This window comes from Arthrobacter sp. UYP4 (genome assembly GCF_057291175.1).
In genome coordinates this window covers 1,361,738-1,418,154 of record NZ_JBXAVU010000001.1, presented here as the reverse complement: position 1 = coordinate 1,418,154, position 56,417 = coordinate 1,361,738, and the positions used below count along the sequence as shown (strand labels likewise).

The following is a 56,417-nucleotide window of genomic DNA, read 5'->3' as shown; positions in this document are numbered from 1 at the left end:
TGGCGCTGGCGCAGGGCCTGTTCACCGAGCTCGCGGCCAGACTGCGCCGCACCCCCGCGGAGGACCTCCTCCGGGCGCGGATCCGGGTCCCGAACCCGGTCAAGTTCCGCATTTTTGCCCGAGCTTTCACCGGTCGCGCGGTACCGGAACCTGCCGCGCAGGAGAGGACGGCATGACACCTCAGGACAGCGGTACACGCGTGGGCGCCAGGGACGTCGTCGTGATCGGCGGCGGGATCGGAGGTCTGGCGACGTCGGCCCTGCTGGCACGGGAGGGCCACAACGTCACCCTGCTCGAGAAGCGCGGGCAGGTCGGTGGCCGCGCCGGCTCGTGGGAGCAGGACGGCTTCCGCTTCGACACGGGCCCCTCCTGGTACCTGATGCCGGAGGTGATCGACCACTTCTTCAAACTGATGGGCACGAGCGCCGCCGAGCAGCTTGAGCTCGTGAAGCTCGATCCCGGCTACCGTGTGGTCTTCGAGGCCGGGGGAGCGGTCGACGTCCCGGCCGAGCGCGAGGCCGTGACGAAGCTCTTCGAGTCCCTGGAGGCCGGCGCCGGCGAGCAGCTGTCGAAATACCTCGACTCCGCCGAGGACGCGTACGAGATCGCCAAGCGGCGCTTCCTCTACTCGACCTTCCAGTCCTTCCTCCCGTTCCTCCGGCCGGACGTCCTGCGCAGGCTCCCGAGGATCGGTTCGCTGCTCCTGCAGCCCCTGCAGTCCTTCGTGGAGAAGCGCTTCAAGGACCCACGCATCCAGCAGATCCTCGGCTATCCCGCGGTCTTCCTCGGCAGCTCACCCTTCGACGCGCCGAGCATGTACCACCTCATGAGCCACCTCGACCTCGACGACGGGGTGCTCTACCCGATGGGCGGGTTCACCACGCTCATCGATGCCATGCGCCGCGTCGCGACGTCCGCCGGCGTCGAGATCCGCACGGGCGCCGACGTCGTGTCGATCGACACCGAGGCCCGCACACCCGGGCGGTCCCCGATCGACCGGCGGACGGCGACGGTCCGCGGAGTCACCTACCGCGCGGACGGTACGACGACGTCGATCGGCGCGGACATCGTCGTGTCCGCCGCGGACCTCCACCACACCGAGACCACGCTGCTGCCGGCGGACCTGCAGACCTACCCGGAGACGTACTGGGACAAGCGCGTTCCCGGGCCCAGCGCCCTGCTGCTGTACCTGGGCGTTCGGGGCGGGCTGCCGCAGCTCGAACACCACACGCTGCTGTTCACCACGGACTGGCGCGACAACTTCGGACGCATCTTCGGCAAGGAGACCTCGGTGCCCTCGCCGGCGTCGCTCTACGTCTGCCGCCCCAGCGCGACCGACGGATCCGTGGCCCCCGAGGGACACGAGAACGTCTTCGTGCTCGTGCCCATCCCGGCCGATGTCACGATCGGCAGGGGCGGCGTGGAGCGCGGGGGAGACGCGCGGGTCGAGGAGCTCGCGGACACCGTCATCGGGCAGATCGCCGAGTGGGCCGGCATCCCGGACCTCGCCGAGCGCATCGTGGTCCGTCGCAGCTACGGCCCCCAGGACTTCGCCGACGACCTCAACGCGTGGCGCGGCACCTCCCTCGGGCCGGCGCACATCCTGAAGCAGAGCGCGTTCTTCCGCGGCTCGAACCGCAGCGCCAGGGTGGGGAACCTGTTCTACGCGGGGAGCTCGACCGTCCCCGGCATCGGGATCCCCATGTGCCTCATCAGCGCGGAGCTCATCGTCAAGCGGCTGCGGGGTGACACCAGTACGGGCCCGCTGCCGGAGCCTGCCGCCGGCTAGGAACGGCTCCTGCCGCCGGATGGTACCGGCCGGTCTTCCTCCCCACCAGGCGTGGCGGGCTTGACGCACGAAGGGGGAGAGGGGTATTGGACTTTTCGCTGCGCGTGCCGTAACGTAGTTCTTTGCGTCTTCCCTCTAAACCTCAGCCTTCATATAGCGGTGGGCTTTGCTCTGCTCTCGTCGTTTAACCTGGCCACATGGTGGGGTTCACGCGGGCGGACTCTGGTGAGCACTGAGATCCCCGCAGCATACTGCGGTGGCGGTGCTGAGGCGAAAGCGCTGACAAGCCTGACGGTCTGTGGAAGGATCCCTCTTGGTCGCCCCGAGCACCTCTAATAATGCAACCGCTACCAGCCAGGTCGACGCCGACGGCGCCGCACCCCGGCTCTCATTCGCAAAGATTCACGAACCGCTTGAAGTTCCCAATCTTCTCGCCCTCCAGACGGACAGCTTCGACTGGCTCGTCGGCAACGAGCGCTGGAAGGCCCGCGTTGAGGAAGCGCTGGAACAGGGACTGCAGGGTCTGGCCACCACCTCCGGGCTGGCCGACATCTTCGAAGAGATCTCCCCGATCGAGGACTTCCAGGGCACCATGTCCCTGAGCTTCTCCGAGCCGGAGTTCGCCGACCCCAAGTACACGATGGCCGAGTGCAAGGATCGCGACGCGACCTACTCCGCCCCGCTGTACGTCAAGGCCGAGTTCATGAACAACAACACGGGCGAGATCAAGCAGCAGACCGTGTTCATGGGTGACTTCCCCCTCATGACCGACAAGGGCACCTTCGTCATCAACGGCACCGAGCGCGTCGTCGTGTCGCAGCTCGTCCGTTCGCCGGGTGCCTACTTCGAGCGCACCGCCGACAAGACCAGCGACAAGGACATCTTCAGCGCGAAGATCATCCCGTCGCGCGGTGCCTGGTTCGAGCTCGAGATCGACAAGCGCGACCAGGTCGGCGTCCGGCTCGACCGCAAGCGCAAGCAGTCCGTCACCGTGCTCCTCAAGGCGCTCGGCTGGACCGAGGGCCAGATCCTCGAGGAGTTCGGCCAGTACGACTCCATCCGCGCCACCATGGAGAAGGACGCGACGGAGACCCGCGAGGACGCCCTCCTCGACATCTACCGCAAGCTCCGTCCGGGCGAGCCCCCCACGGTCGAGGCTGCCCAGACCCTCCTGGACAACCTGTACTTCAACCCGAAGCGCTACGACCTGGCCAAGGTCGGCCGGTACAAGATCAACCGCAAGCTCGGGATCGACAAGGACCTCACCGACTCCGACGCCTCGGTGCTCAACATCGACGACATCGTCGCGATGATCAAGTTCCTGGTCGCCCTGCACGCCGGTGACAAGACCCTCGGCGGCAAGCGCGACGGCGAGGACGTGGAGCTCCGCGTCGAGGTCGACGACATCGACCACTTCGGCAACCGCCGCATCCGCGCCGTGGGCGAGCTCATCGAGAACCAGGTCCGCACCGGCCTGTCCCGCATGGAGCGCGTCGTCCGCGAGCGGATGACCACCCAGGACGTCGAGGCCATCACGCCGCAGACCCTGATCAACATCCGCCCCGTCGTCGCCGCGATCAAGGAGTTCTTCGGAACCTCCCAGCTGTCGCAGTTCATGGACCAGAACAACCCGCTCGCCGGCCTGACGCACAAGCGTCGCCTGTCCGCGCTGGGCCCGGGTGGCCTGTCCCGTGACCGCGCAGGCATGGAAGTCCGAGACGTCCACCCCTCGCACTACGGCCGCATGTGCCCCATCGAGACCCCTGAAGGCCCGAACATCGGCCTCATCGGTTCGCTCGCCTCGTACGGCCGCATCAACGCGTTCGGCTTCATCGAGACCCCGTACCGCAAGGTCGTCGACGGCATCGTCACCGACCAGATCGACTACCTGACCGCCGACGACGAGGTGGAGCGCCTCATCGCCCAGGCGAACGCGCCCCTCGACGCGAACAGCACGTTCACCGAGGACATGGTCCTCGTGCGGACGCGTGGTGGTTCCGGTGAGCCCGTGCTCGTCGAGCCCGCCGAGGTCGAGTACATGGACGTCTCCCCGCGCCAGATGGTATCCGTCGCGACCGCGATGATCCCGTTCCTGGAGCACGACGACGCCAACCGCGCCCTCATGGGTGCGAACATGCAGCGCCAGGCCGTGCCCCTGCTCCGTTCCGAGCGTCCCCTCGTGGGCACCGGCATGGAGAAGAACGCAGCCGTCGACGCCGGTGACGCCGTCACCGCGACGAAGGCGGGCGTGGTCAAGGAGGTGTCCGCCGACCTGGTCGGCGTCCTCAACGACGACGGCACGGAGACGAACTACCCGATCATGAAGTTCGCCCGCTCGAACCAGGGCAACGCGTACAACCAGCGCGTCCTGGTCTCCGAGGGCGACCGCGTCGAGTACAACACGATCATCGCCGACGGTCCCTCCACGGACCAGGGCGAGCTCGCGCTCGGCAAGAACATGCTCGTGGCGTTCATGTCCTGGGAAGGCCACAACTTCGAGGACGCGATCATCCTGTCGCAGCGCATCGTCTCCGACGATGTCCTGACGTCGATCCACATCGAGGAGCACGAGGTCGATGCCCGCGACACCAAGCTCGGTGCCGAGGAGATCACCCGCGACATCCCGAACGTCTCCGAGGAGGTCCTCGGCGCGCTCGACGAGCGCGGCATCATCCACATCGGTGCCGAGGTCGAAGCCGGCGACATCCTCGTCGGCCGTGTCACCCCCAAGGGTGAGACCGAGCTGACCCCCGAGGAGCGCCTGCTGCGCGCCATCTTCGGCGAGAAGAGCCGCGAAGTCCGCGACACCTCGCTGAAGGTCCCCCACGGCGAGTCCGGCACGGTCATCGGTGTTCGCATCTTCGACCGCGACAACGACGACGAGCTGCCCCCGGGCGTCAACCAGCTGGTGCGCGTCTACGTGGCACAGAAGCGCAAGATCACGGACGGCGACAAGCTCGCGGGCCGCCACGGCAACAAGGGCGTCATCTCCAAGATCCTCCCGATCGAGGACATGCCGTTCCTCGAGGACGGCACCCCCGTCGACATCGTCCTGAACCCGCTCGGTGTTCCCGGACGCATGAACGTCGGCCAGGTGCTCGAGATCCACCTCGGCTGGGCAGCCAAGCAGGGCTGGAAGATCGAGGGCGAGCCCGAGTGGCTCAAGAACCTCCCGAACCTCCCCCGGGAGATCTCCTCGACCACCGTCGCAACCCCTGTGTTCGACGGCGCCACCGAGGACGAGATCGTCGGCCTGCTCGGTTCCACGAACGTCACCCGCGACGGGGAGCGCCTCATCGGCGAGTCCGGCAAGGCGCGTCTGTTCGACGGTCGCTCCGGCGAACCGTTCCCGGATCCGATCTCCGTCGGCTACATGTACATCCTGAAGCTCCACCACCTGGTGGACGACAAGATCCACGCGCGCTCCACCGGCCCGTACTCGATGATCACGCAGCAGCCGCTGGGTGGTAAGGCGCAGTTCGGCGGACAGCGCTTCGGTGAGATGGAAGTGTGGGCCCTCGAGGCCTACGGTGCGGCCTACACGCTGCAGGAACTCCTGACCATCAAGTCGGACGACATCCACGGACGCGTCAAGGTGTACGAGGCCATCGTCAAGGGCGAGAACATCCCCGAGCCGGGTGTTCCCGAGTCCTTCAAGGTCCTCATCAAGGAAATGCAGTCGCTCTGCCTGAACGTGGAAGTCCTCTCCACCGACGGCACCACGATCGAGATGCGTGACTCGGATGAAGAAGTCTTCCGGGCCGCGGAGGAACTGGGCATCGACCTCTCACGGGCCGAGCCGAGTTCTGTCGAGGAAGTCTAGGTTTCACCCCGTCGAACCGGTGTTCGAACGCGGCCAACGAAATTTCCGGCGGCCGCGGACGGCCTTGAAATATTGAAGGCCGCTTCCTCGAACACCGGTCCGGCGCAGGGCCTGGACCCCCGCCGCACCCATAAGACTTCAAGAATTTAGAGAACAAAGAGAGAACAGGGACCCTATGTCCAGCGAATCCTCCTTCGGCCTCATGCGAATCGGCCTTGCCACCGCGGACGAAATCCGCGGCTGGTCTTACGGCGAGGTCAAGAAGCCGGAAACCATCAACTACCGCACCCTCAAGCCCGAGAAGGACGGCCTCTTCTGCGAGAAGATCTTCGGCCCTTCCCGTGACTGGGAGTGCTACTGCGGCAAGTACAAGCGCGTGCGCTTCAAGGGCATCATCTGCGAGCGCTGCGGCGTCGAGGTCACCCGTGCCAAGGTGCGCCGCGAGCGCATGGGCCACATCGAGCTCGCCGCTCCCGTGACGCACATCTGGTACTTCAAGGGCGTTCCCTCGCGCCTGGGTTACCTCCTCGACCTGGCACCGAAGGACCTCGAGAAGGTCATCTACTTCGCCGCCTACATGATCACCTCGGTCGACGAGGAGAACCGCCACGCCGAACTGCCGAACCTCCAGGCCGAGCACGACCTCGAGAAGAAGCAGATGACGGACCAGCGCGACGCCGACATCGCCGCGATCGCCAAGGACCTCGAGGACGAGCTCGCCCGTCTCGAGGGTGAAGGCGCCAAGGCTGCCGACAAGAAGAAGGCCCGCGACTCGGCCGACCGCCAGATGGCGAACGTCCGCAAGCGCGCCGACGCCGACATCGAGCGCCTCGTCCAGGTGTGGGACCGCTTCAAGAGCCTCAAGGTCGCAGATCTCGAGGGCGACGAAGGACTCTACCGCGAGCTGCGCGACCGCTACGGACTGTACTTCGAGGGCTCCATGGGCGCCGAGGCGATCAAGAAGCGCCTCGAGAACTTCGACATGCCGGCCGAGGCCGAGCTGCTGCGCGACATCATCCAGAACGGCAAGGGCCAGCGCAAGACGCGTGCCCTGAAGCGCCTCAAGGTGGTCAATGCGTTCCTGACGACGACCAACAGCCCGCTGGGCATGGTCCTCGACGCCGTGCCGGTGATCCCGCCGGAACTGCGCCCCATGGTCCAGCTCGACGGCGGCCGTTTCGCGACGTCCGACCTCAACGACCTGTACCGCCGCGTCATCAACCGCAACAACCGCCTGAAGCGACTGCTCGACCTCGGTGCACCCGAGATCATCGTGAACAACGAGAAGCGCATGCTGCAGGAAGCGGTCGACTCCCTGTTCGACAACGGCCGCCGTGGCCGTCCCGTCACCGGACCGGGCAACCGTCCCCTGAAGTCCCTCTCGGACATGCTCAAGGGCAAGCAGGGTCGCTTCCGCCAGAACCTCCTCGGCAAGCGCGTCGACTACTCGGGCCGTTCGGTCATCGTCGTCGGCCCGCAGCTGAAGCTGCACCAGTGCGGTCTGCCCAAGCAGATGGCCCTGGAGCTCTTCAAGCCGTTCGTGATGAAGCGCCTGGTGGACCTCAACCACGCGCAGAACATCAAGAGCGCCAAGCGCATGGTCGAGCGTTACCGCCCCCAGGTGTGGGACGTCCTCGAAGAGATCATCACCGAGCACCCCGTGCTGCTGAACCGTGCACCCACCCTGCACCGGCTCGGCATCCAGGCGTTCGAGCCGCAGCTGGTCGAAGGCAAGGCCCTCCAGCTGCACCCGCTGGTCTGTGGTGCGTTCAACGCGGACTTCGACGGCGACCAGATGGCGGTCCACCTGCCGCTGAGCCCCGAGGCCCAGGCCGAGGCGCGCATCCTGATGCTCTCCTCGAACAACATCCTGAAGCCGTCCGACGGCCGTCCGGTCACCCTGCCCTCGCAGGACATGATCATCGGTCTGCACCACCTCACCACCAAGCGTGAGGGGAGTGCCGGCGAAGGCCGCGTCTTCACCAGCCCGTCCGAGGCCATCATGGCCCACGACTCCGGTGAGCTGCACCTGAACTCGGTCGTCCGGATCCGCGTCCCCAACTTCGTACCCAGCGCCGACATCGCTGCGCCCGAGGGCTGGGAGCCCGGTACCCCTGCACTGATCGAGACCTCCCTCGGACAGGTCCTGTTCAACGACACCCTCCCCGAGGACTACCCCTGGGTGGAGAAGGTCGCCGACAAGGGCCAGCTCTCGACGATCGTCAACGATCTCGCGGAGCGCTACCCGAAGGTCGTCACGGCCGCCACGCTGGACAACCTGAAGGACGCCGGTTTCTACTGGGCCACCCGCTCGGGCGTCACCGTCGCCATCTCGGACATCTCCGCGCCGATCAACAAGGCCGGCATCATGGAGGGCTACGAGACGCAGGCCGCCAAGGTCCAGTCGCAGTTCGACAAGGGCCTCATCGCCGACGAGGAGCGCCGCCAGGAGCTCATCGACATCTGGAACAAGGCGACCAACGAGGTCGCCGCGTCCATGCGCGCCGCGATGCCGAAGGACAACACCATCAACCGCATGGTGTCCTCCGGTGCCCGTGGTAACTGGCTGCAGGTCCGCCAGATCGCCGGTATCCGTGGCCTCGTGGCCAACCCCAAGGGTGAGATCATCCCTCGTCCGATCAAGTCCTCGTACCGCGAGGGCCTGTCGGTCCTGGAGTACTTCATCGCGACGCACGGTGCCCGTAAGGGCCTCGCCGACACCGCCCTGCGTACGGCCAACTCGGGTTACCTGACCCGACGCCTGGTCGACGTCTCGCAGGACGTCATCGTCCGCGAGGACGACTGCGGCACCGAGCGCGGCCTGAAGGTCACGATCGCCGTACCGAACGCCGACGGCGAGCTGGTGCTGCACGAGGAGGTCGAGAACTCGGCATACGCCCGTACGCTGGCCACCGACGTCGTCGACTCCAAGGGCGAGGTGCTCGCTGCCGCGGGCTCCGACGTCGGAGACGTGCTCATCGGTGAACTGTTCGAGGCCGGTATCTCGGACATCAAGGTGCGCTCCGTGCTCACCTGCGAGTCCAGTGTCGGAACGTGTGCGCTCTGCTACGGCCGGTCGCTCGCGACCGGCAAGACCGTGGACATCGGAGAGGCCGTCGGCATCATCGCCGCGCAGTCGATCGGTGAGCCCGGCACGCAGCTGACCATGCGTACCTTCCACACCGGCGGTGTGGCCTCCGCGGAGGACATCACCCAGGGTCTGCCCCGTATCCAGGAGCTCTTCGAGGCGCGTACACCCAAGGGTGTCGCCCCGATCTCCGAGGTCGCAGGGCGCGTCACCATCGAGGATGCCGAGAAGCAGCTTCGCCTGGTGGTCACCCCCGACGACAGCTCCGAGGAGATCGCGTACCCGGTCCTGCGCCGTGCGCGCCTGCTGGTCGCCGACGGCGAGCACGTCGAGGTCGGGCAGCAGCTCGTCTTCGGCGCGGTCGACCCGAAGCAGATCCTGCGCATCCTCGGCCCCCGCAAGGCCCAGGAGTTCCTGGTCGACGAGGTGCAGCGCGTGTACCGCAGCCAGGGTGTGGGCATCCACGACAAGCACGTGGAGGTCATCGTCCGCCAGATGCTGCGTCGCGTCACCGTGATCGAGTCCGGCGAGTCGGACCTGCTCCCCGGTGAGCTCGCCGAGCGTCGCCGCTTCGAGGACGAGAACCGCCGCGTGGTGTCCGAGGGCAAGAAGCCGGCCTCGGGCCGGCCCGAGCTCATGGGTATCACCAAGGCGTCGCTCGCCACCGAGTCGTGGCTGTCGGCCGCTTCCTTCCAGGAGACCACGCGTGTCCTCACGCAGGCCGCCATGGAAGGCAAGAGCGATCCGCTGCTCGGCCTCAAGGAGAACGTGATCATCGGCAAGCTCATCCCGGCCGGTACCGGTCTGGACCGCTACACGAAGGTCACGGTCGAGCCCACCGAGGAAGCCAAGGCGAACCTGTTCACCGGTCCGAGCGCGTTCAGCGACTTCGACTACGCCGGTGTCGAGGGCGGCCTGAGCCCCGAGTTCCACGCCATCCCGCTGGACGACTACGACATGGGCAACAGCGACTTCCGCTGATCCCGACTGTCGGCGGAAAGGCCCCGGACCTCCTGGTCCGGGGCCTTTCCCGTCCCCTCGTGGGGTCCCCACCATGCGGGGGAGCGGCCGGCGGGAGGGCCCTCCGCCGATCTCTGGTAGACTTGACAGCAATTGTTTGTGTGGCAGTGGATCGGCGTTGCGAAACGTATCTCCGTGTTGTACGTAAGTTGTACAGCGAATGCCACATTTTCGCACGCCTACAGTCGTTCTGCGGCAGTTCGTTGGTAGGCGAAGCGCCAAACGACTGATGATCCCGATCCCCGGACGGAGCGGCCCTGCGAAGGTGCCGCGACCGCGGATTCGGGCGACAGAGAACACTTCAGACATTACGGAGAACACGAAAGTGCCTACGATCAACCAGCTGGTCCGTAAGGGCCGGACACCTAAGGTCTCCAAGACCAAGGCGCCCGCACTGAAGGGCAGCCCCATGAAGCGCGGCGTCTGCACCCGCGTCTACACGACCACCCCCAAGAAGCCGAACTCGGCTCTCCGCAAGGTCGCCCGCGTGCGCCTCAACGGTGGCATCGAAGTCACCGCCTACATCCCCGGCGTAGGTCACAACCTTCAGGAACACTCCATCGTGCTCGTGCGCGGCGGTCGTGTGAAGGACCTCCCCGGTGTCCGCTACAAGATCGTCCGTGGCGCACTGGATACCCAGGGCGTGAAGAACCGCAAGCAGGCTCGCAGCCGCTACGGCGCAAAGATGGAGAAGAAGTAATATGCCACGTAAGGGCCCGGCCCCGAAGCGGCCGCTCGTTGTAGATCCCGTCTACGGTTCACCCCTGGTCACGCAGCTGATCAACAAGGTGCTCGTCGACGGCAAGAAGTCCACCGCAGAGCGCATCGTCTACGGTGCCCTCGAAGGTGCTCGCGCCAAGTCCGGCGGCGACCCCGTCGCAGCGCTCAAGAAGGCCATGGATAACGTGAAGCCGACCCTCGAGGTCCGCTCACGCCGTGTCGGTGGAGCCACCTACCAGGTCCCCGTCGAGGTCAAGCCCGGTCGTTCGACCGCCCTGGCCCTTCGCTGGCTCGTCGGCTACTCCAAGGCCCGTCGCGAGAAGACGATGACGGAGCGCCTCCAGAACGAGATCCTCGACGCTTCCAACGGTCTCGGTGCCGCAGTCAAGCGCCGCGAGGACACGCACAAGATGGCCGAGTCGAACAAGGCCTTCGCACACTACCGCTGGTAGCAGATCTGCCGGCCGGACCGTCACCCCACCAGGGCCGGCCCGGCCGGCGGTCCAGCAGAACTCCATTCTCGTCATAAGGGAGACACCGTGGCACAGGACGTGCTTACCGACCTCAACAAGGTCCGCAACATCGGCATCATGGCCCACATCGATGCCGGCAAGACCACTACTACCGAGCGCATCCTGTTCTACACGGGTGTCAACCACAAGATCGGCGAGACGCACGACGGCGCCTCCACCACCGACTGGATGGAACAGGAGAAGGAGCGCGGCATCACGATCACGTCCGCCGCCGTCACCTGCTTCTGGGAGAACAACCAGATCAACATCATCGACACCCCCGGGCACGTCGACTTCACCGTCGAGGTCGAGCGCTCACTGCGCGTCCTCGACGGCGCCGTCGCCGTGTTCGACGGCAAGGAGGGCGTCGAGCCCCAGTCGGAGACCGTCTGGCGTCAGGCCGACAAGTACGAGGTCCCCCGCATCTGCTTCGTCAACAAGATGGACAAGCTGGGCGCGGACTTCTACTTCACCGTCGACACCATCATCAGCCGCCTGGGCGCCAAGCCCCTCGTGCTGCAGCTCCCCATCGGTGCCGAGAACGACTTCATCGGCGTCGTCGACCTGCTCTACATGCGTGCCCTCGTGTGGCCCGGCGATGCCAAGGGTGACGTGACCATGGGTGCGAAGTACGAGATCCAGGAGATCCCGGCGGACCTCCAGGCGAAGGCCGAGGAGTACCGTGCGACGCTCGTCGAGACCGTCGCCGAGTCGTCCGACGAGCTCATGAACAAGTACCTCGAGGGTGAGGAGATCACCATCGAGGAGCTGAAGGCCGGCATCCGCAAGATGACGATCAACTCAGAGCTCTACCCGATCCTCTGCGGCTCCGCGTTCAAGAACCGCGGTGTGCAGCCGATGCTCGACGCCGTCATCGACTACCTGCCCTCGCCCCTCGACGTCCCCCCGATGATCGGCCACGATCCCCGGAACGAAGAGGTCGAGCTGACGCGCAAGCCCAGCACGGAGGAGCCCTTCTCCGCCCTCGCGTTCAAGGTCGCCACGCACCCCTTCTTCGGGCAGCTGACCTTCATCCGCGTGTACTCCGGCCAGATCTCGGCCGGCACGCAGGTGACGAACTCCACGAAGACCAAGAAGGAGCGCATCGGCAAGCTCTTCCAGATGCACGCCAACAAGGAGATTCCCGTCGAGGAAGCCCTTGCCGGCCACATCTATGCCGCGATCGGCCTGAAGGACACCACCACCGGTGACACCCTGTCCGACTCGGCGAACCAGATCGTCCTCGAGTCCATGAGCTTCCCGGAGCCCGTGATCTCGGTGGCCATCGAGCCGAAGACCAAGGGTGACCAGGAGAAGCTCTCCACCGCCATCCAGAAGCTCTCGGCCGAGGATCCCACCTTCCAGGTGTCCCTCAACGAGGACACCGGACAGACGATCATCGCCGGCATGGGCGAGCTCCACCTGGACATCCTGGTGGACCGTATGCGCCGCGAGTTCAAGGTCGAGGCGAACGTCGGCAAGCCCCAGGTGGCCTACCGCGAGACCATCAAGCGCGCCGTCGCCAAGCACGACTACACGCACAAGAAGCAGACCGGTGGTTCGGGCCAGTTCGCGAAGATCCAGATCGCGATCGAACCGCTGGACACCGCCGAGGGCGAGCTCTACTCGTTCGACAACAAGGTCACCGGTGGACGCGTGCCCCGCGAGTACATCCCGAGTGTCGATGCAGGCATCCAGGACGCGCTCAACGACGGCGTCCTCGCCGGCTACCCCGTGGTCGGCATCAAGGCGACGCTGCTCGACGGCGCGTACCACGACGTCGACTCCTCCGAGATGGCCTTCAAGATCGCCGGTCGCATGGCGTTCAAGGAAGCCGCCCGGATGGCTCAGCCCGTACTGCTCGAGCCGCTCATGGACGTCGAGGTCCGCACCCCTGAGGAATACATGGGTGAAGTCATCGGTGACCTGAACTCCCGCCGTGGCCAGATGCAGTCCATGGAGGATGCAAGCGGCGTCAAGGTCATCCGCGCCCACGTGCCCCTCTCGGGCATGTTCGGCTACATCGGTGACCTGCGGTCGAAGACCCAGGGTCGTGCCGTGTACTCGATGCAGTTCGACAGCTACTCGGAGGTCCCGAAGGCAGTGGCCGACGAGATCATCCAGAAGACGCGCGGCGAGTAGTACCCCTCCCGGAAACGGGACCACGGGGAGGAGGGCCGGCCTGTCCCAGGGCAGGCCGGCCCTCCTCCCCAGCTGCAGGACCAGTCGGACCGGCAGTGCAGAGCAATTTCATCAAAACCAAAAGCCCCCAGTAGACTTGCATGAGTTTCAGCTGCGAAAAGCGCGGCTGGGAAGCAGATCTTCTCAAACGTTCTAGGAGGAACCCGTGGCGAAGGCAAAGTTCGAGCGGACTAAGCCGCACGTTAACATCGGCACCATCGGTCACGTCGACCATGGAAAGACCACGTTGACGGCTGCCATTTCCAAGGTGCTGTACGACAAGTACCCCACCCTCAACGAGCAGCGTGACTTCGCGTCGATCGACTCGGCTCCCGAGGAGAAGCAGCGCGGCATCACGATCAACATCTCGCACGTCGAGTACCAGACCGAGAAGCGCCACTACGCACACGTAGACGCCCCCGGTCACGCCGACTACATCAAGAACATGATCACCGGTGCGGCCCAGATGGATGGTGCCATCCTCGTTGTCGCCGCCACCGACGGTCCCATGGCCCAGACCCGCGAGCACGTCCTGCTCGCCCGCCAGGTCGGTGTCCCCTACCTGCTGGTCGCCCTGAACAAGTCCGACATGGTCGACGACGAAGAGCTCCTCGACCTCGTGGAGATGGAAGTTCGCGAGCTGCTCAGCTCGCAGGGCTTCGACGGTGACGATGCTCCTGTCGTCCGCGTCTCCGGCCTCAAGGCCCTCGAAGGCGACCCCGAGTGGGTCAAGTCCGTCGAGGAACTGATGGAAGCTGTCGACAACAACGTGCCGGACCCCGTGCGCGACAAGGACAAGCCCTTCCTCATGCCCGTCGAGGACGTCTTCACGATCACCGGTCGTGGAACCGTCGTCACCGGCCGCGCCGAGCGCGGAACCCTCGCGATCAACTCCGAGGTCGAGATCGTCGGTATCCGTCCGGTCCAGAAGACCACGGTCACCGGTATCGAGATGTTCCACAAGCAGCTCGACGAGGCCTGGGCCGGCGAGAACTGTGGCCTGCTCCTCCGCGGCATCAAGCGCGAGGACGTAGAGCGCGGACAGGTCATCGTGAAGCCGGGTTCCATCACCCCTCACACCGACTTCGAGGCCAACGTCTACATCCTGGCCAAGGACGAGGGTGGGCGTCACAACCCGTTCTACTCGAACTACCGCCCGCAGTTCTACTTCCGCACCACGGACGTGACCGGCGTCATCACCCTCCCCGAGGGCACCGAGATGGTCATGCCCGGCGACAACACTGAGATGACCGTCGAGCTCATCCAGCCCATCGCCATGGAAGAGGGCCTCGGCTTCGCGATCCGCGAAGGCGGCCGCACCGTCGGTTCGGGACGTGTCACCAAGATCCTGAAGTAATTCGGTATCACCCAGCCACCGGGCTCTGACCGGTAGGCGACAGGAAGGCCCCCGCCGTATCCACGGCGGGGGCCTTCTTGTCGCCGGGGTGGGGGAGGGGCGTCCCAGTAGCGCAGATCACCCCTACCCCGCTGGGCCCCGGTTCGCAATCATCGCGGTAATCTGCCACACTGGATAAGTTGTTCAAGCGCCGGCGCGCGCGGTTCGAGACTTCTTCCCGGTCAGGATAATGCCTGATGCAGGGATCGAGTCCGCCGAGGCGCAGGGCCCAAATATAGTCCACCCCGTTCGGCTCGTCCGAAATCAGCGGACCGTGCGTGTCAGGAAGTGCGACACGCCCGAGCGCGGGGGTCGGAGCCCTGGCAGGGTGAGGAACCCGGATCTGTCCGGATTCAGTCTGCTCAGGAAGCGTCGCACAACGGACGCAGGAAATGTACGTACGTACCGGAACTGCCCAGGCAGTTATGTAGAGAGAGAGTCGAGACGCCATGGCGGGACAAAAAATCCGCATCCGGCTGAAGTCATATGACCACGAGGTCATCGATGTTTCAGCACGGAAGATCGTTGAGACGGTGACGCGCGCAGGCGCAACGGTAGTGGGCCCCGTGCCCCTGCCCACGGAGAAGAACGTTTTCGTTGTCATCCGGTCCCCGCACAAGTACAAGGACAGCCGTGAGCACTTCGAAATGCGTACTCACAAGCGTCTGATCGACATCATTGATCCCACGCCCAAGGCCGTCGATTCGCTGATGCGTCTCGACCTGCCTGCGGACGTGAACATCGAAATCAAGCTGTAAGGGAGAGCGGATACCTATGTCTACTTCACTTACGCGCCAGGTCAAGGGCCTGCTGGGCATCAAGCTCGGCATGACCCAGGTCTGGGACGAGAACAACATCCTCATCCCCGTGACCGTCGTCCAGGCGGACTCGAACGTCATCACGCAGCTCCTCAGCGAGGACAAGGACGGCTACACCGCTGTCCAGATCGGCTTCGGCCAGATCGATCCCCGCAAGGTCACCAAGCCGCTCGCCGGCCACTTCGACAAGGCAGGCGTCACGCCCCGCCGTCACGTGGTCGAACTGCGGACGTCCGACGCCGACACCTACTCGCTCGGCCAGGAACTCTCCGTCGAGATGTTCGAGGCCGGCCAGACCGTCGACGTCATCGGCACCACCAAGGGCAAGGGCTTCGCCGGTGTCATGAAGCGCCACGGGTTCCACGGTGTTGGAGCCTCACACGGTGCACACAAGAACCACCGCAAGCCCGGTTCCATCGGTGGAGCATCCACCCCCAGCCGCGTCTTCCGTGGAATGAAAATGGCAGGCCGCATGGGCGCCGTTCGTCAGACCACGCTGAACCTCCGGGTCCACGCCGTCGACGCCGAGAAGTCGCTGCTGCTGATCAAGGGTGCCGTCCCCGGCGCCCGCGGCCAGGTCGTCCTCGTACGCACCGCCGTGAAGGGAGCATAGCCAAATGGCTGCCAACACCGTAAACGTCGATCTCCCCGCGGAGATCTTCGACGCACAGACCAACGTGCCGCTGCTGCACCAGGTCGTCGTGGCTCAGCTTGCCGCCGCCCGCCAGGGTACGCACAAGACGAAGACCCGCGCCGAGGTCAGTGGCGCAGGCCGCAAGCCGTTCAAGCAGAAGGGAACCGGTCGTGCCCGCCAGGGTTCGATCCGCGCCCCCCACATGACCGGCGGCGGTGTCGTCCACGGACCCACCCCCCGCGACTACAGCCAGCGCACCCCCAAGAAGATGATCGCCGCCGCCCTGCGCGGAGCGCTCTCGGACCGGGCACGCAACGGCCGTATCCACGTCCTCGAGTCCCTCGTTCCCGGCGGCAAGCCGTCGACCAAGGGTGCCATCGAGACCCTGCGTGCGATCTCCGAGCGGCCCCGCCTGCTCGTCGTGATCGAGCGTGCCAACGACGTCGCCGCACTGTCGGTGCGCAACGTCCCCGAGGTACACGTCCTCTATGTAGACCAGCTCAACACGTACGACGTGCTGGTGTCCGACGACGTGATCTTCACCAAGGCCGCCTACGACCAGTTCGTCGGTACGCCTGCTGTCATCACCGAGGAGGATGCCAAGTGAGCGGCACCATCGCAAAGGATCCGCGCGACGTCGTCATTGCACCCGTCGTCTCGGAGAAGAGCTACGGCCTGATCGACGAAGGCAAGTACACCTTCCTGGTCGACCCCCGCTCGAACAAGGAAGAAATCAAACTGGCGGTCGAGAAGATCTTCTCCGTGAAGGTCGACTCCATCAACACCATCAACCGGGTTGGCAAGCGCAAGCGCACCAAGTTCGGCTGGGGCCAGCGCAAGGGCACCAAGCGTGCCATCGTGTCCCTCAAAGAGGGCTCGATCGACATCTTCGGCGGTCCGCTCTCCTAGAGCGGAGACCACTTTAACGAGGAATTGAGTTATGGGAATCCGTAAATACAAGCCGACAACTCCGGGCCGTCGTGGCTCGAGCGTTGCCGACTTCGCTGAAATCACCCGATCGACGCCGGAGAAGTCGCTGGTACGTCCCCTTCCCAAGAAGGGTGGACGTAACAACACCGGTAAGATCACGACCCGCCACAAGGGCGGTGGACACAAGCGTCAGTACCGCCTGATCGACTTCCGCCGCCACGACAAGGACGGCGTCGACGCCCGCGTCGCAGAGATCGAGTACGATCCCAACCGCACCGCGCGCATCGCCCTCCTGCACTACGTCGACGGCACCAAGCGCTACATCATCGCGCCGAACAAGCTCAAGCAGGGCGACTTCGTCGAGGCCGGGGCCGGGGCCGACATCAAGCCCGGCAACAACCTGCCGCTGCGCAACATCCCCGTGGGTACCGTCATCCACGCCGTCGAGCTCCGCCCGGGTGGCGGCGCGAAGATGGCGCGTTCCGCCGGTGCATCGGTCCAGCTCGTCGCCAAGGAAGGCCGCTTCGCCCAGCTGCGACTGCCCTCCGGCGAGATCCGCAACGTCGACGTGCGCTGCCGCGCGACGATCGGCGAGGTAGGCAACGCCGAGCAGTCGAACATCAACTGGGGCAAGGCCGGCCGTAACCGCTGGAAGGGCATCCGCCCGACCGTCCGCGGTGTCGCCATGAACCCGGTCGACCACCCGCACGGTGGTGGCGAGGGCAAGACCTCCGGTGGACGCCACCCGGTCAACCCGAACGGTAAGGCCGAAGGCCGTACCCGTCGCCCCAACAAAGAGAGCGATTCACTCATCGTGCGTCGCCGTCGTTCCGGCAAGAACAAGCGATAGGAGCCTGGAGACATGCCACGCAGCCTGAAGAAAGGCCCCTTCGTCGATCAGCACCTTTATGTAAAGGTCGCACGCGAGAACGAATCGGGCACGAAGAACGTCATCAAGACGTGGTCCCGCCGCTCCATGATCGTCCCCGACATGCTCGGGCACACGATCGCGGTGCACGACGGACGCAAGCACATCCCGGTGTTCGTCACCGAGTCGATGGTCGGGCACAAGCTCGGCGAATTCGCTCCCACGCGGACTTTCCGCGGCCATGTTAAGGACGACCGCAAGGGCAAGCGCCGCTAGGCGCTGCTCTTACGGCTAAGACGAGAGAAGGAAAGCAATGGAAGCCAAGGCTATTGCGCGTCATATCCGCGTAACGCCTATGAAGGCCCGGCGCGTCGTCAACCTTGTTCGTGGTAAGCAGGCGAATGAGGCTCTGGCTATTCTGAAGTTTGCCCCACAGGTTGCTTCGGAGCCGGTTTTCAAGGTGGTCCAGTCGGCGATGGCCAACGCACGAGTCCTCGCGGACCGTGACGGCGTCGCCTTCGACGAGGACAACCTCATCATCAGCGAAGCATTCGTTGACGAAGGCCCCACGATGAAGCGGTTCCGTCCGCGAGCCCAGGGCCGCGCGTTCCGCATCAACAAGCGGACCAGCCACATCACGGTTGTCGTCGCTACCCCTGAGAAAGTGGAGGTCCGCTAAGTGGGACAGAAAGTAAACCCGCACGGGTTCCGACTCGGCATCACCACCGACCACAGGTCACACTGGTTCGCCGACAGCAACAAGCCGGGCCAGCGCTACCGTGACTTCGTCCGCGAAGACATCAAGATCCGCCAGCTCATGTCGACCGGCATGGACCGTGCCGGCATCGCCAAGGTCGAGATCGAGCGCACCCGCGACCGCGTCCGCGTGGACATCCACACGGCACGTCCGGGCATCGTCATCGGCCGCCGTGGAGCAGAGGCGGACCGCATCCGCGGCGAGCTCGAGAAGCTCACCGGCAAGCAGGTGCAGCTGAACATCCTCGAGGTCAAGAACCCCGAGATCGAGGCGCAGCTCGTCGCACAGGGCATCGCCGAGCAGCTTTCCTCCCGCGTGGCGTTCCGTCGCGCGATGAAGAAGGCCATGCAGTCCGCACAGCGTGCCGGCGCGAAGGGCATCCGTGTCCAGTGCTCCGGTCGCCTGGGTGGCGCCGAAATGAGCCGCTCGGAGTTCTACCGCGAGGGACGCGTTCCCCTGCACACGCTCCGCGCCAACATCGACTACGGCTTCTTCGAAGCGAAGACCACCTTCGGCCGCATCGGCGTGAAGGTCTGGATCTACAAGGGTGACGTCACGGCGAAGGAACTCGCAGCCCAGGCTGCAGCAGCTCCGTCCCGTGGCCGCGGTGGAGACCGTCCGGGCCGTGGCCCCGCCGGCGCCGACCGTGGTGGAGACCGCGGAGGCGACCGTCGTCGCCGCGCCCCCGAGCGCTCCGAGGGCCAGGGTGCCGCGGCACCCGCCGAGACCGCCGCAGCTCCCGCTGCGACTGAAGGAGGACAGGCTTAAATGCTTATCCCACGTCGAGTCAAGTTCCGTAAGCAGCACCACCCGGGTCGTTCCGGCGCTGCTACCGGCGGTACCGAGGTCAGCTTTGGCGAGTGGGGTATCCAGGCTCTGAGCCCGGCATACGTCACCAACCGCCAGATCGAGTCCGCTCGTATCGCCATGACCCGCCACATCAAGCGTGGCGGCAAGGTCTGGATCAACATCTATCCGGACCGCCCGTTGACCAAGAAGCCTGCCGAGACCCGCATGGGTTCCGGTAAGGGTTCGCCCGAGTGGTGGGTGGCCAACGTCAAGCCGGGACGGGTTCTGTTCGAACTGTCCGGTGTTTCCGAAGAGGTAGCCCGCGAAGCCCTGCGCCTCGCGATCCACAAGCTGCCGTTGAAGGCACGCATCGTGCGTCGTGAGGGTGGTGAATAGTTATGGCTCTGGGTTCAAAGGAACTGGCAACAGACCAGCTGGACGGCTTCGATAAGGACCGCCTGGTGGAAGAACTGCGCAAGGCCAAGGAGGAGCTGTTCAACCTCCGTTTCCAGTCGGCCACCGGCCAGCTCGAAAGCCACGGTCGCCTTCGTTCGGTCAAGCGCGACATCGCACGCATCTACACGGTGCTGCGTGAGCGTGAACTGGGTATCCGCCCCGAGGTCGTCGCTCCCGTCGAGGAAGCGAAGCCCGCGAAGGCGGACAAGCCCAAGAAAGCCAAGAAGGCCTCCACGAAGGACGAACCTTCCGTGGACACCGAGGCTTCTGAGGAGGACGCCAAATGAGTGAGCAGCAGAGCGAGACGACCGTAGGAACCGAGAAGGCCGTCCACGGCGCCGACTCGCGCGGCTACCGCAAGGTACGCCGTGGGTACGTCGTCTCCGACAAGATGGAGAAGACCATCGTGGTCGAGGTCGAGGACCGCGTGAAGCACGGCCTGTACGGCAAGGTGCTTCGCCGCAGCTCCAAGGTCAAGGCGCACGACGAGCAGAACGTCGCCGGTATCGGTGACATGGTCCTGATCAGCGAGACCCGGCCCCTGTCCGCCACCAAGCGGTGGCGCCTGGTCGAGGTCATCGAGAAGGCCAAGTAGCACCACAGCACGACCCGGAGCCGGCCGCCGGCTCCACCGACGATGCCCCGGACGCGATTTCGCGTCCGGGGCATTGTCGCGATACGATTAGTACCTTGTCTGTCTGGTGGGCTGGCGCATGCCCTCACGAGGTATCTCCGCAGGATCTCCTGCCCAGGACTTCGGCTTGCGGGGCATCCCTCACGGGTTTCCTTCACACCGGGCAAATAGGCAAAAGCCCGATAATCTTGTTCATCACGAAATCCACTGTGCAGAAGATCGACGCGCAGCCGCGCGCCCAGGCGTGCACGTGCTGAGTACCAGTATTACGGGGCCCACCCATATCCGTTCCGCAAGGCTCGACAAGAGAACCGGCGCGACGACAGGAGTAATAAGTGATTCAGCAGGAGTCGCGGCTAAAGGTCGCCGACAACACGGGGGCCAAGGAAATCTTGACCATCCGCGTTCTCGGAGGATCCGGGCGCCGCTACGCAGGCATCGGCGACGTCATCGTCGCCACCGTGAAGGACGCGATCCCCGGCGGCAACGTCAAGAAGGGCGACGTCGTCAAGGCGGTCATCGTCCGCACCAAGAAGGAACGCCGCCGCGCGGACGGTTCCTACATCAAGTTCGACGAGAACGCAGCAGTGATCCTGAAGAACGACGGCGACCCACGCGGTACCCGTATCTTCGGCCCTGTCGGTCGCGAGCTCCGCGACAAGCGTTTCATGAAGATCATCTCGCTGGCGCCGGAGGTGCTGTAGTCCATGGCACAGAAGACAAAGCTCAAGATCAAGAAGGGTGACCTCGTGCAGGTCATCACCGGAGCCAAGCAGGAACGCGGCGGAGACCGCGGCAAGCAGGGCAAGGTACTGAAGGTGTTCCCCGAGACCAACCGCGTCCTCGTGGAAGGCATCAACCGGATCACGAAGCACACCAAGGTCGGGCAGTCGCAGCGCGGCACCAAGACCGGTGGCATCGAGGTCGTCGAGGCGCCCGTGCACATCAGCAACGTCGCGGTCGTCGACCCCGAGACCAAGAAGCCGACCCGCGTCGGATACCGCACCGAGACCGTCGAGCGCGACGGCCGCGAGCGTGTCGTCCGCATCCGCGTGGCCAAGTCATCAGGGAAGGATCTGTAATGACTGTCGAAACCACAGGGACCAAGGTTCTTCCCCGCCTCAAGGCACGCTACGCGTCCGAGATCAAGGCCACCCTGCAGGAAGAGTTCAACTACGCCAACGTGAACCAGGTCCCGCGCCTGGTGAAGGTCGTCGTGAACATGGGTGTCGGCGACGCCGCCAAGGACTCCAAGCTGATCGACGGGGCCGTCAAGGACCTCACCGCGATCACCGGCCAGAAGCCACAGGTCACCAAGGCACGCAAGTCCATCGCGCAGTTCAAGCTCCGCGAAGGAATGCCCATCGGCGCACACGCCACCCTCCGTGGCGACCGCATGTGGGAATTCACGGACCGCCTGATCTCCCTCGCCCTGCCCCGTATCCGCGACTTCCGCGGCCTCAACGGCAAGCAGTTCGACGGCAACGGGAACTACACGTTCGGTCTCACCGAGCAGTCGATGTTCCACGAGATCGACCAGGACCGGATCGACCGCGTACGTGGCATGGACATCACCGTCGTCACCACCGCCAAGACCGACGCCGAGGGCCGCGCGCTCCTCAAGGCGCTTGGCTTCCCCTTCAAATCCGAAGATTAATCTAACTACGTTGCAGGTCCGCTCCAGCCGGCACCCTGAGTGCCGACCGGAATCCGGAAACCGTTTCGAGGAAGGGCAAGAGCCCACATGACAATGACAGATCCTGTCGCAGACATGCTCACGCGTCTGCGCAACGCAAACTCGGCTTACCACGACTCCGTGTCCATGCCGTACAGCAAGCTCAAGGCCCGCGTCGCGGACATCCTGAAGGCCGAGGGCTACATCGCCGGCTGGAAGGAAGAGGAAGCGGAGGTCGGCAAGAAGCTGACCATCGACCTCAAGTTCGGACCGGACCGCCAGCGCTCCATCGCCGGCATCCGCCGCATCTCCAAGCCCGGCCTGCGCGTGTACGCCAAGTCCACGAACCTGCCCCACGTGCTCGGCGGCCTCGGCATCGCCATCCTGTCCACGTCCTCCGGTCTGCTTACGGACCGCCAGGCATCCAAGAAGGGTGTAGGTGGGGAAGTCCTCGCCTACGTCTGGTAACGGGAAAGGGAAAGAAAAATGTCACGTATTGGACGTCTCCCCATCACCGTTCCCGCCGGTGTCGAGGTCAATGTCAACGGCAGCGAGGTCACCGTCAAGGGCTCGAAGGGCGAGCTGAGCCACACGGTTCCCAGCCCCATCGAGATCTCCCTGAACGAGGGCACTCTCACCGTCAGCCGCCCGAACGACGAGCGCGAGTCGCGGTCGCTCCACGGCCTCACCCGCACGCTGATCTCCAACATGATCGTCGGAGTCACCGAGGGCTACAAGAAGAACCTCGAGATCGTGGGCACGGGTTACCGTGTGCAGGCCAAGGGCAGCGACCTCGAGTTCGCCCTGGGTTACAGCCACCCGGTCGCCGTCAAGGCTCCCGAGGGCATCACGCTGACCGTCGACAGCCCCACCAAGCTCTCGGTCGCCGGCATCAACAAGCAGCAGGTCGGCGAGGTCGCTGCAACCATCCGCAAGCTGCGCAGGCCTGACCCGTACAAGGGCAAGGGCATCCGCTACGCAGGCGAGATCATCCGCCGCAAGGTCGGAAAGGCTGGTAAGTAACCATGGGTCTGAGCATCAACAAGAAGCGCAGCTCGAAGAGCAAGTCCGCCTCGCGTGGACGCCGCCACCTCCGGGTACGCAAGCGCGTCTCCGGGACGGCCGTCCGTCCGCGCCTGGTCGTCAACCGTTCGGCCCGCCACGTATTCGTGCAGGTCGTCGACGACACCAAGGGCGTGACCGTAGCATCAGCCTCCACCCTCGAAGCGGACCTCCGTGCATTCGACGGTGACAAGACCGCCAAGGCCAAGCGCGTTGGCGAACTCGTTGCAGAGCGTGCCAAGGCCGTCGGCGTCGAAGCAGTCGTCTTCGACCGCGGCGGTAACAAGTACCACGGTCGCGTTGCAGCAATCGCAGACGGCGCACGTGAAGGTGGGCTGGCACTGTGACCGAGGAGAACAAGGCAAAGGAAGCCCCATTGAATACGGCTACAGAGCAGCCCGCAGCCGAAGCTCCGGCTGCAGGCGCAACTGAGAACGCGTCGGCCGACGCGAACCGTGGCCGCGGCAACACCCGCGGTGGCGAGCGTGGCGGCAACTCCCGCGGTGGCGAGCGTGGCGGCCGTGGTGGCCGTGACGGGCGCGACGGCGGCCGCAACGACGACAAGGACAAGTTCATCGAACGCGTCGTCACCATCAACCGTGTCGCAAAGGTCGTCAAGGGCGGCCGCCGCTTCAGCTTCACCGCCCTCGTGGTGGTCGGCGACGGCAACGGCATGGTCGGCGTCGGCTACGGAAAGGCGAAGGAAGTCCCCTCCGCCATCCAGAAGGCCGTCGAGGAAGCCAAGAAGACGATGTTCCGCGTCCCGCGCATCGGTGGCACCGTCCCGCACCTGGTGCAGGGCGAGGCAGCAGCCGGCGTCGTCCTGCTCCGTCCCGCCTCCCCGGGTACCGGCGTCATCGCCGGCGGTCCGGTGCGTGCGGTACTGGAGTGCGTCGGCATCCACGACGTCCTCTCGAAGTCGCTCGGTTCCGCGAACGCCATCAACATCGTTCACGCGACCGTTGACGCGCTGAAGCGCCTCGAAGAGCCCCAGGCAGTCGCGGCCCGCCGCGGCCTGCCCCTCGACGAGGTCGCATCCCACCAGATGCTGCGCGCGATCGCAGCTCAGAAGGCAGGTGCGTGATGACCGCGATCACTCCGAAGAACGTGCTCGTGAGCTCGGCGAAGCTCGAGATCACACAGATCAAGTCCGCCATCGGCGGCAAGCAGAACCAGCGCGACACGCTGCGGTCGCTCGGTCTCAAGCGGATCGGCCACACCGTGGTCCGTGAAGCAGATGCCGTGACTGTCGGCATGATCAACACGGTTCCGCACCTCTTGAAGGTTGAGGAGGCCAAGTAATGGCAGAGAACAACACTGCGGCTCCCGCCGCAGCCGAGGAAAAAGCAGAGCGCGTCCACGCACTGAAGGTCCACCACCTGCGTCCCGCACCCGGAGCCAAGACGGCGAAGACCCGTGTCGGCCGTGGTGAGGGTTCGAAGGGTAAGACCGCCGGCCGTGGAACCAAGGGAACTGCAGCCCGCTACCAGGTGAAGGCAGGATTTGCCGGCGGCCAGCTGCCGCTGCACATGCGCCTCCCCAAGCTGCGCGGCTTCAAGAACCCGTTCCGCGTCGAGTTCCAGGTCGTGAACCTGGACAAGCTCTCCGAGCTCTACCCCGACGGCGGCGACGTCACGGTGGAGAGCCTGGTGGCGAACGGTGCCGTCCGCAAGAACCAGCCCGTCAAGGTGCTCGGCACCGGCGAGCTGACCGTGGCCGTCAACGTCTCGGTCGACGCCTTCTCCGCATCCGCTGCAGAGAAGATCGTCGCCGCAGGCGGGACCGTCACCGAGCTGTAGGTTCCTGGTCGGCCCTTCCCCGGCGGGACCGGGGGAGGGGCGGCTGTGATCCACGGCACTTTGGAACTAGACTCTTGGTGGGCAGGCTCGACCTGCCCACCGAGGGTCTTTTTTCGGCTGAGGCCACCCCTGCTCCACGCCGGTTCTCTCACACCGGTGACCAACCGTTAGACTCGGTTGTTGTGTACGGTCCGCGTCAGGACCAACAGACCTTCAGGAGGACGCTTGCTTAGCGCTATTGGCCGGGCATTCCGGACGCCAGACTTGCGGCGCAAGCTGTTGTTCACGCTGGGAATCATCACCATCTTCCGTCTCGGGGCCTTCATCCCCGCTCCCGGGGTCGACTACGGCAACGTGCAGCAGTGCCTCGAACTCGGCAACACCGAGGGCGGCCTTTACCAGTTCGTGAACCTCTTCAGCGGCGGAGCCCTCCTGCAGGTCTCCATCTTCGCGCTGGGCATCATGCCGTACATCACGGCGAGCATCATCACGCAGCTGCTCCGGGTGGTCATCCCCCGTTTCCAGGAGCTGCACCAGGAAGGCGCGCAGGGCCAGTCCCGACTCACCCAGTACACGCGCTACCTGACGATCGCGCTCGGCCTGCTCAACGCGACCACCCTCGTATCGCTCGCCCGCTCCGGCGCACTGCTCGGCAACTGCCCTGTGCCCCTGATCCCGGACGACTCCATCATCACGATCATCCTCCTGATCATCACGCTGACCGCCGGTACCGGCCTCATCATGTGGATGGGCGAGCTCATCACCGAGAAGGGCGTGGGCAACGGCATGTCGCTGCTCATCTTCACCGCTATCGCCGCCGGCTTCCCGACCTCGCTGGGTGAGATCCTGCGCACCCAGGGCGCCACGGTGTTCGCCTTCGTCCTCGCCATGGGCGTCGTCGTCGTCGCGCTGGTCATCTTCGTGGAGCAGTCGCAGCGACGCATCCCGGTGCAATACGCCAAGCGCATGGTCGGCCGCCGCACGCTGGGCGGCAGCAGCACCTACATCCCGATCAAGGTCAACATGGCCGGTGTCATCCCCGTGATCTTCGCGTCCTCGATGCTCTACCTGCCCAGCCTGATCGCACAGTTCAACACCCCCCAGGACGGCACCGCTCCGGCCGAGTGGGTCAACTGGATCACCACGTACCTGACCAGTGGCGACCACCCGCTGTACATGGCGCTGTATTTCCTCCTGATCGTGTTCTTCACCTACTTCTACGTAGCCATCACGTTCAATCCGGACGAGGTGTCCGAGAACATGAAGAAGTACGGCGGGTTCATCCCCGGCATCCGTGCGGGCCGTCCCACCGCCGAGTACCTCCAGTACGTGCTGTCGCGCATCACGCTGCCCGGCGCCATCTACCTGGGACTCGTCGCCCTGATCCCGCTGATCGCCCTGGTGGCCATCGGTGCAAACCAGAACTTCCCGTTCGGTGGCACCTCGATCCTGATCATGGTGGGCGTGGGCCTCGAGACCGTAAAGCAGATCGACGCACAGCTCCAGCAGCGTCACTACGAAGGGTTGTTGCGTTGACGAGAATGCTGATCATCGGTCCCCCCGGATCGGGCAAGGGCACCCAGGCCGCACGGATCTCCGAGCGCCTCGGCGTCGTGGCGATCTCGACCGGCGACATCTTCCGCGACAACGTGAAGCGGGAGACCCCGCTCGGCGTCGAGGCGAAGAAGTTCATGGACGCGGGTGACTTCGTCCCCGATAGCGTCACCAACAGCATGGTGCGTGACCGCCTCGCGGCCGACGACGTACGGGAGGGCTTCCTCCTCGACGGCTACCCGCGCACGGCCTCGCAGGTGGCGGAGCTCGACGACATCCTCCGCGAGAACGACCTCGAGCTCGACGTCGTGCTCCAGCTGACCGCTGACGACGAGGAGCTCGTCAAGCGGCTCCTCGGCCGTGCGAAGCTCGACGGCCGTTCGGACGACAACGAACTGGTCATCCGCCACCGCCTCGGCCTCTACCACGACCAGACCGAGGTGGTGGTGTCGCGGTACGACGAGCGCGGCATCGTCACGAAGGTCGACGGCATCGGCAGCATCGACGACGTCACCGAGCGCGTCATGGCCGCCCTCAAGGTCGCGAGCTAACCCCGAATGTTCCGCCAGCCCAAGGTCGAATACAAGACCACCAGCCAGATGCTCGTGATGCGCGAGGCCGGTCTCGTGCTCTCCGAGGCGCTGGACCGGACGGTCGCAGCCGCAGCGATCGGGGTCACCACCGCGCAGCTCAACGAGGTGTTCGAGGGCGTCCTGCGGGAGAAGGGTGCGACGTCGAACTTCCTCGGCTACCACGGGTTCCCGGCGAGCATCTGCACGTCGGTGAACCACGAGGTGGTGCACGGCATCCCGGGTGGGTACACCCTGCAGGACGGCGACATCATCTCGATCGACGGCGGTGCAGTGGTCCGTGGATGGCACTCCGATTCGGCGCGCACGGTGATCGTCGGATCGGCGCGGCCGGAGGACGTGCGCCTGTCGGACGTCACCGAGGAAGCCATGTGGCGCGGCATCGCGGCGCTCGCATCGGCCCGGTTCGTGGGTGACATCGGAGCGGCGATCGACGACTACGTCTCGTCGGTGCCCGGCCCCGCGCTCGGGATCCTCGAGGACTACGTGGGCCACGGCATCGGGACGCAGATGCACCAGGCGCCCGACGTCCTCAACTACCGCAGTTCGAACCGCGGCCCGAAGGTCCGGCCGGGACTGTGCCTCGCCATCGAGCCGATGCTCGTGCAGGGGGAGCTGGAGACAGCCGTGCTCGACGACGACTGGACGGTCGTCACCACCGACGGCCGGCGTGCCTCCCAGTGGGAACACAGCGTCGCGGTGCACGACGGTGGCATCTGGGTCCTGTCCGCACCCGACGGGGGAGCCTCGCGGCTGGAGCTCCTCGGTGTGACCCCGGTTCCCCTGGCAGCCTGACGGCAGGAGCTCCCAGCGCCACCGACGAGGAAGGTCCCGCACGGATGTGCGGGACCTTCCTCGTCGGTGCCTTGCAGGACTGCGGGGCCGGCTTCCGCCCCGATTTAACTATCAGGGGACAGTAGCGTAGAGTTGTCTGTTGGTTGTCTCTGCTTTTCGTGCCCAATTGGGCTCTGGAGACGTCCCCGCGCGAGGAGCTCCGGCCCTCCGCGGGCCTGACAATCAAAACCCCAAACCCGTCCGCCACGCAAGTGGCGGGCATAGACGTTAGCGGAGGATATGGCCAAGAAAGACGGTGTCATTGAGATTGAAGGCACTGTGAACGAGGCGCTGCCCAACGCGATGTTCCGCGTTGAGTTGGCCAACGGTCACATTGTCCTCGCCCACATCTCGGGAAAGATGCGCCAGCACTACATTCGAATCCTTCCTGAGGACCGGGTCGTAGTGGAACTCAGCCCGTACGACCTCACCCGGGGCCGTATTGTCTACCGCTACAAATAAGAATCAACTCGAAGGAAAACCATGAAGGTCAACCCGAGCGTGAAGCGGATCTGCGAGAAGTGCCAGGTGGTTCGCCGCAAAGGCAACGTTCTCGTCATCTGCGAGAACCCGCGCCACAAGCAGCGCCAGGGCTGAGAACCTCTCCTAGAGGCTCTTCCCGCGCGTAGAAGTACATTCAACGGCAGGACAGCATCCCTGAGGGGATGTATACCCCCGGCTCGGAGGCCGGGGACCGGAACACTTGTTCCGGGGACGTCCTGCTTCAGACCTCCGGTATCACCAAAGGAGCACCGCCACCATGGCACGTCTCGCTGGCGTAGACATCCCCCGCGAAAAGCGGGTAGTCATCGCGCTTACCTATATCTACGGCGTGGGCAAGACCCGTGCAGAGAAGACGATCGTCGACACGGGGATCTCCCCGAACACGCGCGTCAAGGACCTCACCGACGCCGAGCTGGTCCAGCTCCGCGACTACATCGAAGGCAACTTCAAGGTCGAGGGTGACCTCCGCCGTGAGGTCGCAGCCGACATCCGCCGCAAGGTGGAGATCGGCAGCTACGAAGGCATTCGGCACCGCCGCGGCCTTCCCGTACGTGGACAGCGTACGAAGACAAACGCACGTACCCGCAAGGGTCCGAAGCGTACGGTCGCAGGCAAGAAGAAGGTCGGACGCTAGTCCCTAGCCGTTCCCTCACGTGAGTCGCTAGCGCTCCTCACGCCAGGGGACCCGGCGGCCAGGGGCCCAAGTCCCTGGCTCGGATCACCTCCGACCAGCCGAATCATGCTTTACCCAATACCTTCGTAGGAGAAGTAATGCCCCCCAAGACTCGTGGAGCGGTTCGTAAGCCGCGTCGCAAGGACAAGAAGAACATCGCGCTCGGTCAGGCGCACATCAAGAGCACCTTCAACAACACGATCGTGTCCATCACGGACCCCAGCGGAGCGGTCATCTCCTGGGCCTCCGCCGGTGAGGTCGGCTTTAAGGGCTCACGCAAGTCGACTCCGTTCGCTGCGCAGATGGCTGCAGAAGCTGCTGCCAAGCGCGCCCAGGAGCACGGCGTCAAGAAGGTCGACGTCTTCGTCAAGGGCCCGGGATCGGGACGCGAGACCGCCATCCGCTCGCTGCAGGCCACCGGTCTCGAGGTCGGCTCCATCTCCGACGTCACCCCGAGCGCGCACAACGGCTGCCGCCCGCCCAAGCGCCGCCGCGTCTAGTCCGCTCTTCGGCCACCGCACCGCCTTGCAGGAACCACCGGTTCCAGCAGGGCGGTTCGGTGCCGTTCCGAGCAGCTTTTGAGCCGGCTCACCAGCAGTCCCGCCCATACAGAAGCGTCATATAGCGGATGCTTCCTGAAAGGAAATGTAAGTGCTCATTGCACAGCGCCCCACCCTGACTGAAGAAGTAGTCGCCGACAACCGCTCACGGTTCGTCATCGAACCCCTCGAGCCCGGCTTCGGCTACACCCTCGGCAACTCGCTCCGCCGCACGCTGCTCTCCTCGATCCCCGGTGCCGCCGTCACCAGCATCCGCATCGACGGCGTGCTGCACGAATTCACCACGGTCCCCGGGGTGAAGGAGGATGTCACCGAGATCATCCTGAACATCAAGAACCTCGCCGTCTCCTCGGAGCACGACGAGCCCGTCGTCGCCTACCTGCGCAAGCAGGGCCCCGGCGTCGTCACCGCCGCGGACATCGCGCCCCCCGCCGGTGTCGAGTTCCACAACCCGGACCTCCACATCGCGACCCTGAACTCGAAGGGCAAGTTCGAGCTCGAACTGACCATCGAGCGCGGCCGCGGCTACGTGTCCGCCTCGCAGAACAAGTCCGGCGACTCCGAGATCGGCCGTATCCCGGTCGACTCGATCTACTCGCCGGTCCTGAAGGTGACCTTCCGCGTGGAAGCGACCCGTGTCGAGCAGCGCACCGACTTCGACAAGCTGATCGTCGATGTCGAGACGAAGGACGCCATCGCCCCGCGCGACGCCGTCGCGTCCGCCGGCACCACCCTGGTCGAACTGTTCGGCCTCGCCCGCGAGCTGAACACCGCCGCCGAGGGCATCGAGATCGGCCCGTCGCCGACGGACGCAGCGCTCGCTGCCGACATGGCACTGCCGATCGAGGACCTCGAACTGACGGTCCGCTCGTACAACTGCCTCAAGCGTGAGGGCATCCACTCCGTGGGTGAACTCGTTGCGCGCTCCGAGGCGGACCTCATGGACATCCGCAACTTCGGTGCGAAGTCCATCGACGAGGTCAAGGCGAAGCTCGTCGAGCTCGGTCTCTCCCTGAAGGATTCCCCTCCAGGGTTCGACCTTGCCGCCCGCGCTGCTGCCATCGAAGAGGACGACGCCGCCTACGGCGACGAAGAGCTCTAAAACGCTATCTGTCCGCCCGCCGCTGGGAAGCGGCGGGACGGACACCTAATGAGGAGAAATAACCATGCCCACACCCACCAAGGGCCCACGTCTCGGAGGCGGTCCGGCGCACGAACGCCTGATGCTCGCCAACCTGGCCGCCTCACTGTTCGAGCACAAGCGCATCACCACCACGGTGACGAAGGCGAAGCGCCTCCGCCCCTACGCCGAGCGTCTCATCACGTTCGCGAAGAAGGGTGACCTCGCGTCGCGTCGCCGCGTCCTCGGCGTCATCAGCAGCAAGAGCATCGTCCACGAGCTGTTCACGGACATCGCACCGGCTGTCGCCAACCGCGAGGGTGGCTACACCCGCATCACCAAGATCGGCAACCGCAAGGGCGACAACGCCCCCATGGCCGTCATCGAACTGGTGCTGGAGCCCATGTCCGCGAAGCAGTCCGTCGTCGCCGAGGCCGAGCAGGCCAAGGCTCCCGCCGCTGCAGCCGCGCCCGTCGCCGAGTCCGTGGACTCGCCCGAGTCGGCAGACTCCGTAGATTCGGCCGAGTCGGCCGAGTCGGCGGCTTCCGCCGAGGAGGTCGCCGCCGAGGAGACCACGGTCGACGCCGAAGCAGGCTCCACCGACGAGGTCGTCGTCGTCGAAGGTTCCGTCGAGGACGAGAAGAAGTAATTCTTCACTCCTGACGCACACCATGACCACGCCTGAGCCCGCCGTCCCCCCAGGGGGCGGCGGGCTTCTGCGTGTCCGCCTCGACATCTCCTACGACGGCGGGCCGTTCTCGGGATGGGCCCTCCAGCCCGGGTTCACCACGGTGCAGGGCATCCTCGAGGACGCCCTCTTCACGCTCCTGCGCCGCCCTGCCCGGCTCACGGTGGGCGGACGGACCGACGCCGGTGTCCACGCCCGCGGCCAGGTGGCCCACGTGGACCTCACGCTGACCGAATGGGAGGGGATGGCGCGTGGCCGTCCGGTCGATCCGGCGGATGCCTTCCTGCGCCGCCTGACAGGCACGATCAACCGGGTGCTGACCGACGGCACGACCGGCCGTGGCCGATCCGTGCGGAACTCCGTCCCCGCCGTCGTCGTGCGATCCGCCACGCCTGCACCGGCAGGGTTCGACGCGCGCTTCTCCGCGCTCTGGCGCCGCTACAGCTACGCGATCGCGGACACCACGTCGGGGCAGGATCCCCTCCGCCGGCACACGACGCTCTGGTATCCGGCGCCGCTGGACGTGCGGCTGCTCAATGAGGGAGCCGGGCACCTGCTCGGGATGCAGGACTTCGCTGCGTTCTGCAAGCCCCGCGAGGGCGCCACCACCATCCGGGAGCTGCAGCGCTACGAGTTCGTCCGGGGGCACGACGGCGTGATCACGGCGACGGTGCAGGCGGACGCGTTCTGCCACAACATGGTCCGCGCGCTCGTCGGGTCGACGCTGCGCGTGGGGTCGGGGGAGATGCCGCCGACGTGGCTGGCCGAGCGGCTCGCTGCGCGGGTCAAGGACGCCCGATCGATCCTGGCCGCTCCGCATCCGCTCGTTCTCGAGGAGATCGCCTATCCCGGCGACGACCAGGTGGGCGAACGCGCAGCCCTGACCCGGTCCCGACGCACGGCCGCGCACCTCTCGGCGTCGCAGGATCCGACCGCCGACGACTGAGACCTCCTGCCCGATGATCCGGGGAGGACCCCCACCGGAGGAGAACCCTCGGTCGGCCGCTGTCACTCACCCGAGCAGCACGAAACTCCCGAAGCAAGCGAGCAGCATCCCCGGCCCGAAGGGGAAGGTGGAGCCGCGTGATCCGCGCCGCAGCAGCAGCACGGCGATACCCGCCAGTCCGCCCAGGAGGAACCCGCCGAGGAGGGTGCCCATCCAGGCGGCAGCGCCCGCCCAACCGCCGTAGACGCCGAGGACGGCGGCGAGCTTGACGTCGCCCATGCCCATGCCGGCCGGGGAGATGAGCGCGAGGACGAGATAGACCGTGAAGAGTCCGGCACCACCCGCCACGGCGCCCAGCAGGCCGCTCCAACGGCCGCTGCCGACCGCGGCAAGGACCACCAGGGGGGCGGTAGCGGCCGTGAACCGCAGCAGGACCGCGTTGGGCAGGAGTTTCGAGCGCGCGTCGATCGCCCCGAGCAGCACGCCGAACGCCGCGAGGACCGCCACGAGCGGGAGGTTCCAGGACGGCCCGACGAGCGCGGCGCCTCCTCCCGCCAGCACTGCCGTCAGAAGCGCCAGGGGCAGGCGGAGGGAACCGGGCAGGTCGATGCGGGCATCCCTGCCGGCGAGGGGGAACAGCGCGTAGGCCAGTGCCGCGGCGACGACGGCAGCGGCTACGGCAGTCAGAGCGGGGACCACCTTAGACGGACTCCTCGAGGGAATCCTGGTGCATGCGGCTCACTTCGCCGTTGGCCGGCAGCGTCACCGTGAAGCGGCTGCCCTTGCCCGGTGCGCTGACGCAGTCGATCGAGCCGCCGTGGCTCTCCACGATCGATTTCGTGATGGCCAGCCCGAGCCCGGCTCCGTCGATGTCGGCCCGGCGGGCGGCCGGTGTCCGGTAGAAGCGTGAGAACACCTGCCGGGCTTCCTGCTCCGTCATGCCCATGCCGCGGTCCTCGACGTGGAGGTCGATCGTCGACTCCGTCTCCTCCGCGCGGACGTTCACCACGCCGCCGTCGGGGGAGTACTTGATGGCGTTGGAGAGCAGGTTGTCCAGCACCTGGGAGATCCGGAGGGGATCGATCAGGGTCCAGAGGGGGCTCTGCACGTCGGACTTGAGTTTGACGTTGTTCTTCTGCGCGCGCAGCCGGTTCGACCTGACGCTCATCTCGATCAGGGCTGCCAGGTCCACGGGACGCGGATGCACCCTCACGCGGTCTCCCGCGGTGGAGAGGAGGTCGGCGACGAGGTGCAGCACCCGCTCGGCATTGCGTCCCGCCACGTCGACGTAACCCTTGAGGTGGGAGGGCAGGGGATGCTCGTCCTCCATGACCAGCTCCAGGTAGCCGAGCACGGAGGTGAGCGGGGCATGGAACTCGTGGGAGATGTTGGAGATGAAGGCGTCCTTCGCGGAGACCGCCTCCACCAGTTCGGTCACGTCGCTGCAGGCGATGAGGGCACCGGTGATGCGGCCGTCGGCGTTCTTGATGGGCCGTGCGGCGGTCGAGAGTGCGCGCTGCGCGTCACCGTCGCCCACCCAGATCAGCTGGTCCGCGAACGTCTCACCCGTCAGCGCACGGTAGATCGGCCGCCGGTCCACGGTCAGGGGGGTGGTCCGGTCCGGCCCGAAGAGCAGGCTGCCGTGCTCCTCGTCGTCGTCGTGGCCGGCGGCCAGCCTGTTGAAGAGTTCCTGCTGCCGGTTGGTGAGCGTGGTGTTGCCGTGGGCGTCCACGGCTGTGAGTCCGACGTCGACCGTGTTGAGGATCGCGGTCAGGACGCGTTCGCGGTCGATGGCGGCCCGCAGGAGGTCGTTGAGTTCCCGGTCCTTGCGTTCGATCTCGACCTCGCGTGTCTGCGCGTTGAGGCTCATCACGCGGATCGTGACGCCGATGCAGAGCATGACGATCGGCAGCAGCAGGATCCCCAGGTACGAGCGGATGAGCGCCGGGTCGAAGGTGCCCCACAACGGCCACGCCGTGATGAGCAGGGAACCGAGCACGGTGAGTGTCAGCGACGCCCACGTGGGCAGCGAGGAGCGCATGAGCCAGAGGACGGGGAAGATGGCGAGGACGCCGAGAGCCGGCTGGGTCTCCGATGCGCCGGTCCGGATCAGGGCGATCGCGATGAAGTCGAGCACGGGGACGATGAGCAGGCTGCCGGCCGGCAGCTCACGCCAGGGGACGACGAGGCAGATGGCCAGCAGCACCAGGATCATCGAGAAGCCGAGCTCGAACGTCCGGTTGGACATCAGTCCGGGCCGGAGAAGGGGCGCCGTGACACCGATGACCACGACGATCAGTGTGAGGGGGATCTGGCACAGCACGAATGAACGACTGATGGTGATCCTCGATGCCGTAGCGCGCAGCCACGCTGCACTGACATCCCTAGGCATGCACTATCCAAGGAAAGGTGAAACCCCGCATGCTGAACAACTTCCCGACGCTGAGACCTACGTACTGCCTACCATTATGTAGCCCAATCCGCGTTTTGACCGGAACCCGGCGCAAATCCGCCGCGGAGACAGGCACAATGGGATTCATGACGGATCGAACGGGCTTCAGAGCAGGCCACATGGGGGCGGGAGTCGAATGAGCGACCCGGGAGTTGCAGTGGTCATCGAGGACGACGCCGACGTGCGGAACCTCGTGGCTGCGGTCCTGAAGCAGTCGGGCTTCACCGTGCACCTGGCACCCAACGGACGGACCGGTGTGGACCTGGTCCGCACGCACGATGCGACGGTGGTGACGGTCGACGTGGGTCTGCCGGACATCGACGGGTACGAGGTCCTGCGGCGCATCCGGAGTTCCAGCAACTGCTACGTGGTGATGCTGACCTCCCGCGGGGACGAGCTGGACACGCTCACCGCCCTGCAGTCCGGGGCCGACGACTACCTGACCAAGCCCTTCCGCCCGCGGGAGCTCCGCGCGCGGATCGCGGCCATGCTCCGACGTCCCCGTGCGGTCCCCGAACCGGTAGCGGTCTCCCCGGCGGCCGTGTCGGTTCCCGCGCCCGCTGCGGCTGCTGCTCCGGCCGCTCCCGCGCCGGCACCTGAGCCGTCCCCGGTCCTCGAACACAACGGACTGGCGCTGAACACCGCCGCCCGCACCGTCGTCGTGGACGGGCGGGACCTGCCGCTGACGCGCAGCGAGTTCGACCTGCTGGCCGAGATGCTGCGGAGCAGCGGGGCCGTGAGGACCAAGGCAGACCTGGTGAGGGTGGTCCGTGGGGACTACTACGGCGAGGACACCTACATCAGCGATTCCGACGAGCGGGCCATCGAGGTGCACATCGGGAACCTCCGCCGGAAGCTGGACGAGGACCCGAAGAACCCCCGGTGGCTGCAGACCGTCCGCGGCGTGGGCTACCGGCTCACGCCTGCCCGTCCCTGATCGCCCTACCCCCCCGGCGGCCTGCAGGCGGAACTCTTCGACGCGATGTCCCAGACGACGTCTCAGGCCGACGCGAGGTAGCGGGACTCGAGCTCGTCGATGGTGTCCATGCCGCAGCGCTCGATCGCGGGAAGTGCCCTCCGGGCCGTATCCAGGTCCGCCGAGGTGACAGCGGTCTCGAAGCTCGCAGCCATCGCGGAGAGCCGCGCTGCGCCGACCATCGTCGACGAGTTGCGCAGGCTGAGGGCGGCATCGATGGCGGCGGGCAGGTCCCGGTTCCCCACGGAGCTGGAGAGGCGGAGGTAGCGATCCTCGAAGCCCGTGATGTAGTCGCGAGCGAAGGCCCGAGCGGGTCTGGGGTCGTTCAGCTGTCGCTCGAGCTGGGACAGCACGGTGAGGTCCACCAGTGGCAGGACCTTCGGGGTAGCGTTCGGAAGCACCATGTCAGGCTACGGCCGGAAGCCGATGAGATAACGGGAATCGGCTGATGCTGAGGGATAACTGCGCAATTGCTTTCCTGTTCTCCTGATTCGGTGCGGAGGCCCGGCGCTCTTGAGGGAAAGCGCCTATTGGCCTGCAAAGGTGTCGATGACGTTGAGTGCCGCGGGGCCCAGGATGACGATGAACAGGACGGGGAAGATGAACAGCAGCAGTGGGAAGAGCACCGACACTGGTAGCTTCATTGCTTTCTCCTCGGCGCGCTGGCGCCGCTTCACGCGCATGACCTTGGCCTGGGTGCGCAGCACGCCGGACAGTGCGATGCCGTAGGCATCGGCCTGCACGATGGCCTTGACGAAGCTGCGGAGTTCCGGGATGGTACTTCGTTCCGCCATGGCGAGATAGGCCTCTCGTCGGCTACGCCCCACCTGCATATCCTGCAGCGTCCGCACCAGCTCGTCCGCGAGAGGCCCTTTACCGGTCTCACCGGCTCGCTGCATCGCGCTCTCGAAGCCTAGCCCCGCCTCGACGGAGATGAGCATCTGGTCGAGCGTATTCGCGAGCTCGAGGGCCATGGCCTTCTGCCGCTCCTGGCCCCTGCTGTACAGGAGGAGATCCGGGACGAAGTAGCCAAGGATCGTGATGAAGATTGCCAGAAGCACGAACGTCCCACTGGAATTGGACTGCAGCAGTAGCAAACCGGCGATACCGCCGGCAAATCCGAGGAGCGGCTTGGCCGCAAGGACCTTCGCCAGGGGGAGGGACGCTGGTCGTCCCGCGAGGGCCAGTAGGTAATCGAGCTTCGCCGCGTATGCCTGTGGTGTCGCCCGACGCCCGATTTGGAGCAGAGGATTCGGCCTCTCGACAGAGGTGGATGCCAAACCCATACCCTGGTTCAGGTTGTGCTGGACCGAGCGCCGCATTCTTGTGTCCGATGTGAGCAGAGACCACGTGAAGTAGCCGATCGGCGCCGAGACCATCAGCAGTGAGGTGAGCAGGATCAAGTTCACGATGCTTCCCTCAGAACTTCAAGTCGATGATTTTGCGTAACCAGAGTCCACCGATTGTCATCATGACGGCGGCGACGCCGAGCATGACCCACCCCAGGGGCTTGATGAAGAGCACGTCTATGTATCCCGGGCTCACTACCGTCAGGACGAGCGCGATTCCGAAGGGTAGAGCTGCCAGGATGTAGGCGGAGAACTTACCTTCCGCCGCGAGGGCTTTGATCTGCCCCTTGATCTCGGTCCGCTCACGAATGGTGTGTCCCACCTCGTCGAGCACCTCGGCCAGGTCCCCGCCCACCTCACGATTGATCTGGATGGCTTGAGCGATCCACTCGAAATCCTCGCTCCGCATGCGGTGCGAGGTGTCGATGAGGGAGGCCAGCAGGTCCTTCCCGAGACTCGTCTCGGCGATGATGCGGCGCATCTCCTCGGACGTCGGGCTGTCGGCTTCCGTGGCAGCGGCATCGATGGCGCGGAGGATACTGTGCCCGGCTCGCAGGCCACCGGTGAGGAGCTGGAGCGTGTCTCCGAGTTGGGCGTCGAAACGATGGCGTCGCCGCCCCGACAGGAAGGACACTGTGACGTGCGCCATTCCGGGGGAGAGCAGCAACAGCAGGACACCGGCCGCTGGGCCGATCAGCACCCAGCCCAGCACCAAGCCTGTGGCTGCGGCGAGGATCACGAGGAGGTACACATCGGCCTGGCTCAGTCTGACGCCTGCCGTCTCCAGGGTGCTTCGGTCCAGGAATCGTTTTGGATTCCGGCGCAGGTAGGAATCCACGGCACGGCCTGCTGCACCTGCGAAGCGCGACAGCTGTGAATGCTGCTGCTCGAGGGGCGGGCGACGGCGGTCCAGTGGAACAGGGGACTGCAGTGGGCGGAGGGCCATAAGGGTCAGCGCGATGGCGCCGACAACGAGCAGGACGCCGCCCAGCAGCATGGTCACCGGGGTCACCGTCCCCGGACGGGAACCGACCCGAAAACGGCGGGCGAGACAGTGATGCCCATGTCCTCGAAGCGCTCCATGAAGCGGGGACGAATACCTGTCGGTACGGGCTTCCCGAGGAAGCGGCCCTTGTGATCGACCCCAGCGGAGTAGTCGAAGACAAAGGCGTCCTGCAGTGTGACGACGTCGCCTTCCATGCCCTGCACCTCGGTGACGTGCGTGATGCGGCGCGTGCCATCCCGCAGTCGCGAGATCTGGACCACCAGGTTGACAGCGGACGCCAGTTGCTCGCGGATGGCACGGAGCGGGAGGTCCATGCCCGCCATGAGGACGAGCGTCTCGAGGCGCGCGACAGCGTCCCTCGGTGAGTTGGCGTGGACCGTGGACAGTGACCCGTCATGGCCCGTGTTCATGGCCTGCAACATATCCAGGGACTCGCCGCCACGCACCTCGCCGATCACGATGCGGTCGGGCCGCATACGCAGCGAGTTACGGACCAGGTCACGGATGGTGACGGCGCCCTTTCCCTCGGTGTTCGGCGGGCGGCTCTCGAGGCGCACCACGTGTTCCTGCTGGATCTGGAGCTCGACGGCGTCCTCGATCGTGACGATTCGCTCATTCCCTGGAAGGAACGATGACAGCACGTTGAGCAGTGTCGTCTTTCCGGTACCGGTGCCGCCTGAGACGATGATATTGAGCTTCGCCTTCACGCAGGCATCGAGCAGTTCCGCCATCTCCGGGGTGAGCGTGCCGAAGTCGATCAGGTTCTGCACCGTCAGCGGGACCTTGCTGAACTTGCGGATGGTGAGCGAGGACCCATTGACTGCGAGCGGCGGGATGACCGCGTTGACGCGCGAACCGTCCTCCAGGCGCGCATCGACGAAGGGTGACGACTCGTCGATGCGGCGACCGACCTTCGAGACGATCCGCTCGATGACTCTGCGCAGGTGCTCCTCCGAGCTGAATCGGGAGTCGCTCAGTGTCAGGTGGCCCTTCTGCTCGACGTAGATCTGGTCCATCCGGTTGACCATGATCTCGGTGACCGAGGGGTCGTCGAGGAGGCGCTGCAACGGCCCGAAACCGAGCACGTCGTCGGCCACATCCCGGATGAGGCGGCGACGTTCGTCTGGACTGAGCGGCACCTGTTCGGCATCGATGATCTGGCTCAGTTCCTCGCGGGCAACAATCTTAAGGTCGTCCTCGCTGATGGTGGTGTCACTCGCGCGGGTGCCCATGCGCTCGAAGAGGGCGGACGCGGCGCGCTGTTTCAGCCCGGCGAAGACGTCGACCTTCGCCGTGCCGGGCTTCTCCGCGGCGTCGAGGATGATCGCGGGAGCGAGCGTTGCCGATCGGGGCTCCTCTGGCTTCGCTCCGGCAGCCGTCGGTTCGACGGCTGCGGGGGTGGGGGAAATCCCTGCGGCTTGGATGCGGGCCGAGAGCTTCATCGAACCACCACGCGCCGGTGGAGCTTGCGTTGTGATTTCGCGCGCCACTCGTGGTCGAAGCGCTGCACCAGATCGTTGAGGCTCTTCGTCGCAGGGTCCCGGACCTTGTCCTGCAGCAGGGGGACGCCGCGATTGGTGGCTAGGGAGATAGCTCGGGAACGCGGAATCGAGACGTCGACGGGTGCTGCGAGGGTCGCCTCGATGTCCTGCACGGAGAGCCCGGTCTTGGCATCCGCGAAGTTGAGGACGACATGACGGGTCTCCGGCATCAGGTTGAGTTGATTCAGTACGTCGAGTCCCGTTCGTAGGCCTCTGACGCTGGGAACATCCATGCCGGTGACCCACACGGCGTCCGTGCACTGCTCCAAGGCGGCAAGGCTCGGTTCCGTCAGCCCGGGACCGGTATCGACGACGACATACCGGAACTCGAGGGCGAGCTGCTGGATGAGGCGGGTGATCTGCTCCGAGGATATCCGGTCGGCATCGGCAGGGTTGCGTGGACCGCACAGGGCGTAGATGCCCGAGGGGTGCGCAGTGAGGAACGCCTTGAGCACCATCGAGTCCTGCGTCGCGGCACCCGAGACGGCATCGAGCACCGAGTATTCGGGGTTGAGGTAGAGGCCCGTCCCGACGTCGCCGAACTGCAGGTCCAGGTCGACGATGACCACGCTCATCGGGGCGATCTTGCCGAGACCGACCGCGAGGTTGGTGGCGATGGTCGTTTTGCCCACACCGCCCTTGGGGGAGAAGACCCCGATGACCAGTCCGCTCTGCTTCTCGCCAGAAAGCTGCGTGTCGGAGCGCTGTCGGGTGGCGAAGGCCTGGCAGGCGCGTTCGAGCTGAGCCCTGATGCTGGCTACGTCTGCCAGGGGCGAGAGGATGTCTCGGACGCCGGCCCGCATTGCCTGCAGGGCGATCTCGGGATGGTCGTCGTGGACCAGCACCACGCTGATTTCCGGGAACTTCACGTCCACGATGATCGCGAGGCGCAGGGCGTCTTCCAACGCGATTCCCGGCCCGAAGACCAGCACTTCGGGCCGCTCGAGGGCGAGCTGGTCGAAGATCGCGTCGGAGTCCCCGGACAGGATGGTCGCGGGCAGGCTCTTGACGTGGCCCTGCAAGCCACCTGCGACGGCGAGGCGGATTTTCTGCTCGAAGTCGGAGCTGGGGGTGATCAGGACGAATCTGCTCATCGGTACAGGTCCTTGTTTCCGATAGTGATGGGTTCAGGGCTTTCCGTTGCGGTGGTCGGTTCCTTGCTGAGCCAGACCAGGCCGAACTCGTTGCCGAAGACGAGTCGGGTTGCCTGGTCCTCCGTGACGGCGACGGTCAGGAGTAGCGAGCCGGATGGAAGCGCCTCAGCTTGTGCCCGAGCTTGTTCTTCCGGCGCCGCTGCAGGATCGATCTCGGCTTCGACGGCGGCACGCTGTACGGCCGTGACCAACACTTTGTGGAGAACCAACTGCGTCGACTCCAGCTCAGAACCAGCCGGTCGGACTCCCGGTTCCATCGAGATGAAGATGCCGACGGTATCTCCCGCTTGGATACTTCCACCCACGGCGCGGTGCGGCTCCAAAGCAAAAGACACCTCCTGGAGGCCCTCGGGCACGGGGGATCTGCCCGTGAGATCGATGCTCTCCGGTTCGATGAGGCGCTCGGTCATTAGCTGCTCACCGGGAACCAGATCGACCGCGGTGACTTTGCCTCCCGAGGAATCGAGGTCCCTGAGCGCGGAGCCGCTGACCGCGGTTGCAGGCAGGCGCTCAGTGGTGAGGAAGGGCAGAAGGTCTTCCGATGGAGTGCCGGCCGGAACCGCAGTAGCCACGACGAGCACATCGACGGGCTCGAGGCCCTCGACGGCTCGGGCCTCGGCGTTCTGGGCGTAGCCGAACAGCATGATGGCGCCGATGAGGGCGAGGACGACGGAAGCGACGCCGGCCAGAAGGCGGGATTTCATGTGCTGCTCTTTCTCAAAGCGTCAGCCGGATGACAGCTGTGCCCATCGTGGGGTTGTAGGGGCCGAACGTATAGGCGTCGTCGAGGGACACCATCTTGATGAATTTTCCGATGATGCCGATGCATTTCACCGTGTCGCATTTGTAGCCCGGGTAGTAGTTGTCGCGGAACGAATCCGGGTAGGCCGAACTGCCCTCCTGCTTGAATTTCCAGCCGTGCACTTCGAATGCGGCGAAGCCGATGAGGTGATAGACCCCGTTGTTGCCGCTGTCGGTGACGTTGTCGTAGATCGGGAAGAGTCCTGTCGGCGGGTCTCCTGCTTCTATCTTGGCCCGCCATTCGTCGAGGAGGCTCCTGCAATTCGGGGGTGCTCCGTTGTTGCCGGTGTTGCTTCCCGTGGCGCTCTTCGTGATGTCGACCATGGCTTCGCACTTGCCGGGCATTTGATCAAGGCTGCCGAACCCGCCAGGGGGACCTCCGGCGCAGGCCGGCGTGCCGTCCGATTTTTTGCGGTACTCCACGACCTGCCAGCCGGGTCCGTCCCTGAGCTCGCATTCGGAGAAGGTGATGGGGAATGGAGCCGGTCCGGCTGTCGGGCTACCCCAGGTGGCGGTCGAAGATGCTGTCACTTCCGTCGAGGCGAGTCCGAGTGCTTTCGCGAAGATGAGGGAGACATGGTTGGGTGACTGTCCACTCTCCGAGGCCCCGGCGGTCACCGTCACTCTTCGCAGGGAGCTGTCGACCACGATGCCCTTGATATTGCTTCTATCATCGAGTGCATTTTTGTTGGTGAGATTTCGCGCGAGATCGGGAGCTCCCGTACAACTGGCGGCGGCTGTATCGAGGGAACATTTCTGGGCCATCGCCAAGGCAGCGGCGTCAGCTCCGTTTTGCAACTGTGCCCGTTCGGCATAGACCATGCCGACGTCGATGGCCAAGGCCGCGAAGGCAAGCAAAACGACCATGACCAGGGCGACGATGACGCTGATTGCGCCACCTTCGTCTCGACGTGAGTGCTTGAAAAATCCTGTCAGCCACCGCACAGCATGACTCCTTTGCCACGCAGGGCGAACGGCGTAGCGATTCCGGTGAGAGTGGTCATGGTGTACCTGATCGTCACTGTGACGGTGCTGTTGACCGGACAAGTGTTCGCGGCGCCGCTCGGAGACCGCGTGACGGTGAAGTTGGCGGAGGTGAGGTTCGGGCTGAGCACGTCGGCAGCAGTAATCGCCCTGTTGATCGCTACTGTGTCATTCTTCCCGATCGCGACAACCCGGACGGCTTCGCGCGCAGCACTCGTGAGCGTCACCTGAGCGTTGTACGCCCGGCCCACCTCGATGATGCCGAACATGAGGAGGATCAGGATCGGGAGAACCAGGGCGAGTTCGACGGCGACTGCGCCGCGCTCGTTTATCTTCGACGCCATGATTGCTCCCTAATGACGTTGGGCGGCGGCCTTCGCGCCGCCGCCCAACGAGTTACTCTGCCTGATCTGAAGGTTGCCGCTAGATCGTCAGCTGGGCGAACAGCCCGGTGAAGAACGTATTGAGTGCTCCGCCGAAGAGCGTGACGCCGCCGACGAGGACCACAGCGATGAGCGCGACCATGATGCCGTACTCGACGGCGGTGGCGCCGGTCTCCTCACGGCGGAGGCGGGACTGGACGGTGAAACCGAGGGTGTGCAGGCTAGCTGCGAGGTGAGCGATCATGATGAAACTCCTGAGGGGACGGAAGTACGGCTGACCCAGCGCCAGCACTGCCAGAAAGCTAGCAACCGAATCCCTTCAGAATCGGTAGTTGATCCGATCCTGAGAGAATCGACGCAATCCTGTACCCGGCATGCGCAGAACCTGCGCTCGCCCTGCCCGTTGGCGGTGCTTGTCCCGTTTCCTGCAGGTGCGCGCCGGCGCGGCGTTGCACGCCGGCAAACCCGAGCCCGGCCCCCCCCGGGCAGCATCGCCGGCCGGCGAAGCGGCGGACGGGCGAAGGAGCAGGCCATTTTGACCTGGGGCACGGCGCAGGATAACCTTGGTAGTCGTTGTGCGTATCCCAGCTCGATACGTCTGCGCCCCACGGAGCGGTTCAGTTGCAGAACCACCTGGCCCGGGGGCGGAGCCGAGATTTACGGGATAACTGGTCGTATTTCAGCCCTCACCTGAAGTTCCGGTAGCGCATGAATAAGCTGAGCCCGCGGGCACGGAGATCTCCGTGGATGCGGGCGACACCGAAATAGAAACGAAGGCCAACACCGTGCGTACGTACACCCCGAAGCCAGGCGATATCTCCCGCCAGTGGCACGTCATCGACGCCACTGACGTAGTCCTAGGCCGTCTTGCCAGCCAGACCGCAACACTGCTGCGCGGAAAGCACAAGCCGACCTTTGCCCCCCATATCGACATGGGCGATTTCGTCATCATCATCAACGCAGAGAAGGTAGCGCTCACCGGCTCCAAGCTGGAGCAGAAGCGCGCCTACCGCCACTCCGGTTACCCGGGCGGCCTGAAGTCGACCAGCTACGTCGAACTCCTGGACAAAAACCCGGAGCGCGCCGTCGAGAAGGCCATCCGTGGCATGCTCCCCAAGAACTCGCTGGCAGCACAGCAGATCGGCAAGCTGAAGGTCTACCGCGGCGCCGAGCACCCCCACGCCGCACAGCAGCCCAAGACGTTCGAAATCACCCAGGTCGCCCAGTAGTCCTGGCCACCAACACTAAGAAATCACTTCAAGGAGAACCGTGGCTCAGAACACTGAAGAGCTGAATGAACCCACTGAGGAGCTCACGAGCTACACCTCAGAGTCCACCGATGCCAGCGAGGCCACCACGAAGGAGCGCCCTGCGCTGACCGTCGGCGGCGGAGCGGTCGGACGCCGCAAGGAAGCAGTCGCCCGCGTGCGCCTCGTCCCCGGCACCGGCAAGTGGATCGTCAACGGGCGCGAGCTCGCCGACTACTTCCCGAACAAGCTGCACCAGCAGGAAGTCAATGACCCGTTCAAGCTCCTCGAGCTCGACGGCGCCTACGACGTCATCGCACGCATCCACGGTGGTGGACCCTCCGGCCAGGCCGGCGCCCTCCGTCTCGGTGTCGCACGGACGCTCAACGAGATCGACCGCGAGAACAACCGCCCCGCCCTCAAGAAGGCAGGCTTCCTGACTCGTGACGCCCGCGTCATCGAGCGCAAGAAGGCCGGTCTCAAGAAGGCCCGCAAGGCGCCTCAGTACTCCAAGCGCTAAGCCTGGGGACACGCGCAGATGCCCGTCCGGACTTCCGGGCGGGCATCGTGCTTTAACCTTGTTGGGACCCACCTCAGTGGTGTCATGTTCTTCACCTAGGATGATCAACGATGAGCAAGTTATTCGGCACCGACGGCGTGCGCGGTCTGGCCAACGGCCTGATCACGGCGGAACTCTCCCTTCAGCTGGCCCAGGCGGCCGCCGTCGTGCTCGGGCACAACGCCGTCGCCGGTGACCGCCGGCCCACCGCGGTGATCGCCCGTGATCCTCGTATCAGCGGCGAGTTCATCGCCGCAGCCGTCGAGGCGGGCCTCGCGAGTTCCGGTGTCGACGTCTACGACGCGGGGGTCCTCCCCACGCCCGCCGCGGCGTTCCTGGTGGCCGACCTCGACGCGGACTTCGGCGTCATGATCTCCGCCTCGCACAACCCGGCCCCGGACAACGGCATCAAGTTCCTCGCCCGTGGCGGCAAGAAGCTCAGCGACGCGCTCGAGGACGCCATCGAGGACGAGATGGCGAACCCCCGGCACCGCCCGGTGGCCGGCGACGTGGGACGGATCCAGCGCTTCGCCGACGCCGAGGACCGCTACGTGGTCCACCTGCTGCAGACCCTCCCGCACCGCCTCGAGGGACTCAAGGTGGTCCTCGACTGTGCGCACGGCGCGGCGAGCGGTTGTTCCCCGGAGGTGTTCCGGCACGCCGGCGCGGACATCGTGGTGATCGGTGCCGATCCGGACGGCGTCAACATCAACGACGGCTACGGCTCCACCCACCTCGAGAAGCTCCAGGCCGCCGTCCTCGAGCACGGCGCCGACCTGGGCATAGCCCACGACGGCGACGCCGACCGGTGCCTCGCGGTGGACCACGAGGGCACGGTGGTCGACGGCGACCAGATCATGGCTGTCATGGCACTGGCCATGAGGGATGCCGGGAAGCTCCGGGAGGACACGCTCGTGGCCACCGTCATGAGCAACCTCGGACTGAAGATCGCGCTGCGCGAGGCGGGCATCACCATCAAGGAGACCGGCGTCGGTGACCGCTACGTCCTCGAGGGCATGCGCGACGGCGACTACAGCCTCGGCGGCGAGCAGTCCGGCCACGTCATCTTCGCCGAGTACGCCACCACCGGCGACGGCGTCCTCACCGGCCTCCAGCTCGCGGCACGCATGGCCGCGACCGGCAAGAGCCTCAAGGAACTCGCGGCCGTGATGACGAAACTCCCGCAGGTGCTCATCAACGTCAAGGGGGTGGACCGCACGGCGGCCACCTCGGACGAGGGTGTGCAGGAGGCTGTCCGGGAGGCCGAGGCGATCTTGGGTGAGACCGGACGCGTGCTGCTGCGCCCGTCCGGCACGGAGCCCGTGGTGCGCGTCATGGTCGAGGCGGGCGACACCGGCACGGCCCAGCGCATCGCCGAGGACCTGGCCGCCACGGTACAGGAACGCCTCTCCCTCGAGCCCGTCGCGTAGCAGCGCCGCGTCAGACCGGCTGGGTCGCCGCACTCCGCACGCAGGTCAGGACCAGGGCCCGGCACGGACGCCGGCATACAACCCCCGGCTGCGGACCACCCGCGAGCAGGCGCGCCACGGCGTCGTCGTACCGGTCGAGCGCGATCTCCGCGATCGCCGGATCCGGCAGCAGCGGCGCGCTGACGACGTCGGCGCCCGCCTTCGCCAACTGGTCGTGGAAATACCCGGGAGCCAGCAGGTAGGAGGCCAGGGCCACAGGCCCCGACCCGACCGAGCGGTAGGACGCGACGGCGTCGGGCACGGACGGCGAGGCCTTCGAACCGAACCCCGCATGCACAGGACCCGTGCGGCCCTCGGCGAGGACGGGCAGCACCTCGGCGACATCCTCCGCGGCGCAGGCATCGGAGGACCCGGCGGCAGCCAGGACCACGGGGTCGTCGTCCGATACGCCCGCTTCGAGCAGCCGCTGCTGCAGCACGGAGGCCAGGCGCGGATCCGGCCCCAGCGGCAGGGCCGCCACCGTGCCCGGCCTGCCCGCAGCAGCGCGCGCGATGTCCACCTTCACGTGGTAGCCGACGGAGAGCAGCAGGGGGACGATGACCGCCGTGCGCCCGGGCGGCAGTGCCGCGACGACCTCCACGAGATCGGGATCCTGCACATCGACGTACGCCTCGAGGACCTCGAGCCCCGGACGCAGGGCCTCGATGCCGGAGCGCACGGCGTCGACCTCAAGGCGCCCCTGGGTGTTGTCGGTGCCGTGCGAGCAGGCGATCAGGACGGGCGCTGTGGACCCGGACGGGGAAGCGGTCATGGCAGCCATTGAAGCACCCGCTGCGCCTCAGGCGGCAACGCCGACCTCGACGACCCCGTCCACGCACCGGACGGGATACGCACGCAGACCCGGCCCTCCCGAGAGGCACGCCCCGGTCGCCAGGTCGTAGACCTCCTTGTGCAGGGGAGAGGCGATCGTCGCCGTCGTGCCGCGCGATCCCACGATGCCCCGCGCCATGACGGCGGCCCGCGTCCGGGGGTCGATGTTGCCCACGGCGTGGAGCAGGTTCCCCGGCAACCGGAACAGCGCGACCTGTTCCTGGCCGACGAGGGCCGCCTCTCCCCAGCATTCCTCGAGGTCGTCGAGGTGGCAGACGGCGACCCAGCCGGCGCTGGATGCGGCAGGACGCTGCAGTACGAGTTCGGTCATGGCATTCCCCTCGGTGGTGCGGTGGGACCAACGCTAGGCAGCGGACGTGTCGCCTGCGTCCCGGCGCTGTTGCGGCCGGGTAACTTGCGCCTCACCGGCCCTCCGACCATCCGTGAGCCCGAAGTTAACTTTGCGATACATCCGCGACACACAGGAGTAATTGCCCCTTCGTACGGTGGAACCGGACGCGGGACCGCCCCGGCCCCGGACGGAAGGCACACCATGAGCGAGAACCGAGCAGCCCGGCCCGCCGACGCCGTCCCGGCATCCGACCGGCGCATCGTCGTCGTCGGGGGCGGGCCGGCAGCCCACCGGCTCGTCGAGGCCCTGTGGCGGCGCGGCACCGACGGCCTCTCCGTCACCGTGCTCACCGAGGAGCCGCACGCGCCCTACGACCGCGTCGCGCTGAGCAGCGCCCTGCTCCACGACGTCGACCTCGGCCTCGGCGAGCCGCTCATGTGGCGCGAACCGGCCATCCGGCTCGTCACGGGGGAGCGCGCCGTCCGGTTGGACCTCGCCGCACGGTGCGTCGTCGGCGCGTCGGGCGAGAAGTACGCCTACGACGACGTCGTACTCGCCACCGGATCCGACGCCGTGCGGCTGCCCCTGCCGGGCGGGGAGCACGCCGCGGTGTACAGGACGCTCGACGACGTCCAGTGGCTCCGCTCGGAGACCGCACGCCTCGCCGCCGAGCTCGGCAGGACTCCACACGCCGTCGTCATCGGCGGCGGACTCCTCGGCCTCGAGGCCGCCGGCGGACTGCAGCAGCTCGGCGCCGCGTCGACCGTGGTGAACCGGGCCGGCTGGCTCATGAACGCCCAGCTCGACCAGGGCGGCGGGCAGGCGCTGGGCCGCCTCATCGCGGCCAAGGGGCTGGGCATCCACTGCGGCGGGTCGCCGACGTCCATCGACACGGACGACGACGGCCGGGTCACGGGTGTGGCGCTGAGCGACGGAACGGTGCTGCCGGCCGACCTCGTGGTGTTCGCGGTGGGCATCCGGCCGCGCGACGAACTCGCGCGGCACGCGGGGCTCGAGGTGGCGCCCCGCGGCGGCGTCGTCATCAGCGCGGCGTGCGAGACCGCGATGCCCGGAGTCTGGGCGATCGGCGAGGTGGCCAGCTACGAGGGCGTCAGCATGGGCCTCGTGGCACCCGCGAACGCGATGGCCGAGGTCTGCGCCGACGGGATCCTCGGCGGTGTGTCCACGTTCCCCGGCTTCGACACGGCCACCAAGCTCAAGCTCTCCGGCGTGGAGGTCGCGAGCTTCGGGGACGCGCTCGCGGACACCGAGGGCAGCCTGGAGATCGTCTACGCGGACCCGGCGCGCGGGCTCTACCAGAAGCTCGTGGTCACCGACGACGCGAAGACGCTGCTCGGCGGCATCTTCGTCGGCGACGCCGCACCCTACTCCGCCCTCCGGCCCCTGCTGGGCCGGGAGCTTCCGGCGGAGCCGGGTGCGTACCTGTCCTCGGCCGGTGGCGGCGAGGCGCCGCCGTCGGAACTGCCCGACGACGTCATCCTCTGCTCGTGCAACAACGTCACCGCAGGCGCCTGCCGCTCGGCGGTCCACGGGGGAGGGGAGGACGGCGGCGCCGCGGAACCGGCGCTGGACCTGCCGGCCCTCAAGGCCTGCTCGCGGGCCGGGACCCAGTGCGGCTCCTGCGTGCCGATGCTCAAGAAGCTGCTCGACAGCGAGCTCACCAAGGCCGGCCGGACCGTCCCGAAGGGCATCTGCGAGCACTTCGCGATGTCGCGTCCGGAGCTGTTCGAGGCCATCCAGGCGCTCGACCTCGGCTCCTTCCAGGACATCCTCGGCCGCTTCGGCGCGACGGACGAGGCCAGGGCCGGCCACGGCTGCGACATCTGCAAGCCGGCCATCGGCTCGATCCTCGCCACGCAGCGCGGGGAGTACGTGCTCGACGGCGGCCGCGGCACGCTGCAGGACACCAACGACCGCGCCCTCGCGAACATGCAGCGCAACGGCACCTACTCGGTGGTGCCGCGCATCCCCGGCGGGGAGATCACGCCCCAGAAGCTCGCCGTGATCGCGCAGGTCGCCGAGCAGTTCGGCCTGTACGTCAAGCTGACCGGTGCGCTGAGGATCGACCTCTTCGGGGCCCGGCTGGAGCAGCTGCCGGAGATCTGGAAGATCCTCGTGGAGGCCGGGTTCGAGTCCGGGCAGGCCTACGGCAAGGCCCTGCGGAACGTGAAGTCCTGCGTCGGGTCCACCTGGTGCCGGTTCGGCGTGCAGGACTCGGTCGCCATGGCGATCGACCTGGAGCTGCGCTACCGCGGGCTCCGCGCACCCCACAAGTTCAAGATGGGCGTCTCGGGCTGTGCCCGGGAGTGCGCCGAGGCACGGAGCAAGGACGTCGGCGTGATCGCCACCGACCAGGGCTGGAACCTGTACGTCGGCGGCAACGGCGGCTTCCAGCCCGCCCACGCACAGCTGCTCGCCCAGGACCTCGACGGTGCAACCCTCATCCGCTACATCGACCGGTACCTCATGTACTACATCCGCACCGCGGACCGCATGCAGCGGACGGCCCGCTGGATGGACGACCTCGAGGGCGGCCTCGACCACGTGCGGGACGTGGTCGTGAACGACTCCCTCGGGATCGCGGAGGACCTCGAAGCCGCGATGGCCCGGCACGTCGAACACTACGAGGACGAATGGGCGGCGACGCTGAAGGACCCCGACCGGCTCCGCCGCTTCCGTTCCTTCGTCAACGCCCCCGACGCCGCGGACCAGTCGATCGTCCTCGTGGAGGAACGCGGGCAGCAGCGCCCCGCCACCCCCGCGGAGATCGAGGCCGGAGCCGGCCGCGTGGGACTCGGTACGGCGATCCCCGTCCGCACCGCAACCGGAACCCTGGAGGGCTGAAGCGTGCACCTGGACCTCGATCTGGCAGGCCGGCGCGTGGTGGTCGTCGGCGGCGAGCGGGCCGCCCGCAGGGCGGTGGCACGGTACCGGGCGGCAGGAGCCGACGTGGTCCCCTGCACCGGATCCGCGCCGGCCGGATTCGACGACGCCGTGCTGCACGGCACCGCGCTCGCTGTCGTCGTGGACGGGCTCCCCGAGCCCCTGGCCGACGCCGTCCGGGCCGCGTGCCGTCGCACGGGCACGCTCCTCGGCACCGAACCGGCGTCCGAGGACTCCGGATCGGTGACCCTGGTGGGCGGCGGTCCCGGCGCGCTGGGGCTCCTGACCCTCGACGCGGCCGCAGCACTCCGGGAGGCCGACGTGGTGCTCTACGACCGGCTCGCCCCGACGGACTCGCTCGCGGAGCTGGCCCCCGCAGCGGAGCTGGTGGACGTCGGCAAGCTCCCCGGCCACCACCGGGTCCCGCAGTCCGGCATCAACGAGCTCCTGGTGCGGCATGCGCTCGCCGGTCGTTCCGTGGTCCGGCTCAAGGGCGGCGATCCGTTCGTGTTCGGCCGCGGCAGCGAGGAACTCGCCGCGTGCCTCCAGGCGCGGGTACCGTGCCGCGTGATCCCCGGCGTCAGCTCGGCGATCTCCGTACCGGCTGCCGCCGGCATCCCCGTCACGCACCGCGGCGTCAGCCATCTGTTCACCGTCGTCTCCGGCCATGCACCGCTGACCGACGAGGAGCACCTGCACCTGGCAGGGCTCGGGGGGACCCTCGTGGTCCTGATGGGCGTCTCGACGCTGCCGCAGCTCGTCTCCGGTCTCGGCAGGGCAGGGATGCGGCCCGACATGCCGGTCGCCGTCGTCGAGCGCGGCTACAGCGCGTCCCAGCGGACGACGGCGGGAACCCTCTCGACGATCGTCACGGCGGCCGGCGCCGCACGGTGCCAGTCGCCTGCGGTGCTCGTGATCGGCGAGGTGGTGCGGGTGGGTCTGGACCTGCAGGGCGGCGCGGCACACCTCGCCCGGCTGACCGAATCGCTGGCATCATGACCGAGGCCATCCGGCTGGACGGCTCCGGCGGACAGCTCGCGGGCTTCCGGATCGGCGTGACCTCGGACCGCCGCTCCGGTGACTTGATCGACGCGCTCGAGCGGCGCGGCGCCTCGGTGTTCCACGCGCCGGCGCTGAAGATCGCGCCCATCGCCGAGGACGTGGAACTGCTCGCGGACACGGCGGCCATGGTGTCCGCACGCCCTGACCTGTTCCTCATCACCACCGCGTACGGGATGCGCCGGTGGTTCGAGGCCGCGGACGCCGCAGGGCTGGGCGACGACCTCCTCGAGGTGCTCGGGGCGGGCCGGATCTACGTCCGGGGCCCGAAGGCCAGGGGCGCTGTGCGGGCGGCGGGACTCGACGACGTCGGGATCAGTTCGGACGAGACCACGGCCACGCTCGTGGACGAGCTGCTGCAGCAGGACCTGTCAGGGCTGACCATCGGTGTCCAGCTGCACGCCTACGCCGACGCCCATCAGCTGGAACGGCTCCGGGCGTCCGGCGCGACGCTCCTCACCGTCACGCCCTACCGGTGGATCAAGCCGGAGGGGTCCGAGCGGCTGCCCCGGCTCATCGACGCCGTCTGCGCCGGGCAGCTGGACTGCGTCACCTTCACGAGTGCGCCCGCCGTTGACGCACTGTTCAGCACTGCCGCCGAGCAGGGCCTCGAGGAGGAACTGATCCAGCGGTTCCGACGCAGCGTCCTGGCCGCGGCCGTGGGACCGGTGACAGCGCAGCCCCTGATCGACGCCGGCATCGAGCCGATCGTGCCCGAGCGTTTCCGGATGGGCGCGCTGATCCGGCTGGTCTGCGACCATCTCGCCGAACACCACGTGGAGCAGCTCAGGACGCGGTCCGGCTACGTCGAGGTGCGGGGCCGGTCGGTCCGGGTGGACGAGGTCCAGGTGGATCTAGCACCCGCTCAGCTCGTGCTGTTCAAGGCGCTGCTGTCCGCTCGCGGTGCCGTCCTCAGCCGTGACGCACTGACCGGGCTGCTGGCCCATACCGGCGCCGGCCATGCGCTCGACATGAACGTGAACAGGCTGCGCAAGTCCCTGCCCGACCCGGGCCTGGTGGAGACCGTGGTGAAGCGGGGGTACCGCCTGCACGTGTAGGACCCTTCCGGACCCGGACCCGGACCCGGATCCGGATCCGGACCCGGGCGGGGTCCGCGCCCTCCCGCCGCGGTTCAGGACGCCAGCACGACGGCGAAGTGGTGCTCGATCACGGCGCGGATGTCGTCGTGGCAGCCGCCGCAGCCCGTCCCGGCCCGCGTGCCCGCGGACACCTCCGGGACGGAGGAGCAGCCGCCGGCGACGGACCCCTGCACGGTGCCGCGGGTGACGCCCGCGCACCGGCAGAGAGTCGCGTCCGGTCCGGGAGGCAGTGCCGCGAGCACCCCTTCGGCACTGTCCAGGCTGAGCAGGCTCGACCGGTCGGCGGGCAGTTCGCTCCGGCGCTCGAAGAGCAGGACCAGTTCGGCGCCGGTCCGCGGCATGCCCACGCAGACGAGGCCCGTCAGGACGCCGTCGCGCGTGACCATCTTCGCGTAGCGGCCGTGCCCGGGGTCCGCCCAGACCGCGACGGCGAGACCGGGCGCGACGGTCCACGGATCGGCATCGGTCTCCCCGGCGGTGACGGCGTCCACGCCGCGTGCCTTGAGGACCAGCACGGCGTCGCGCCGCTCGGGAGGTCCGGCGGCGGCGACGGGAAGGCCCGCGAGCTCCGCTGCGAAAGCGAGCCCGAGCTGGTCCGCCTGCTGCCAGCCGGGACCGATGAGGCCCGGGGGAGTGGTGGTCCCGGTGCAGGCCGCGCAGGTGCTGACCCCGCAGCAGACCTCGGCGCAGTCGCCGATCGCCCAGACGCCGCCGGTGCCGAGGGCCCGCAGGTCGTGGTCCACGAGGATGCCGTCCGCGGTCGCCAGGTCGCACCCGTCGGCGAGCTCGGTGCGCGGCCGCACTCCGCAGGCGAGCACGAGGGCACCTCCCTCCACCCGTGCCCCGCCCTCGAGGGCGAGCGCGGAGAAGCGACCGTCGGTGAGGCGGATGCCTGTCGACGTCCCGGCGACCACGGTGATGCCCGCCCTGGTCAGTGCCGCCGCCAGGACCCGGGCGCCCTTCCCGAGGAGCCGTTCCATGGGGGAGCGTCCGGAGTGCACGAGCGTGACCCGGCCGCCCTCCTCCGCCGCGGCGAGGGCCGCCTCGATGCCGAGGATGCCGCCGCCGAGCACCACGATGCGCTGCTGGGCGGCCAGGGCGGCGGTGACCGCGCGGGCGTCGTCGAGGTCGCGGAGGAAGCCGACGCCCGGCGGGAGCCTATCGGCGTCGTCGAGGCCGTCGAGCCGCGGGAGGACGGGGCGGGAGCCGGTGGCGAGCACGAGGCGGTCGTACCCGAGGGCCTGTCCGTCGGCGAGCAGGACCCGCCGGTAGGGCCTGTCCACCCGGACCACGCGCGTTCCGAGCCGTACGTCGACGCCTCCGGCCGACAGCTTCTCCGCGTCGGCGAGCCGGATCGCGGCTTCCCGGACGCGGCCGACGCCCACGTCCGCGACGAGCACCCGGTTGTAGGCGGCGTCGTCCTCCTGCCCGACGACGGTCAGGGCCACGCGGCCGGCGGCGACGAGTGGTTCGAGGTGCTCGACGAGACGAGCCGCAACGGGCCCGAAACCCACCACGACGATCCGCTCCGGTGTGCTCGCGTCCGTGGTCGCGTCCGTGCTCGCGTCGGTGCTCATGCGATGGCCTCCAGCCGGTCGGTGCCTGCGGGACGGAAGGACGGGGACAGGGGCGAGACCCGCACGGGCGTCGTCTTGAACTCGGGCATCCCCGAGACCGGATCTGTGGTGCTGCCCGTGAGCAGGTTCGCGCTGCCCGCCTCCGCGTAGTGGAAGGCGAGGAAGACGGTGTCCTGGCGGATGTCCGGTGTGAGGTCCGCCAGCGCACGGGCCTCGCCGGAGGCGCTCGTGACGACGACGGGGTCGCCCTGGGCGACGCCGAGGTCCCTCGCCGTGGCGGGGTGGAGCTGGAGGCGCGCCGCCGGCTGCGCCGCGAGGAGTTCGGCGACGCGCCGGGTCTGTGTTCCCGACTGGTAGTGCTCGAGGAGGCGGCCCGTGGCCAGGAGCAAGGGGGCCGGAGCGCGCGCACCGGCCGTATCGGGGCGTGGCGCGACGGGGACCAGCAGGGCGCGTCCGGCCGGGTGGGCGAAGGCGTCGAGGAACAGGCGGGGGGTCCCGGTGCTGCCGGCGGGGTAGGGCCAGTAGGCCGGCTCCTCGCCGTCGAGCACGGTGTAGTCGAGGCCGGAGTAGTCCGCGATCCCGCCGGCGCTCGCGCGGGCGAGCTCGTCGAACATGGTCTCCGGGTCCTCGCTGAACAGGGACGGAGCCGCCAGCAGCCGGGCGAGCTCCTGCAGGATCCACAGTTCGCTCCGGGCCCCGGGGGGCGGCGGGACGGCGGCGCGCCGGCGCAGCACCCGGCCCTCCAGGTTGGTGACGGTGCCCTCCTCCTCGGCCCACTGCAGCACCGGCAGCACGATGTCGGCCATGGCCGCGGTCTCCGACAGGAAGAAGTCCGAGACGACCAGGAGGTCGAGCGAGCGGAGCCCGGCGATCACCGTCGACGCGTCCGGGGCCGATACCGCGATGTTGGCACCATGGACGAACAGGCACCGGGTACCGCCCGGGGCACCGAGGGAGGCGAGGAGTTCGACGGCGGGGAGCCCGGGGCCGGGGATCGCCGCCTCGGGCACCCCCCACACGGCGGCGACGTGTGCGCGCGCCACGGGATCGGTGATCTTCCGGTAGCCGGGCAGCTGGTCCGCCTTCTGCCCGTGCTCCCGCCCGCCCTGCCCGTTGCCCTGGCCGGTGAGCGTCCCGTACCCGCTGTGCGCGGTCCCGGGCAGGCCGAGGAGGAGGGCGAGGTTGATGGCGGCGGTGGTGGTGTCGGTGCCGTCCGCGTGCTGCTCGATGCCGCGCCCGGTGAGGATGTAGGCGCCGGGGCCCCCGGTCGCTCCGCTGCGGGCTCCCTGCGCCAGGAGTCTCGCCGTCGCCCGGATGGCGGCCGCGGGGACTCCCGTGATGCCCGAGACGCGCTCCGGCCACCAGCGTGCGAGGCCGCGTGCGACGTCGTCGTGCCCGCTCGTGCGGGCCGCGAGGTAGCGGACGTCCTCGAGGCCCTCCGCGACCACGACATGCGCGAGACCGAGCAGGAGCACGAGGTCAGTGCCCGGTGTGGGCTGCAGATGGATGCCCCTGCCCTGGTCCGTGAGCCGCGCCGTCGCCGAACGGCGGGGGTCGACGACGACCAGCCCGCCCGCGGACTGCGCGCCCCGCAGGTGCTGGACGAACGGGGGCATGGTGTCGGCCGCGTTTGAGCCGAGGAGCAGGACCACGGAGGCGTCGTCGAGGTCCGCGAGCGGGAAGGGCAGGCCGCGGTCGACGCCGAAGGCCCGGTTCCCGGCCGCTGCCGCAGAGGACATGCAGAAGCGGCCGTTGTAGTCGATGCGGGAGGTGCGCAGCGCGAGCCGTGCGAACTTGCCGAGCGTGTAGGCCTTCTCGTTGGTGAGCCCGCCGCCCCCGAACACCGCCACGGCGTCCCGGCCGTGCTGCGCCTGGATGCGGCGGACCCGGTCGCTGATCAGCTGCAGGACGTCGTCCCACGCCGCTTCCTGCAGGTCGCCGTCCCCGTTCCGGACCAGGGGCGCGGTGAGGCGGTCCGGGTGCCGGAGCAGTTCGGCGGCGGACCAGCCCTTCCGGCACAGGCCGCCGCGGTTGGTGGGGAAAGCGCGCCCGGTGACCGTCACGCCGTCGTCCCCGGCTGCCGGCGTCACGGTCATGGCGCACTGGAGGGCGCAGTAGGGGCAGTGCGTGGCGTGCCCGGCGCCGGCCTGCTGCAGCATCGGTCAGACCGTGCCGAGCGGCGAGGAGCGGCGGAGGTAGCAGAACCAGGTGACCGCGAGCATCAGGACGTACCCCCCGACGAAACCGTAGAAC

61 protein-coding genes (2 of these 61 running past the window's edge) are annotated in these 56,417 nt (G+C 67.0%); 45 read left to right on the top strand and 16 right to left on the bottom strand.

What is annotated here, in order from left to right:
* The 38 genes from AC0Z9V_RS06610 to AC0Z9V_RS06425 all read left to right on the top strand — a co-directional run.
* A protein-coding gene (locus AC0Z9V_RS06610) for a phytoene/squalene synthase family protein (protein WP_485141057.1) crosses the window boundary here: on the top strand, positions 1-176 show its 3' end. Its footprint begins 724 nt before the window's first position; only the last 176 of its 900 coding nucleotides appear in the window; the start codon falls outside the window, past its left edge; its stop codon occupies positions 174-176.
* Complete coding sequence (crtI, locus tag AC0Z9V_RS06605; RefSeq protein WP_485141056.1) at positions 173-1,789, top strand: phytoene desaturase family protein; 1,617 nt, start codon at positions 173-175, stop codon at positions 1,787-1,789. Before AC0Z9V_RS06610 ends, crtI begins: the two co-directional genes overlap by 4 nt.
* A gap of 313 nt (positions 1,790-2,102) precedes the next feature.
* Positions 2,103-5,612: a DNA-directed RNA polymerase subunit beta gene (gene rpoB / locus AC0Z9V_RS06600; RefSeq protein ID WP_485141055.1), complete on the top strand. Its 3,510-nt coding sequence runs from the start codon at positions 2,103-2,105 to the stop codon at positions 5,610-5,612.
* Between the two features lie 175 nt (positions 5,613-5,787).
* Positions 5,788-9,681, top strand: coding sequence for a DNA-directed RNA polymerase subunit beta' (locus tag AC0Z9V_RS06595; protein WP_485141054.1), 3,894 nt, complete (start codon positions 5,788-5,790; stop codon positions 9,679-9,681).
* A gap of 364 nt (positions 9,682-10,045) precedes the next feature.
* Positions 10,046-10,420, top strand: coding sequence for a 30S ribosomal protein S12 (gene rpsL, locus AC0Z9V_RS06590; protein ID WP_043440593.1), 375 nt, complete (start codon positions 10,046-10,048; stop codon positions 10,418-10,420).
* A gap of 1 nt (position 10,421) precedes the next feature.
* Positions 10,422-10,892, top strand: coding sequence for a 30S ribosomal protein S7 (rpsG, locus tag AC0Z9V_RS06585; RefSeq protein WP_043440595.1), 471 nt, complete (start codon positions 10,422-10,424; stop codon positions 10,890-10,892).
* 87 nt (positions 10,893-10,979) lie between these two features.
* Positions 10,980-13,094 carry an elongation factor G gene (gene fusA / locus AC0Z9V_RS06580; protein WP_133082407.1) on the top strand — a complete coding sequence of 705 codons (2,115 nt, stop codon included), beginning with the start codon at positions 10,980-10,982 and terminating at the stop codon, positions 13,092-13,094.
* Positions 13,095-13,299: 205 nt separating this feature from the next.
* Entirely contained in the window at positions 13,300-14,490 is a 1,191-nt protein-coding gene (gene tuf / locus AC0Z9V_RS06575) for an elongation factor Tu (RefSeq protein ID WP_104118804.1), read from the top strand.
* A gap of 488 nt (positions 14,491-14,978) precedes the next feature.
* A complete protein-coding gene (gene rpsJ, locus AC0Z9V_RS06570) occupies positions 14,979-15,287 on the top strand; it encodes a 30S ribosomal protein S10 (RefSeq protein ID WP_026531952.1) in 309 nt (102 codons plus the stop codon).
* A 16-nt stretch (positions 15,288-15,303) separates the two neighbouring features.
* The gene (gene rplC / locus AC0Z9V_RS06565; protein WP_133082408.1) at positions 15,304-15,960 is read left to right on the top strand and encodes a 50S ribosomal protein L3; all 657 of its coding nucleotides are present in this window, start codon (positions 15,304-15,306) and stop codon (positions 15,958-15,960) included.
* 4 nt (positions 15,961-15,964) lie between these two features.
* Complete coding sequence (rplD, locus tag AC0Z9V_RS06560) at positions 15,965-16,588, top strand: 50S ribosomal protein L4 (protein WP_133082409.1); 624 nt, start codon at positions 15,965-15,967, stop codon at positions 16,586-16,588.
* Positions 16,585-16,890, top strand: coding sequence for a 50S ribosomal protein L23 (gene rplW, locus AC0Z9V_RS06555; RefSeq protein ID WP_026531955.1), 306 nt, complete (start codon positions 16,585-16,587; stop codon positions 16,888-16,890). Before rplD ends, rplW begins: the two co-directional genes overlap by 4 nt.
* 31 nt (positions 16,891-16,921) lie before the next feature.
* Positions 16,922-17,761, top strand: coding sequence for a 50S ribosomal protein L2 (rplB, locus tag AC0Z9V_RS06550; RefSeq protein WP_104050959.1), 840 nt, complete (start codon positions 16,922-16,924; stop codon positions 17,759-17,761).
* A 12-nt stretch (positions 17,762-17,773) separates the two neighbouring features.
* A complete protein-coding gene (gene rpsS, locus AC0Z9V_RS06545; RefSeq protein WP_026549122.1) occupies positions 17,774-18,055 on the top strand; it encodes a 30S ribosomal protein S19 in 282 nt (93 codons plus the stop codon).
* Between the two features lie 37 nt (positions 18,056-18,092).
* A complete protein-coding gene (gene rplV, locus AC0Z9V_RS06540) occupies positions 18,093-18,458 on the top strand; it encodes a 50S ribosomal protein L22 (RefSeq protein ID WP_055768073.1) in 366 nt (121 codons plus the stop codon).
* Entirely contained in the window at positions 18,459-19,304 is an 846-nt protein-coding gene (gene rpsC, locus AC0Z9V_RS06535; protein ID WP_133082410.1) for a 30S ribosomal protein S3, read from the top strand.
* Complete coding sequence (gene rplP, locus AC0Z9V_RS06530) at positions 19,305-19,721, top strand: 50S ribosomal protein L16 (RefSeq protein ID WP_049829176.1); 417 nt, start codon at positions 19,305-19,307, stop codon at positions 19,719-19,721.
* Positions 19,722-19,723: 2 nt separating this feature from the next.
* Positions 19,724-20,068: a 50S ribosomal protein L29 gene (gene rpmC, locus AC0Z9V_RS06525; RefSeq protein WP_133082411.1), complete on the top strand. Its 345-nt coding sequence runs from the start codon at positions 19,724-19,726 to the stop codon at positions 20,066-20,068.
* Entirely contained in the window at positions 20,065-20,376 is a 312-nt protein-coding gene (gene rpsQ, locus AC0Z9V_RS06520) for a 30S ribosomal protein S17 (RefSeq protein ID WP_133082412.1), read from the top strand. Before rpmC ends, rpsQ begins: the two co-directional genes overlap by 4 nt.
* A 374-nt stretch (positions 20,377-20,750) precedes the next feature.
* On the top strand, positions 20,751-21,119 hold the full coding sequence (gene rplN / locus AC0Z9V_RS06515; protein ID WP_049829173.1) for a 50S ribosomal protein L14: 369 nt from the start codon (positions 20,751-20,753) through the stop codon (positions 21,117-21,119).
* A gap of 3 nt (positions 21,120-21,122) precedes the next feature.
* On the top strand, positions 21,123-21,497 hold the full coding sequence (gene rplX, locus AC0Z9V_RS06510; RefSeq protein WP_133082413.1) for a 50S ribosomal protein L24: 375 nt from the start codon (positions 21,123-21,125) through the stop codon (positions 21,495-21,497).
* Positions 21,497-22,072: a 50S ribosomal protein L5 gene (gene rplE / locus AC0Z9V_RS06505; protein ID WP_133082414.1), complete on the top strand. Its 576-nt coding sequence runs from the start codon at positions 21,497-21,499 to the stop codon at positions 22,070-22,072. Before rplX ends, rplE begins: the two co-directional genes overlap by 1 nt.
* 87 nt (positions 22,073-22,159) lie before the next feature.
* Positions 22,160-22,558, top strand: a complete 399-nt coding sequence (rpsH, locus tag AC0Z9V_RS06500; protein ID WP_043440638.1) for a 30S ribosomal protein S8 — start codon at positions 22,160-22,162, stop codon at positions 22,556-22,558.
* An 18-nt stretch (positions 22,559-22,576) separates the two neighbouring features.
* Positions 22,577-23,113 carry a 50S ribosomal protein L6 gene (rplF, locus tag AC0Z9V_RS06495; protein ID WP_133082415.1) on the top strand — a complete coding sequence of 179 codons (537 nt, stop codon included), beginning with the start codon at positions 22,577-22,579 and terminating at the stop codon, positions 23,111-23,113.
* 2 nt (positions 23,114-23,115) lie between these two features.
* Positions 23,116-23,499, top strand: a complete 384-nt coding sequence (gene rplR, locus AC0Z9V_RS06490) for a 50S ribosomal protein L18 (RefSeq protein ID WP_087076881.1) — start codon at positions 23,116-23,118, stop codon at positions 23,497-23,499.
* A gap of 29 nt (positions 23,500-23,528) precedes the next feature.
* Positions 23,529-24,236, top strand: coding sequence for a 30S ribosomal protein S5 (rpsE, locus tag AC0Z9V_RS06485; RefSeq protein WP_133082416.1), 708 nt, complete (start codon positions 23,529-23,531; stop codon positions 24,234-24,236).
* Positions 24,236-24,454: a 50S ribosomal protein L30 gene (rpmD, locus tag AC0Z9V_RS06480; protein ID WP_133082577.1), complete on the top strand. Its 219-nt coding sequence runs from the start codon at positions 24,236-24,238 to the stop codon at positions 24,452-24,454. The genes rpsE and rpmD overlap by 1 nt, the downstream gene beginning before the upstream one ends.
* A complete protein-coding gene (rplO, locus tag AC0Z9V_RS06475) occupies positions 24,454-24,951 on the top strand; it encodes a 50S ribosomal protein L15 (protein WP_133082417.1) in 498 nt (165 codons plus the stop codon). Before rpmD ends, rplO begins: the two co-directional genes overlap by 1 nt.
* A 225-nt stretch (positions 24,952-25,176) precedes the next feature.
* Positions 25,177-26,487 (top strand): preprotein translocase subunit SecY, encoded by a 1,311-nt coding sequence (gene secY / locus AC0Z9V_RS06470; RefSeq protein WP_133082418.1) that lies wholly within the window; start codon positions 25,177-25,179, stop codon positions 26,485-26,487.
* Between the two features lie 5 nt (positions 26,488-26,492).
* The gene (locus AC0Z9V_RS06465; RefSeq protein WP_133082578.1) at positions 26,493-27,056 is read left to right on the top strand and encodes an adenylate kinase; all 564 of its coding nucleotides are present in this window, start codon (positions 26,493-26,495) and stop codon (positions 27,054-27,056) included.
* Positions 27,057-27,062: 6 nt separating this feature from the next.
* Entirely contained in the window at positions 27,063-27,890 is an 828-nt protein-coding gene (map, locus tag AC0Z9V_RS06460) for a type I methionyl aminopeptidase (protein ID WP_459267174.1), read from the top strand.
* A 279-nt stretch (positions 27,891-28,169) separates the two neighbouring features.
* A complete protein-coding gene (gene infA / locus AC0Z9V_RS06455) occupies positions 28,170-28,391 on the top strand; it encodes a translation initiation factor IF-1 (protein WP_019481515.1) in 222 nt (73 codons plus the stop codon).
* Between the two features lie 21 nt (positions 28,392-28,412).
* Entirely contained in the window at positions 28,413-28,526 is a 114-nt protein-coding gene (gene rpmJ, locus AC0Z9V_RS06450; protein ID WP_043440658.1) for a 50S ribosomal protein L36, read from the top strand.
* Between the two features lie 163 nt (positions 28,527-28,689).
* Complete coding sequence (rpsM, locus tag AC0Z9V_RS06445; protein WP_049829161.1) at positions 28,690-29,067, top strand: 30S ribosomal protein S13; 378 nt, start codon at positions 28,690-28,692, stop codon at positions 29,065-29,067.
* Between the two features lie 137 nt (positions 29,068-29,204).
* Positions 29,205-29,606: a 30S ribosomal protein S11 gene (gene rpsK, locus AC0Z9V_RS06440; RefSeq protein ID WP_026531448.1), complete on the top strand. Its 402-nt coding sequence runs from the start codon at positions 29,205-29,207 to the stop codon at positions 29,604-29,606.
* 151 nt (positions 29,607-29,757) lie between these two features.
* On the top strand, positions 29,758-30,768 hold the full coding sequence (locus tag AC0Z9V_RS06435) for a DNA-directed RNA polymerase subunit alpha (protein ID WP_055769255.1): 1,011 nt from the start codon (positions 29,758-29,760) through the stop codon (positions 30,766-30,768).
* 64 nt (positions 30,769-30,832) lie between these two features.
* Entirely contained in the window at positions 30,833-31,435 is a 603-nt protein-coding gene (gene rplQ, locus AC0Z9V_RS06430; RefSeq protein ID WP_133082420.1) for a 50S ribosomal protein L17, read from the top strand.
* A 22-nt stretch (positions 31,436-31,457) separates the two neighbouring features.
* Complete coding sequence (locus AC0Z9V_RS06425; RefSeq protein WP_485141053.1) at positions 31,458-32,420, top strand: tRNA pseudouridine synthase A; 963 nt, start codon at positions 31,458-31,460, stop codon at positions 32,418-32,420.
* A gap of 66 nt (positions 32,421-32,486) precedes the next feature.
* Here AC0Z9V_RS06425 and AC0Z9V_RS06420 read toward each other — a convergent pair whose 3' ends face one another.
* The gene (locus AC0Z9V_RS06420) at positions 32,487-33,119 is read right to left on the bottom strand and encodes a prepilin peptidase (protein ID WP_485141052.1); all 633 of its coding nucleotides are present in this window, start codon (positions 33,117-33,119) and stop codon (positions 32,487-32,489) included.
* Between the two features lies 1 nt (position 33,120).
* Positions 33,121-34,812 (bottom strand): ATP-binding protein, encoded by a 1,692-nt coding sequence (locus tag AC0Z9V_RS06415; RefSeq protein WP_208739014.1) that lies wholly within the window; start codon positions 34,810-34,812, stop codon positions 33,121-33,123.
* Positions 34,813-35,008: 196 nt separating this feature from the next.
* On the opposite strand from AC0Z9V_RS06415, the gene AC0Z9V_RS06410 reads away from it, so the two are divergent.
* Positions 35,009-35,809 carry a response regulator transcription factor gene (locus AC0Z9V_RS06410; protein WP_208739013.1) on the top strand — a complete coding sequence of 267 codons (801 nt, stop codon included), beginning with the start codon at positions 35,009-35,011 and terminating at the stop codon, positions 35,807-35,809.
* A 62-nt stretch (positions 35,810-35,871) separates the two neighbouring features.
* Here the strand turns inward: AC0Z9V_RS06410 and AC0Z9V_RS06405 are convergent, their stop codons facing one another.
* The 9 genes from AC0Z9V_RS06405 to AC0Z9V_RS06365 form a co-directional block, all read right to left on the bottom strand.
* Positions 35,872-36,249: an Hpt domain-containing protein gene (locus AC0Z9V_RS06405; protein ID WP_133082425.1), complete on the bottom strand. Its 378-nt coding sequence runs from the start codon at positions 36,247-36,249 to the stop codon at positions 35,872-35,874.
* Between the two features lie 126 nt (positions 36,250-36,375).
* Positions 36,376-37,257 (bottom strand): type II secretion system F family protein, encoded by an 882-nt coding sequence (locus AC0Z9V_RS06400; RefSeq protein WP_459287106.1) that lies wholly within the window; start codon positions 37,255-37,257, stop codon positions 36,376-36,378.
* Between the two features lie 10 nt (positions 37,258-37,267).
* Positions 37,268-38,194 (bottom strand): type II secretion system F family protein, encoded by a 927-nt coding sequence (locus AC0Z9V_RS06395; protein ID WP_485141283.1) that lies wholly within the window; start codon positions 38,192-38,194, stop codon positions 37,268-37,270.
* Positions 38,195-38,205: 11 nt separating this feature from the next.
* On the bottom strand, positions 38,206-39,645 hold the full coding sequence (locus AC0Z9V_RS06390; RefSeq protein ID WP_459287104.1) for a TadA family conjugal transfer-associated ATPase: 1,440 nt from the start codon (positions 39,643-39,645) through the stop codon (positions 38,206-38,208).
* On the bottom strand, positions 39,642-40,838 hold the full coding sequence (locus AC0Z9V_RS06385; protein ID WP_485141051.1) for a CpaE/TadZ family protein: 1,197 nt from the start codon (positions 40,836-40,838) through the stop codon (positions 39,642-39,644). The genes AC0Z9V_RS06390 and AC0Z9V_RS06385 overlap by 4 nt, the downstream gene beginning before the upstream one ends.
* A complete protein-coding gene (gene cpaB / locus AC0Z9V_RS06380; protein ID WP_485141050.1) occupies positions 40,835-41,602 on the bottom strand; it encodes a Flp pilus assembly protein CpaB in 768 nt (255 codons plus the stop codon). The genes AC0Z9V_RS06385 and cpaB overlap by 4 nt, the downstream gene beginning before the upstream one ends.
* A 13-nt stretch (positions 41,603-41,615) precedes the next feature.
* A complete protein-coding gene (locus AC0Z9V_RS06375; protein WP_485141049.1) occupies positions 41,616-42,644 on the bottom strand; it encodes a pilus assembly protein TadG-related protein in 1,029 nt (342 codons plus the stop codon).
* Entirely contained in the window at positions 42,632-43,027 is a 396-nt protein-coding gene (locus AC0Z9V_RS06370) for a TadE/TadG family type IV pilus assembly protein (protein WP_459287096.1), read from the bottom strand. The genes AC0Z9V_RS06375 and AC0Z9V_RS06370 overlap by 13 nt, the downstream gene beginning before the upstream one ends.
* Positions 43,028-43,106: 79 nt before the next feature.
* Positions 43,107-43,310, bottom strand: coding sequence for a Flp family type IVb pilin (locus tag AC0Z9V_RS06365; protein ID WP_485141048.1), 204 nt, complete (start codon positions 43,308-43,310; stop codon positions 43,107-43,109).
* Positions 43,311-43,851: 541 nt separating this feature from the next.
* On the opposite strand from AC0Z9V_RS06365, the gene rplM reads away from it, so the two are divergent.
* From rplM to glmM, 3 genes are all read left to right on the top strand, one after another.
* Positions 43,852-44,295, top strand: a complete 444-nt coding sequence (gene rplM, locus AC0Z9V_RS06360; RefSeq protein ID WP_133082581.1) for a 50S ribosomal protein L13 — start codon at positions 43,852-43,854, stop codon at positions 44,293-44,295.
* Between the two features lie 40 nt (positions 44,296-44,335).
* Positions 44,336-44,833, top strand: coding sequence for a 30S ribosomal protein S9 (gene rpsI, locus AC0Z9V_RS06355; protein WP_133082432.1), 498 nt, complete (start codon positions 44,336-44,338; stop codon positions 44,831-44,833).
* A gap of 110 nt (positions 44,834-44,943) precedes the next feature.
* Positions 44,944-46,302, top strand: a complete 1,359-nt coding sequence (glmM, locus tag AC0Z9V_RS06350) for a phosphoglucosamine mutase (RefSeq protein ID WP_133082433.1) — start codon at positions 44,944-44,946, stop codon at positions 46,300-46,302.
* A gap of 10 nt (positions 46,303-46,312) precedes the next feature.
* On the opposite strand, the gene AC0Z9V_RS06345 is transcribed toward glmM, so the two are convergent.
* Positions 46,313-47,122 (bottom strand): sirohydrochlorin chelatase, encoded by an 810-nt coding sequence (locus tag AC0Z9V_RS06345; protein WP_485141047.1) that lies wholly within the window; start codon positions 47,120-47,122, stop codon positions 46,313-46,315.
* Between the two features lie 18 nt (positions 47,123-47,140).
* Complete coding sequence (nirD, locus tag AC0Z9V_RS06340) at positions 47,141-47,503, bottom strand: nitrite reductase small subunit NirD (protein ID WP_133082435.1); 363 nt, start codon at positions 47,501-47,503, stop codon at positions 47,141-47,143.
* 222 nt (positions 47,504-47,725) lie between these two features.
* Here nirD and nirB point away from each other — a divergent pair, with 222 nt between their 5' ends.
* Genes nirB through AC0Z9V_RS06325 form a run of 3 tightly spaced genes read left to right on the top strand, consistent with a single transcriptional unit; the run spans position 47,726 to position 52,545 of the window.
* The gene (gene nirB / locus AC0Z9V_RS06335; protein WP_485141046.1) at positions 47,726-50,389 is read left to right on the top strand and encodes a nitrite reductase large subunit NirB; all 2,664 of its coding nucleotides are present in this window, start codon (positions 47,726-47,728) and stop codon (positions 50,387-50,389) included.
* Between the two features lie 3 nt (positions 50,390-50,392).
* On the top strand, positions 50,393-51,427 hold the full coding sequence (gene cobA / locus AC0Z9V_RS06330; protein WP_133082437.1) for a uroporphyrinogen-III C-methyltransferase: 1,035 nt from the start codon (positions 50,393-50,395) through the stop codon (positions 51,425-51,427).
* Entirely contained in the window at positions 51,424-52,545 is a 1,122-nt protein-coding gene (locus AC0Z9V_RS06325) for a uroporphyrinogen-III synthase (RefSeq protein WP_459267158.1), read from the top strand. Before cobA ends, AC0Z9V_RS06325 begins: the two co-directional genes overlap by 4 nt.
* A gap of 74 nt (positions 52,546-52,619) precedes the next feature.
* On the opposite strand, the gene AC0Z9V_RS06320 is transcribed toward AC0Z9V_RS06325, so the two are convergent.
* The 3 genes in view from AC0Z9V_RS06320 to AC0Z9V_RS06310 are tightly spaced (at most 3 nt apart) and all read right to left on the bottom strand, a layout consistent with a single transcriptional unit that may run on beyond the window.
* The gene (locus AC0Z9V_RS06320; protein WP_485141045.1) at positions 52,620-54,164 is read right to left on the bottom strand and encodes an FAD-dependent oxidoreductase; all 1,545 of its coding nucleotides are present in this window, start codon (positions 54,162-54,164) and stop codon (positions 52,620-52,622) included.
* On the bottom strand, positions 54,161-56,323 hold the full coding sequence (locus AC0Z9V_RS06315; protein ID WP_485141044.1) for a molybdopterin oxidoreductase family protein: 2,163 nt from the start codon (positions 56,321-56,323) through the stop codon (positions 54,161-54,163). Before AC0Z9V_RS06315 ends, AC0Z9V_RS06320 begins: the two co-directional genes overlap by 4 nt.
* 3 nt (positions 56,324-56,326) lie before the next feature.
* A protein-coding gene (locus AC0Z9V_RS06310) for an MFS transporter (protein WP_459288057.1) crosses the window boundary here: on the bottom strand, positions 56,327-56,417 show its 3' end. Its footprint extends 1,310 nt past the window's final position; the window shows 91 of its 1,401 coding nt (coding positions 1,311-1,401); its start codon lies beyond the right edge, outside the window; its stop codon occupies positions 56,327-56,329.

Excerpts from the sequence above, each read along its gene's own strand:
- crtI (WP_485141056.1), top strand. The coding sequence starts at position 173 with ATGACACCTCAGGACAGCGGTACACGCGTGGGCGCCAGGGACGTCGTC.
- AC0Z9V_RS06595 (WP_485141054.1), top strand. The coding sequence starts at position 5,788 with ATGTCCAGCGAATCCTCCTTCGGCCTCATGCGAATCGGCCTTGCCACC.
- rpsG (WP_043440595.1), top strand. The coding sequence starts at position 10,422 with ATGCCACGTAAGGGCCCGGCCCCGAAGCGGCCGCTCGTTGTAGATCCC.
- rpsJ (WP_026531952.1), top strand. The coding sequence starts at position 14,979 with ATGGCGGGACAAAAAATCCGCATCCGGCTGAAGTCATATGACCACGAG.
- rplC (WP_133082408.1), top strand. The coding sequence starts at position 15,304 with ATGTCTACTTCACTTACGCGCCAGGTCAAGGGCCTGCTGGGCATCAAG.
- rplD (WP_133082409.1), top strand. The coding sequence starts at position 15,965 with ATGGCTGCCAACACCGTAAACGTCGATCTCCCCGCGGAGATCTTCGAC.
- rplB (WP_104050959.1), top strand. The coding sequence starts at position 16,922 with ATGGGAATCCGTAAATACAAGCCGACAACTCCGGGCCGTCGTGGCTCG.
- rpsS (WP_026549122.1), top strand. The coding sequence starts at position 17,774 with ATGCCACGCAGCCTGAAGAAAGGCCCCTTCGTCGATCAGCACCTTTAT.
- rplV (WP_055768073.1), top strand. The coding sequence starts at position 18,093 with ATGGAAGCCAAGGCTATTGCGCGTCATATCCGCGTAACGCCTATGAAG.
- rplP (WP_049829176.1), top strand. The coding sequence starts at position 19,305 with ATGCTTATCCCACGTCGAGTCAAGTTCCGTAAGCAGCACCACCCGGGT.
- rpmC (WP_133082411.1), top strand. The coding sequence starts at position 19,724 with ATGGCTCTGGGTTCAAAGGAACTGGCAACAGACCAGCTGGACGGCTTC.
- rpsQ (WP_133082412.1), top strand. The coding sequence starts at position 20,065 with ATGAGTGAGCAGCAGAGCGAGACGACCGTAGGAACCGAGAAGGCCGTC.
- rplX (WP_133082413.1), top strand. The coding sequence starts at position 21,123 with ATGGCACAGAAGACAAAGCTCAAGATCAAGAAGGGTGACCTCGTGCAG.
- rplE (WP_133082414.1), top strand. The coding sequence starts at position 21,497 with ATGACTGTCGAAACCACAGGGACCAAGGTTCTTCCCCGCCTCAAGGCA.
- rpsH (WP_043440638.1), top strand. The coding sequence starts at position 22,160 with ATGACAATGACAGATCCTGTCGCAGACATGCTCACGCGTCTGCGCAAC.
- rplF (WP_133082415.1), top strand. The coding sequence starts at position 22,577 with ATGTCACGTATTGGACGTCTCCCCATCACCGTTCCCGCCGGTGTCGAG.
- rplR (WP_087076881.1), top strand. The coding sequence starts at position 23,116 with ATGGGTCTGAGCATCAACAAGAAGCGCAGCTCGAAGAGCAAGTCCGCC.
- rpmD (WP_133082577.1), top strand. The coding sequence starts at position 24,236 with ATGACCGCGATCACTCCGAAGAACGTGCTCGTGAGCTCGGCGAAGCTC.
- rplO (WP_133082417.1), top strand. The coding sequence starts at position 24,454 with ATGGCAGAGAACAACACTGCGGCTCCCGCCGCAGCCGAGGAAAAAGCA.
- AC0Z9V_RS06465 (WP_133082578.1), top strand. The coding sequence starts at position 26,493 with ATGCTGATCATCGGTCCCCCCGGATCGGGCAAGGGCACCCAGGCCGCA.
- map (WP_459267174.1), top strand. The coding sequence starts at position 27,063 with ATGTTCCGCCAGCCCAAGGTCGAATACAAGACCACCAGCCAGATGCTC.
- infA (WP_019481515.1), top strand. The coding sequence starts at position 28,170 with ATGGCCAAGAAAGACGGTGTCATTGAGATTGAAGGCACTGTGAACGAG.
- rpmJ (WP_043440658.1), top strand. The coding sequence starts at position 28,413 with ATGAAGGTCAACCCGAGCGTGAAGCGGATCTGCGAGAAGTGCCAGGTG.
- rpsM (WP_049829161.1), top strand. The coding sequence starts at position 28,690 with ATGGCACGTCTCGCTGGCGTAGACATCCCCCGCGAAAAGCGGGTAGTC.
- rpsK (WP_026531448.1), top strand. The coding sequence starts at position 29,205 with ATGCCCCCCAAGACTCGTGGAGCGGTTCGTAAGCCGCGTCGCAAGGAC.
- rplQ (WP_133082420.1), top strand. The coding sequence starts at position 30,833 with ATGCCCACACCCACCAAGGGCCCACGTCTCGGAGGCGGTCCGGCGCAC.
- AC0Z9V_RS06425 (WP_485141053.1), top strand. The coding sequence starts at position 31,458 with ATGACCACGCCTGAGCCCGCCGTCCCCCCAGGGGGCGGCGGGCTTCTG.
- AC0Z9V_RS06415 (WP_208739014.1), bottom strand. The coding sequence starts at position 34,812 with ATGCCTAGGGATGTCAGTGCAGCGTGGCTGCGCGCTACGGCATCGAGG.
- AC0Z9V_RS06410 (WP_208739013.1), top strand. The coding sequence starts at position 35,009 with ATGAGCGACCCGGGAGTTGCAGTGGTCATCGAGGACGACGCCGACGTG.
- AC0Z9V_RS06395 (WP_485141283.1), bottom strand. The coding sequence starts at position 38,194 with ATGCTGCTGGGCGGCGTCCTGCTCGTTGTCGGCGCCATCGCGCTGACC.
- AC0Z9V_RS06390 (WP_459287104.1), bottom strand. The coding sequence starts at position 39,645 with ATGAAGCTCTCGGCCCGCATCCAAGCCGCAGGGATTTCCCCCACCCCC.
- AC0Z9V_RS06385 (WP_485141051.1), bottom strand. The coding sequence starts at position 40,838 with ATGAGCAGATTCGTCCTGATCACCCCCAGCTCCGACTTCGAGCAGAAA.
- cpaB (WP_485141050.1), bottom strand. The coding sequence starts at position 41,602 with ATGAAATCCCGCCTTCTGGCCGGCGTCGCTTCCGTCGTCCTCGCCCTC.
- AC0Z9V_RS06370 (WP_459287096.1), bottom strand. The coding sequence starts at position 43,027 with ATGGCGTCGAAGATAAACGAGCGCGGCGCAGTCGCCGTCGAACTCGCC.
- AC0Z9V_RS06365 (WP_485141048.1), bottom strand. The coding sequence starts at position 43,310 with ATGATCGCTCACCTCGCAGCTAGCCTGCACACCCTCGGTTTCACCGTC.
- glmM (WP_133082433.1), top strand. The coding sequence starts at position 44,944 with ATGAGCAAGTTATTCGGCACCGACGGCGTGCGCGGTCTGGCCAACGGC.
- AC0Z9V_RS06345 (WP_485141047.1), bottom strand. The coding sequence starts at position 47,122 with ATGGCTGCCATGACCGCTTCCCCGTCCGGGTCCACAGCGCCCGTCCTG.
- nirD (WP_133082435.1), bottom strand. The coding sequence starts at position 47,503 with ATGACCGAACTCGTACTGCAGCGTCCTGCCGCATCCAGCGCCGGCTGG.
- nirB (WP_485141046.1), top strand. The coding sequence starts at position 47,726 with ATGAGCGAGAACCGAGCAGCCCGGCCCGCCGACGCCGTCCCGGCATCC.
- AC0Z9V_RS06325 (WP_459267158.1), top strand. The coding sequence starts at position 51,424 with ATGACCGAGGCCATCCGGCTGGACGGCTCCGGCGGACAGCTCGCGGGC.
- AC0Z9V_RS06320 (WP_485141045.1), bottom strand. The coding sequence starts at position 54,164 with ATGAGCACCGACGCGAGCACGGACGCGACCACGGACGCGAGCACACCG.
- AC0Z9V_RS06315 (WP_485141044.1), bottom strand. The coding sequence starts at position 56,323 with ATGCTGCAGCAGGCCGGCGCCGGGCACGCCACGCACTGCCCCTACTGC.